Source organism: Paenibacillus maysiensis, from assembly GCF_000520815.1.
Taxonomy (GTDB): Bacteria; Bacillota; Bacilli; order Paenibacillales; family Paenibacillaceae; genus Paenibacillus; species Paenibacillus maysiensis.
Window position 1 is genome coordinate 1 of the sequence record NZ_ASRY01000097.1, and the last position, 42691, is coordinate 42691.

Annotated in this window: 35 protein-coding genes, 1 tRNA gene and 1 pseudogene; 7 read left to right on the plus strand and 30 right to left on the minus strand. The window is 47.7% G+C overall.

Going from position 1 to position 42691, the window contains the following annotated elements; genetic code table 11:
* Nucleotides 1-246: 246 nt before the first annotated feature.
* Entirely contained in the window at nt 247-1485 is a 1239-nt protein-coding gene (locus L696_RS0106620) for an NAD(P)/FAD-dependent oxidoreductase (RefSeq protein ID WP_025682947.1), read from the plus strand.
* 83 nt (nt 1486-1568) lie between these two features.
* Here L696_RS0106620 and L696_RS0106625 read toward each other — a convergent pair whose 3' ends face one another.
* The 4 genes from L696_RS0106625 to L696_RS0106640 all read right to left on the minus strand — a co-directional run bounded on the left by L696_RS0106625 (nt 1569) and on the right by L696_RS0106640 (nt 6585).
* The gene (locus L696_RS0106625) at nt 1569-2822 is read right to left on the minus strand and encodes an MFS transporter (protein ID WP_025682948.1); all 1254 of its coding nucleotides are present in this window, start codon (nt 2820-2822) and stop codon (nt 1569-1571) included.
* 114 nt (nt 2823-2936) lie between these two features.
* Nucleotides 2937-3686 (minus strand): hypothetical protein, encoded by a 750-nt coding sequence (locus L696_RS0106630; RefSeq protein WP_025682949.1) that lies wholly within the window; start codon nt 3684-3686, stop codon nt 2937-2939.
* Nucleotides 3687-3740: 54 nt separating this feature from the next.
* On the minus strand, nt 3741-4154 hold the full coding sequence (locus tag L696_RS0106635) for a DUF350 domain-containing protein (protein WP_007429540.1): 414 nt from the start codon (nt 4152-4154) through the stop codon (nt 3741-3743).
* A 61-nt stretch (nt 4155-4215) separates the two neighbouring features.
* Nucleotides 4216-6585 (minus strand): endonuclease MutS2, encoded by a 2370-nt coding sequence (locus tag L696_RS0106640; RefSeq protein ID WP_025682950.1) that lies wholly within the window; start codon nt 6583-6585, stop codon nt 4216-4218.
* 151 nt (nt 6586-6736) lie between these two features.
* On the opposite strand from L696_RS0106640, the gene L696_RS0106645 reads away from it, so the two are divergent.
* Entirely contained in the window at nt 6737-7096 is a 360-nt protein-coding gene (locus tag L696_RS0106645) for a phage holin family protein (protein WP_025682951.1), read from the plus strand.
* A 152-nt stretch (nt 7097-7248) separates the two neighbouring features.
* Here the strand turns inward: L696_RS0106645 and L696_RS0106650 are convergent, their stop codons facing one another.
* The 15 genes and pseudogenes from L696_RS0106650 to ilvB form a co-directional block, all read right to left on the minus strand.
* Nucleotides 7249-9273: a cell division protein ZapA gene (locus tag L696_RS0106650; protein ID WP_025682952.1), complete on the minus strand. Its 2025-nt coding sequence runs from the start codon at nt 9271-9273 to the stop codon at nt 7249-7251.
* A gap of 208 nt (nt 9274-9481) precedes the next feature.
* Nucleotides 9482-11929: a phenylalanine--tRNA ligase subunit beta gene (gene pheT / locus L696_RS0106655; RefSeq protein WP_025682953.1), complete on the minus strand. Its 2448-nt coding sequence runs from the start codon at nt 11927-11929 to the stop codon at nt 9482-9484.
* 28 nt (nt 11930-11957) lie between these two features.
* Nucleotides 11958-12989 carry a phenylalanine--tRNA ligase subunit alpha gene (pheS, locus tag L696_RS0106660; RefSeq protein WP_273041806.1) on the minus strand — a complete coding sequence of 344 codons (1032 nt, stop codon included), beginning with the start codon at nt 12987-12989 and terminating at the stop codon, nt 11958-11960.
* 479 nt (nt 12990-13468) lie between these two features.
* Nucleotides 13469-15307: a ribosomal protection-like ABC-F family protein gene (gene abc-f, locus L696_RS0106665; protein WP_025682955.1), complete on the minus strand. Its 1839-nt coding sequence runs from the start codon at nt 15305-15307 to the stop codon at nt 13469-13471.
* Nucleotides 15308-15688: 381 nt separating this feature from the next.
* Nucleotides 15689-15922: pseudogene (locus L696_RS29270) on the minus strand (pectate lyase family protein); the annotation flags it as partial.
* A 102-nt stretch (nt 15923-16024) separates the two neighbouring features.
* Nucleotides 16025-16095 (minus strand) — tRNA-Gly (locus L696_RS0106670).
* 107 nt (nt 16096-16202) lie between these two features.
* The gene (locus tag L696_RS0106675; RefSeq protein ID WP_025682956.1) at nt 16203-18344 is read right to left on the minus strand and encodes a putative bifunctional diguanylate cyclase/phosphodiesterase; all 2142 of its coding nucleotides are present in this window, start codon (nt 18342-18344) and stop codon (nt 16203-16205) included.
* A 342-nt stretch (nt 18345-18686) separates the two neighbouring features.
* Entirely contained in the window at nt 18687-19790 is a 1104-nt protein-coding gene (locus L696_RS0106680; protein WP_025682957.1) for an ATP-binding protein, read from the minus strand.
* Between the two features lie 340 nt (nt 19791-20130).
* Complete coding sequence (locus tag L696_RS0106685; protein ID WP_025682958.1) at nt 20131-20547, minus strand: hypothetical protein; 417 nt, start codon at nt 20545-20547, stop codon at nt 20131-20133.
* 265 nt (nt 20548-20812) lie between these two features.
* Complete coding sequence (locus L696_RS0106690; RefSeq protein WP_014280569.1) at nt 20813-21352, minus strand: peroxiredoxin; 540 nt, start codon at nt 21350-21352, stop codon at nt 20813-20815.
* Between the two features lie 301 nt (nt 21353-21653).
* Nucleotides 21654-22730 (minus strand): 3-isopropylmalate dehydrogenase, encoded by a 1077-nt coding sequence (gene leuB, locus L696_RS0106695; RefSeq protein WP_025682959.1) that lies wholly within the window; start codon nt 22728-22730, stop codon nt 21654-21656.
* A 204-nt stretch (nt 22731-22934) separates the two neighbouring features.
* Nucleotides 22935-24476, minus strand: coding sequence for a 2-isopropylmalate synthase (locus tag L696_RS0106700; protein WP_025682960.1), 1542 nt, complete (start codon nt 24474-24476; stop codon nt 22935-22937).
* A 124-nt stretch (nt 24477-24600) separates the two neighbouring features.
* Nucleotides 24601-25593 carry a ketol-acid reductoisomerase gene (gene ilvC, locus L696_RS0106705; protein WP_025682961.1) on the minus strand — a complete coding sequence of 331 codons (993 nt, stop codon included), beginning with the start codon at nt 25591-25593 and terminating at the stop codon, nt 24601-24603.
* Nucleotides 25594-25755: 162 nt separating this feature from the next.
* Entirely contained in the window at nt 25756-26241 is a 486-nt protein-coding gene (gene ilvN, locus L696_RS0106710; protein WP_016820552.1) for an acetolactate synthase small subunit, read from the minus strand.
* A gap of 1 nt (nt 26242) precedes the next feature.
* The gene (ilvB, locus tag L696_RS0106715) at nt 26243-27988 is read right to left on the minus strand and encodes a biosynthetic-type acetolactate synthase large subunit (protein WP_025682962.1); all 1746 of its coding nucleotides are present in this window, start codon (nt 27986-27988) and stop codon (nt 26243-26245) included.
* A 614-nt stretch (nt 27989-28602) separates the two neighbouring features.
* Between ilvB and L696_RS0106720 the strand changes: the two genes are divergently transcribed.
* Nucleotides 28603-29043: a GNAT family N-acetyltransferase gene (locus tag L696_RS0106720; protein WP_025682963.1), complete on the plus strand. Its 441-nt coding sequence runs from the start codon at nt 28603-28605 to the stop codon at nt 29041-29043.
* A 34-nt stretch (nt 29044-29077) separates the two neighbouring features.
* Here the strand turns inward: L696_RS0106720 and L696_RS0106725 are convergent, their stop codons facing one another.
* The 9 genes from L696_RS0106725 to L696_RS0106765 all read right to left on the minus strand — a co-directional run bounded on the left by L696_RS0106725 (nt 29078) and on the right by L696_RS0106765 (nt 37505).
* A complete protein-coding gene (locus tag L696_RS0106725) occupies nt 29078-29425 on the minus strand; it encodes a hypothetical protein (RefSeq protein ID WP_025682964.1) in 348 nt (115 codons plus the stop codon).
* Nucleotides 29426-29691: 266 nt separating this feature from the next.
* Nucleotides 29692-30651, minus strand: coding sequence for an ABC transporter permease (locus L696_RS0106730; protein ID WP_025682965.1), 960 nt, complete (start codon nt 30649-30651; stop codon nt 29692-29694).
* Between the two features lies 1 nt (nt 30652).
* Nucleotides 30653-31732 (minus strand): ABC transporter permease, encoded by a 1080-nt coding sequence (locus tag L696_RS0106735; protein ID WP_025682966.1) that lies wholly within the window; start codon nt 31730-31732, stop codon nt 30653-30655.
* Nucleotides 31725-33263, minus strand: a complete 1539-nt coding sequence (locus L696_RS0106740) for an ABC transporter ATP-binding protein (protein WP_025682967.1) — start codon at nt 33261-33263, stop codon at nt 31725-31727. Before L696_RS0106740 ends, L696_RS0106735 begins: the two co-directional genes overlap by 8 nt.
* A 141-nt stretch (nt 33264-33404) precedes the next feature.
* Entirely contained in the window at nt 33405-34442 is a 1038-nt protein-coding gene (locus L696_RS0106745) for a BMP family lipoprotein (RefSeq protein ID WP_025682968.1), read from the minus strand.
* A 376-nt stretch (nt 34443-34818) separates the two neighbouring features.
* Nucleotides 34819-35178 carry a 50S ribosomal protein L20 gene (gene rplT, locus L696_RS0106750; RefSeq protein WP_007429517.1) on the minus strand — a complete coding sequence of 120 codons (360 nt, stop codon included), beginning with the start codon at nt 35176-35178 and terminating at the stop codon, nt 34819-34821.
* Nucleotides 35179-35231: 53 nt separating this feature from the next.
* A complete protein-coding gene (gene rpmI / locus L696_RS0106755) occupies nt 35232-35432 on the minus strand; it encodes a 50S ribosomal protein L35 (RefSeq protein ID WP_013309379.1) in 201 nt (66 codons plus the stop codon).
* A gap of 20 nt (nt 35433-35452) precedes the next feature.
* Nucleotides 35453-35950: a translation initiation factor IF-3 gene (gene infC / locus L696_RS0106760; RefSeq protein WP_013309378.1), complete on the minus strand. Its 498-nt coding sequence runs from the start codon at nt 35948-35950 to the stop codon at nt 35453-35455.
* Nucleotides 35951-36266: 316 nt separating this feature from the next.
* Nucleotides 36267-37505, minus strand: a complete 1239-nt coding sequence (locus L696_RS0106765) for a glycosyltransferase family 2 protein (RefSeq protein WP_025682969.1) — start codon at nt 37503-37505, stop codon at nt 36267-36269.
* Between the two features lie 601 nt (nt 37506-38106).
* Here L696_RS0106765 and L696_RS0106770 point away from each other — a divergent pair.
* Nucleotides 38107-38634, plus strand: coding sequence for a phosphatase PAP2 family protein (locus L696_RS0106770; RefSeq protein WP_025682970.1), 528 nt, complete (start codon nt 38107-38109; stop codon nt 38632-38634).
* A gap of 51 nt (nt 38635-38685) precedes the next feature.
* Entirely contained in the window at nt 38686-39819 is a 1134-nt protein-coding gene (locus L696_RS0106775; protein ID WP_025682971.1) for an MGDG synthase family glycosyltransferase, read from the plus strand.
* Nucleotides 39820-39845: 26 nt separating this feature from the next.
* On the opposite strand, the gene trmB is transcribed toward L696_RS0106775, so the two are convergent.
* Complete coding sequence (gene trmB, locus L696_RS0106780; RefSeq protein WP_025682972.1) at nt 39846-40559, minus strand: tRNA (guanosine(46)-N7)-methyltransferase TrmB; 714 nt, start codon at nt 40557-40559, stop codon at nt 39846-39848.
* 104 nt (nt 40560-40663) lie between these two features.
* On the minus strand, nt 40664-40861 hold the full coding sequence (locus L696_RS0106785; RefSeq protein ID WP_014280552.1) for a hypothetical protein: 198 nt from the start codon (nt 40859-40861) through the stop codon (nt 40664-40666).
* A gap of 304 nt (nt 40862-41165) precedes the next feature.
* Between L696_RS0106785 and mnmL the strand changes: the two genes are divergently transcribed.
* Together mnmL and mnmM are read left to right on the plus strand one after the other, a co-directional pair.
* On the plus strand, nt 41166-42119 hold the full coding sequence (gene mnmL, locus L696_RS0106790) for a tRNA modification radical SAM protein MnmL/YtqA (protein ID WP_025682973.1): 954 nt from the start codon (nt 41166-41168) through the stop codon (nt 42117-42119).
* On the plus strand, nt 42120-42691 hold a 572-nt coding region (mnmM, locus tag L696_RS0106795; RefSeq protein WP_025682974.1), incomplete at its 3' end, for a tRNA 5-(aminomethyl)-2-thiouridylate-methyltransferase MnmM. It lies immediately after the preceding gene.

Below are 42691 nucleotides of genomic sequence, written 5' to 3' on the forward strand. Positions count from 1 at the left end.
AGATTGTATAAAACATTTAGAGGTAAGAATTCCATGGCAAAGGCGAACGCTGTCGCTTCTTCAGATTCAAATGAATCGCTTCGCTGCGTCGGCAGGAACGCCCACCACTAAGGCGCCAAGATCTCGATAAGACTCCCCTTTGGCGTGGGAAGTGAAAGGTATTAAAATATGAGAAGCCTGATGGCTTCTCGGAACTACTGTAAATAACTACACACACACTGGATATTGCTTATAGGGAGTTTTGTTATGGAATTGATTAGTGGAAATACGTATTGGCCTAGTATTCTGGAGCAGAAACTGGATTTTCCTCCTTTAACAGAAGATTTGACTTGTGATGTGCTTATCGTCGGCGGTGGGATGGGTGGAGCGCTCTGTGCCTGGCTGCTAGGGGAGCGAAAGGTAGATACGGTCGTGATTGATAAGCGCAAACTGGCGCATGGAAGTTCTTCGGCCAATACCGGATTGCTGAAATATAGCAACGATAAGACGCTGACCTCTTTTATCAACACCTTTGGTGAGGCTAATGGGGTACTGTTTTATCGGATGTGCAAGGATGCGCTGGATCAGTTGGAAAAGCTGGCTGGCACAGTGGACCTCGACCCGTCCTTTATCCGCCGCAGCAGCCTGTATTATGCGAGTACACCCGAGGATGTGTCGGTGCTCCAAAAAGAGTTCGAACAGCTAACCCGCTTTGGATTCCCGGTGGAATATTGGGGTGAGCAACAGGTGGCTGCTCGTTTTCCTTTTCGTAAACCGGCTGCGCTGTATACACACGAAGATGCTGAGGTGAATCCGTTTCGTTTTGTACAGGGACTCCTGCAATCCGCCAGTCGTCTTGGTGTACGCTTATATGAGCATACCGAAGCGAAGCATTTTGAATTTGGCGACAATGAGGTCGTTTGTCATACCAGCGGTGGAACCATTCGGGCGAAAAAGGTTGTTTTTGCGGCAGGCTATGAGTCCCAGGAAATTAAAAAGGATCGTGGAGCCATACTGGAAAGCTCTTATGCGATTGCCACTAATCCAGTTGGAGATTCAGCCATGTGGCATGAGCAATGTCTGATCTGGGAAACCGCCCGTCCTTATCTGTATATACGCTCCACCACGGAAGGACGCGTGATTATCGGAGGGCTGGATGAACCTGTACTCGTCCCGGACCAACGTGAAGTCAGACTGTTGCACCAACAGAAAAAGCTGCTGCAAGCATTACAGGAGCATTTTCCGGATATACCCTTCAAGATTGATTATGCATGGGCAGCCGTCTTTGGCTCCTCCCATGATGGCTTACCGTATATTGGCCCGCACCCGCGCTTTCCGAACTGCTACTTTTTGGAGGGCTACGGGGGAAACGGTTCAGTTACCAGCATGATGGCTGCACAGCTATTGGCTGATGAACTGACGGGCACACACCGACCTGAGATGGAGCTTTTTTCACTAACACGTACCACCAAGCCTTCACCCGAAATCACGGAGCCGCTGGCTTAATAAATACGAAATACGAAGTACGAAAGAGCCTCCAATTCCCATTTTCGTGGATTTGGAGGCTCTTTTTTTGAATATATTTCAAGCTACTCGGTTTGCCTGTGCCAGCGTCGTGCCTTGGACTGAGACTTGCTCTGTTTCGTTGTTTGCTCCTTCTTTAGCACATTACGCATAAATACCCATCCCGCCACGGGCATTAATGCAAGTCCAATCAACAGCCAGATCATGGCTATAGGTGCCTTGCTCATACTCAACACACCCAGAAAGATAAGCATTCCTGTCAATCGACCTACCATCAGACACAACTCGCGTAGTACGACCAGTTCGACCCTTTTATTTACATCCTTTTCACTAACCCCCATCAAGTCAAAGCTCGCAGAGATCATCGGGATTAAATATAATGGCAAAAACAAGGCGGTCCCGATGCCCATAATCAGCAGCGTGCTATACTCCATACGCCACAGTAACGGCACAAGCGCAATCACCAGCAGCGAGGCACCCAACAGCATGCCAACCGAGCGATAATGTGGCTTGAGCCATTTGCCAACAGCCCAAAAGCTGAAAAATGAAACTGCGGATGTAATAAGCGAAAACTGCGCCAGCTTCCACTCCTGCTGAGTAGCGACGTACACAAGCAGCGTAATCAGGAAGGCAAAAACGCCTTCACGAATGCCCTGTGTAACAAGCGACAACGACAATGGCCGCCACATACTTCCTTTTTGCGACAAACGCTGCTTGGGCTCCAGCCAATTGTAACTTCCTGTCGTCTTACGCTTGCGAAGAAAGAAACTCAGCACTACCCCTACCACATAAAGTGCTAAAGAGATGCTAAATATCACGCGGTATCCCGCATCATCCTCCATACGGGCGATAATCCAGCCGGACAGCCAGGGACCAACAATACCCGAAAACGAGCCCAGCAGGCCCACCCATCCGTTAAAATGATCCCGGCTTACCCGATCTGTGACCTCAAAAAAAATCACATTAAAAGCTAGCCAAAACAAACCCAACGCTGCACCCAATAGCATCCCTAACGGCCATATGTAGTTTACAGCCTGCGATCCCGTATATAAAACCACCAGATAAAATAATCCGGACAACGCGGTCCCTACGCGCAGAGCATTCATTTTGTTATGCTCCTTGACCCATTTTCCAGCCACCCAGACCATGATTCCCAGCGCAATTTGCTGACTAACATTAAACCAGCCAATCATCGCGTAATCCTGCCTGCTTTTCCACAGATATACGTTAAGAAAAGTACCTGACAAAGCTGCCGCAAACACAAACAATCCATTCAGGCTTAGCAGCAGAATGGATTGTCCGTTCAGGTTTGATTTCAATGAATTTCCCCCTAACCGAAAATCACCATTCAGCTCCTTTTAACTTAGCTTGCTTCAGAGCTTCTTCGGCTTAAGATGCCCGAATTCAACTTGGGCTTATCCGGGGGAATATAATTAATTGTTGGAAATACCACTCAGCTTCTCCAACAAACGCAATCGGTCATCCTCTGACAACGTCTGCTGAACATGGAAGCAGCTTGGACATACATATACATTTAAGACAAACGGTAAATCCAGAACAGGTCTTCCGAGCGCAGGAGACATCGACGGTACAAAGCCTTCTTCGGTCACGGTTTGCGAACCTGCATGCAGCATGTATTCACCGCATTGGGAGCATTCAAGAACCTCATCTTGTCTGTCGAGTATTTGTTCAGCGCCTTGTTCATAAGCCATTAGATCCGCACCGCTTTCTTCAAATTTTTGCAGGGTATGCAGCACAGGCAGCTTGTGAAGCTCGTTGTCCTGCAACAATGGAGCGTCAGCCGGCTTTTCAACTACGACTTCATCCTCTGCTTCATATAAAATATCCTGCTCATCCTCATCCCCAAGCTGAATGCTCAACGTACGATAGCCCTTGAGGTCTTCCTTCCCAGGGGAAGGCGCTGCTTGACCCACAGAAGTCGCATCATCATGGCTGTGTTCGTGGTCATGTGCATGAGTATGCATGTGTTCACTTTCTCCATGTCGGTGCTCATCCGTATGCCCATGAACATGTGCAGAAGCAGACTCCGTTTCATCTTCATCATCGGTGATATCCGAATACCCTTTCAGGTCATTATGGCAATAAGGGCACTCTTCTTCAGGTCCCAATTCTTCATCCCAAATAATTTCCATGTTACACCATGGACAAATGGTCATTTCCAAGCTTCATCATCCTTCCGTTCCATGCGTATACCAAGCTCTAGTATACAGGATGTGTCAAGTTACACTGGCACCAATCACATAAGATAACGATATCGAGATAATCATGGAGAACAAGCCGACAGCGCGGTTGTCCTCCTTAATTTCCTGATCGATTGAAAATACCGGTGTCAGAAACTCAAACAGAAAGTACGCCGCAAGCAGCAGTAAAAAGCCGACGAACGACCAAATCATCGTATCGTACACGCTGGATTTGGCTTCCATCGCAAAGCGGAGCACGTTGCAAATACCGAACATTTTCCCGCCCGTAGCCATCGCTACTGAAATATTGCCGCGTTTGATCTCTTCCCAGCATTTATACCGGGTTACCAGCTCAAAGCATGACAAAAATACAATCAGCTCCAGCACCGCCACCGAGAAATAGCCCAGCATCATTCCTAACGGATGTGACAGCAATTCATCAATCGCCATCTTCACTTTGTCCCTCCCGTTCTACAAAGCATTCCCGACCGAATGGCCGGTAACCCGTAGCTCATTCCAATTCAGCAACCGTCACGCCTGTGCCGCCTTCATTGTAATTTCCGATACGGTAGCTTTTCACATGCTTATGCTTGCGAAGGTACTCCTGAATACCGGTCCGAAGAACCCCTGTTCCCTTGCCATGAATAATGTGTACCTGCCCCAGATTGGCCAAAAATGCTTCATCCATGAAGCGATCTACCTCCATCAGCGCTTCCTCCACGTTCGCACCGCGCAGATCAAGCTCATTTCGCACATTTTCATCCCGTGTTCGCTTAATGCCAGTTACCGGCTTCTGGACTCTCGGTGCCGTTGTTTGGGCGGGTTGCAGCAGCTCCAGATCGTCCAGACTGACCTTCATTTTCATGATTCCCAGTTGCACCACGGCTTCCTTGCTACCGGACAGTTCCACCACATGGCCTTTTTTATTCAGACTGTGAACGGATACCTCATCGCCAGCTACGATAGAACGTGTACGTACAGCGGCCGGGCGCTTGACTGCGCTTTTCTTACGCTGTTTCGGTTCCGCTTCATCCAGCTCTCTGCGGGCTGCAATCAGCCTGTGCTCCTTAACAGAGGCTCCTTCTTCCTGAGCCAACTTACGCAGATCAGCAATGATTATCTCCGCTTCACTGCGAGCTTTGTCCACGAGACCTCTTGCTTCGTCCGCAGCCTTTTCCAGCATACGATCCCGCTGTGCTTCCAGCTTATCCAGCTCATTCTGGTGACGGGTGCGCAGTTCTTCCATCTCACCACGCAATTGCTCCGCCTTTTCCCGCTCCTGCTCGGCTGTCAGACGATTCTGTTCCAGTGACGCAATCATATGCTCTACGCGCTGATCTTCTTCCGTCACCTCACCGCGGGCATAATCCAAAATACGGCCCGGCAATCCCAAGCGCTCAGCAATGGCAAAAGCGTTACTTCGACCGGGCACACCCACGAGAAGACGGTATGTCGGGCTTAATGTAGCAACATCGAACTCCATGCTCGCATTAATGATTCCTTTGCGCTCATAAGCATAAGCTTTCAATTCGCTATAGTGAGTCGTCGCAACCATACGGCAACCCAAAGCATGCATATGCTCCAGAATGGATACAGCCAAAGCCGAGCCTTCCGCAGGATCGGTTCCTGCACCTACCTCGTCAAGCAGCACAAGGCTTTTCGGCGTCATATTTTTCAGGATGCTGATAATGTTGGTCATATGACTGGAAAAGGTACTCAGGTTTTGCTCAATGCTTTGCTCGTCACCAATATCTGCATAGATCGCGTCAAATACGCACAGTTGGCTTTCGTCCTCTACAGGCACAAAAAGTCCCGACATCGCCATCAGACTAAGCAAGCCGATGGTTTTCAGCGTAACGGTTTTTCCCCCTGTATTCGGTCCGGTTACGATAATGGAGGTATACGAATTGCCCAGCTCCACATCAATCGGAACGACCTGCTCCAACGGAATAAGAGGGTGTCTGCCTTTTTTCAGCTTCAAGTAACCCCGATCATTCATCAAAGGCAAGGTTGCCTTCATCTCACGAGCGAGACGAGCTTTGGCGAAAATAAAATCAAGCGTCCCCAAAACATCTACATCATATAGCAGCATATCCGCTTGTTCTGCGACAAGTGCGGTCAGCTTTTGTAAAATCACTTCGATTTCGCGTTCTTCTCTCAACCGTGTTTCCCGCAGCTTGTTGTTCATGGCCACGATGGATTCAGGCTCGATAAACAGCGTTGCACCGGACCCGGATTGATCATGCACAATTCCGCCAAAATAAGAACGATACTCGGCTTTAACCGGAATTACAAAACGGTCTCCACGGATCGTAATCAACTGATCCTGAAGCATTTTGGATACGGTGGAGGAACGAATCATGGAATCGAGCTTTTCTCGAATACGCACTTCACCCGAGCGCAGCTCTCTGCGGATTTGTGAAAGCTCTGTACTGGCAGAATCCAGCACCTCTGCATTTTCGTCGATACAGCCTTTAATCGAGTTTTCCAGACCTCTCTGTTCTGAAAGCTGCTCACTCCAATACAGCAGTGTTTCAACTGGATTTTCCTCATGCAAACTTGCCACGTACACCTGTACACGGCGCGCAGCCTGAACTGTTGTCCGAATGCCAAGCAGCTCCTGCGGACTCAGTGTTCCCCCGATACGGGCGCGCTTGACCGCTGGAGTAATATCCACGACTCCGTTAAACGAGGGTACTCCTTTAAGTCGATCGGCAGCATAGGCCTCATCCGTGCCTGTCAGCAATTTCTTGATATGCTCCAAATCATCGCTGGGCTGTAACCGCTGGGCTGTCTGCTGACCAATCGCGGTTTGAGCATAGTGACTTAGTTTATTTAAAATTTTTTGATATTCTAGGGTTTTGAATATTTTAGAGTCCAACTTCACTACTCCTTTCACTTATATCTATATTATAACGAAAGCCGCGCACTTACGCTATTTGCCAACTCTGCTTACACATAAGAAAGCCGTTTATGCCACACAATACCTTTGTATAACCCTGTACATTCAAAAAAACAAAGGAGGTTATTCCGTGAGCATTCTCGGGCACATTGTGCGTTTCATCGTTGCCGCTTTGGTTCTGATGGTCGTAAGCTGGATCGTTCCCGGCTTTAGTGTAGGCGGCTTTTGGAGCGCGCTGATCCTTGCCATTGTCATTGCCTTGATCGGTTACATCATTGAGGCTATGTTTGGCCGACGCGTTTCACCATTCGGACGCGGTATCGTAGGCTTTCTGGTGAGCGCTCTGGTTATCTGGATCGCTCAATATGTCGTGACCCATGTCAGTGTTTCCGTTCTGGGCGCATTGCTCGCTGCATTGGTTATCGGGATTATCGACCTCTTCATTCCGGTATCGACACCGTTTGAAGCCGGCCGCAAGAGCGAGAAATAATTTGGGTTCACATTTCCGACAAGGTTGTTCCACAGCAGATTTCTTCTGCCGATGGACAGCCTTTTGTCATCTACAGAACCGAACAGAATACAGCATACAAATAATCCCCGGCGATAAGCAGCCGGGGATTGCATTGCATGTATAATCCGTATCTACTGATCCTGTTCGATTAATTCAATCCACTCATTGTACTCGGATTGAAGCTTGGTATACTCTTCTTGCAATTGACGTAATTCCATCGATATCTTCTCCGTATTTTCCCGATCCACATCCTGCTGAACCTGTAAAAGACGAAGCTGATGAGCCGCCAGTTCATACTTCTGACCGACTTCCTCCAGCTCGGACTGTAAAGCCATCCGTTCCTGATCTACAGATTGCCGTTCAGCCTTCGCCGCCTCGGCAGCTTCAACGGCCAGACGAATTTCCTCTTGAAGCTGTTCCTTTTGTTCAACTGTTACGGCTATTTCCCGTTCCCACGAAGCAAATTCTTTCTTGCGGGCAGCATCTTCGGCTTCCAAACGTTCCGCTTCGGCCTTCAACTGCTCATATTTAAGCTGCCATTCCAGTGATTCTTCTTCAGCACGCTCCAGTTCCTTCCGCCGTTCGCTATCTTCACGCTGGAGCTGCTTGATATTCTGTCCCAGTTGCTCTGCCCGGCTCTTCATGCTTCCATACTGCTCCTGAAGTGTTTTGTAAGCCTTTGTTCCCTCTTGCTCACGCAGGATTACCTTCTCCAGCTCGTCCTGAACCCGAATCAACTCAGGTGAAAGCTCCTTGATTCTCGCTTCCAACTGCAACAAACGTTGCTGCTGCGCAGCAAATTTATGGTTTACAGCTTCAACCTCAGCCATGGCATGCTGTAATTGCTCCTGTACAGCCTCCTTCTGTTCACGTACTTCCAGTATCGAAAGCTCCAGCTGATCTACTGCGAGCTGGCGTTCCTCTGCAAGCTTCTGCCAAGACTTCTCGCTTTCCGCCAGTGTAGCCAACTCACTTTGCAGTTTGCGGGAGGACACATGCGCCTGTTCCAGCAACTTCTGCATCCGGCGCTGTTCTTCCTCCAGCTTGGCCGCCTGCTGCTGCGTTGCCTTGGCTTTTGCCGCCAATTCATCGTAACGGCTTTGCAGCTCTTCACGCGCAAGTGTATCCGCCTGCTCTCGCTCTGTTGCAGCCAGTCGCTGTGCTTCCAGCGTAGACTCCAGCTCGGATTGCTGTTTCTTCAAAGCTGCAACCTGCTCTTGCGCCTCTCCCAGACGGGAAGACAGCTCTGTACTGCCTGCTTGTACCTGCTCCAATTGCTCTTGAAGCTCCTCGATTCGAATTTCCTGCTCCAGTGCAGCTTCCTCGGCCCGTTTCTCCGCTTCCTGATGCTGAAGCTTTTCTTCATTCAACGCCAATTCCGCCTGTTTACGCTCCTGCTCCAGCTGCTCGTTTAGCTCAGACCACTTGCCCTGCCATTCGGTGACCTTCCGGCTATGCTCCTGCTGCAAAGCAGAACGCAGCTTGTCCAGCTCTGTACGCTGACGCTCCTGATGAGCCTTCTCCGCAGCCGACAGCTGGGCTTCCGCCTGCTTGACCGCTTCGGCCAGCTCCTTCTTGGTTTGCTCCTCCATCTGGCGGATACGGGCATTTGCCGCCTCCTGCTGCTCTTTCAGCTTACGGGAAGCTTCCTGACGGGACTCCTCCAATTGACGTTCAGCCTGCTTTTGTCCATTTTCGAGTTCTGCTGATTTTTTCTCCTGCTGTTCCAGCTTCGCCTTTAATTCGGCAATTTCCCTGGCTGATGCGGATTCGGTCTCCCTCCATTTTTTCAGAACCGTTTCCTTCTCTTCCTTCAATTGGGCAAAAGACTGCTGCATATCCGTATTTTTTTGCTGCTGTTCTCCAAGAGCCGTCTGAAGTTGAGCCAGTTCGCCCCGAAGCTCCGCCCGCTCCCCGGCCAACCGGTTCATATGACTCTGAATTTCCTGAATTTGTACAGCTTCTTCTGCCATATGAACCGCAGCCAGCACGGCAATTCGGGGCATATCAAGACGCGAATGAGCCTGAGAAATGCTATGCATGCGTTCATCCACGTAATTGGCAACCTGCTTCATATAATCGGTATTACTGCCGACGAGTTTATAAGAAGTACCGTAGATCTCTACAGTGACGCGAGTACGATCTGGTGTAGTCACAATTATGCCCTCCTTCAATACTACTGTATGTTGATTCTAAGTTGTGTCCGGTACTATGGTAACCCGCTCTTCGTGAAGCGTTCAACCCCATTAGTCCGGTTTCCCCGCAGCGGGTGAATATCAGAGTAGAGAGCTTCAATGATGATAGGCCAAAAAGCCGTATCGAACCTCTGTCACTAAGATTCGATACGGCTCCCCGCATTTCCTGCTACTTTCTCAATTCCGCTTCAAAAGTTTGTTCCAGAGACGTCACGACAGGAATATGCGCCGCATTAATCTCTTCATCCGTCAGCGTATGCTCCCAATGACGGTAGGTCAGGGAGATAGCTACACTCTTCTTGTCTTCGCCAAGCTTGCTACCTGTAAATACATCAAACACCCGTGCATCCTGTAATAGCTCTCCGCCCGCCGCATGAATCACACGCAGCAGTTCGCCTGCTTCTACGTCCTTATCCACCACAAGGGCAATGTCGCGTTCCACGGACGGGAAGCGAGCCAGCTCTCTGAACTGAATGTGGCTGTTAGCGTGTTCGATCACCTGTTGCAACGCAATTTCCGCTATATACGTATCATTCAGCCCATAAGATTGTTGCAGCTCTGGATGGATCTGCCCGATGGTACCGATTCGTTGGGAGGTCCCATTCACATCCAGCCATACCGAGGCGGAACGGCCCGGATGATAGCTTTGCGGCTGGTCAGCCACATAACGGATGCTTGCATCCAATCCAAAATAGTCAAATACCGTTTCCAGCGCGCCTTTAATATCAAAGAAATCGACCTTCTCAGCACCGATATTCCATTGTTTTTCACGGCGTACGCCAGTCAGCAGCAGACTAAGCACTTGAATTTCCTGAGGCTGGCGGGTCAGCGTTTGTTCCGCGGTATAAAATACAGTTCCTATTTCGAAAATCGCCAGATTTTCCTGCTTCCGGTTCATGTTATACACTGCTGTATCCAGCATTTGCGGAATAATGCTTGTACGCAGCACACTGCGGTCTTCGCTCATAGGCATCGCCAAGCGTACAGGATGGCTTCCCTCTGTCAGCGCATTAAACAAACCTGCACTATCCGGATGCACAAACGAGTAACTAATCGTCTCTTGCCAACCGCCATGGGCCAGCAATTTACGCAGCGAACGGCGCAGTGATTGCGATGCTGTCAAAGCACCCGGCGTCGTCGGTCCTTCAATCGGTGTCGTCGGAATGTTGTCGTAACCATATAGACGGGCCACCTCTTCAATCAAATCCACATCTATGGTAATATCTCCACGGCGTGTAGGTACTTCAACTTCCAGTACCCCTTGCTCTGCGTCGCCACATCCGAAATGAAGTCTGCCGAAAATCGTTTTCACCTCAAGCAGCGACAGTTCCGTCCCCAAATATCGGTTTATTTTATCTAACGACAGCTTAATAATGCGTTTCTCGGCCTTCGCAGAAGCAGATTCCACGATTCCTTGATGCACAGTGCCTCCTGCATAACGCTGAATCAGCGCTGCCGCACGGTTCACTGCAGGTACAACAGCACCCGGATCAACCTCTTTTTCAAAACGCAGGCTTGCTTCGGATCGAAGTCCAAGCTGACGGGACGTTTTGCGAACCGTACCGCCGTCAAACTTTGCGGATTCCAGCGCAATGCTGACCGTCGCATCCGTAACTTCAGAATTGGCTCCGCCCATCACCCCTGCCAGCGCAATCGGCTTCACGCCGTCTGTAATCAGCAGCATATGTGGCTCCAGCTTGCGCTCCTGATCGTCCAGCGTAACCAATGTTTCGCCTGCACGAGCGAGACGTACTTCTATGTTGCCATTTTCCAGCTTATCCGCATCAAAAGCATGCAACGGCTGACCGTATTCCAGCATGACATAGTTCGTAATATCCACGATGTTATTGATTGGACGAACACCCGCCGCCATCAGGCGGTTTTGAATCCACAGCGGAGAAGCCCCCACTTTTACACCCGTGATATATCGAGCCGCATAGTGCGTGCACAGTTCAGGTGTATCCACCTTTACCGACAGATGATCTGCCGCCGCATCGCTGATTTCCACCAAATCCTTAGCCGGTTCAGCCAGCGAAATGTCACGCCCCAGAATCGCGCTCACTTCATAAGCCGCACCATGCATACTCAAGCAATCCGAACGGTTTGGTGTCAGATCAAAATCCAGCACCTGATCATCCAGCGCCAGCAGCTTCGTAATCGGCGTACCGATTTCAGCATCCTCAGGCAGTACGAGAATACCTTCTTGCAGCTCTTTGGGCAGCAGCTTGTCATTCATGCCCAGTTCCTTCGCCGAGCAGATCATACCCATGGATACAACACCACGCAGCTTGGCCTTTTTAATCTGAAAATCTCCCGGCAGCTTCGCGCCCACGATGGCAACAGGAACCTTTTGCCCTGCATCCACGTTTTTGGCGCCACACACGATTTGCAAATCTTCCTCTTGTCCCGCATCGACGATACACACATTCAGCTTATCCGCATCAGGGTGTTTTTCCTTGCTTTTGACATAGCCGACCACGACGCCTGTAATCCCTTTGTTGCGATGTTCGACCTCATCAATTTCAATGCCCGAACGGGTGATTTTCTCAGCCAGATCCTCCGCGCTCACCTGATCCAGCGATACATACTCGGATAGCCAATCGAATGATACTTTCATATGGGTTCACTTCCCTCGATATAGTTGTTTATTGACGCGCAAACTGCTTCAAGAATGACAGGTCGCTGTTATAAAAATGACGAATATCGTCAATTCCGTATTTCAAAATGGCAATCCGCTCTACACCCATACCGAATGCAAAACCGCTATATACCTCGGGATCAAAACCGCCCATTTCCAGTACTTTCGGATGCACCATGCCACAGCCCAAAATTTCGATCCATACGCGCTCGCCATTTTTCTTTACAAAAGTCACGTCTACCTCAGCACTCGGCTCTGTGAACGGAAAGAAGCTTGGACGCAGACGGATTTCGGTCGATTCCCCGAACATTTCGCGTGCGAATTGCAGCAAGGTTCCCTTCAGATCACTCATGCGAATGTCTTTTCCAATCACAAGCCCTTCAATTTGGTGGAATTGGAAAGAATGCGTAGCATCGTCATCATCACGTCGGAAAACCGTACCCGGACAAATGACCTTAATCGGCGTCTCGCCCTTCATCGCCTCCATTGCGCGAATCTGAACGGGTGACGTATGGGTACGCATCAACAGATCCTCGGTCAGATAAAACGAATCCTGCATATCCCGCGCCGGGTGATTCTTAGGGAGGTTCAACGCTTCAAAGTTATAATAATCTGTCTCTGCCTGTGGACCCTCCGCAACCCGGTAACCCATACCAGTAAAAATGTCCTCAATCTGCTCAATTACTTTATTAAGCGGGTGCAGCCCACCTTGCGGCAATGTGCGTCCAGGCAGCGTAACGTCGATCTTTTCCGCTTGCAGACGCTCATTCGTCTCCGCTTTCGTGAACTCATCCTGTTTACGGTTGACGACTTCTTCAATCGCCTCGCGAACTTCATTGGCTACCTGTCCGACAACCGGACGCTCTTCCGCGCTCAGCTTGCCCATACCGCGCAAAATTTCAGTCAGCGCACCCTTTTTACCCGAATATTTAACCCGCAGATCGGCCAGCTCTTTGGGCGTTGCCACCTTCTCCAATACTTCCAGTGCTTCTTCCTTCAAGGCCAGCAAATGTTCCTTCATTTGGATGGTTTCGCTCATCGCCTGTTCAGTCCCCTTTCTTCATATCCAGCTTTTCAGACAACAAAAAAAGGTCTTTTCTCCCGGTAAAGGGACGAAAAGACCGTGGTACCACCCTCGTTAGACAATCCTGCTCAGCTCATCCCGCGCTTTGTCTTTCGACAATTTCTGCCATTCGACAGTACAGGTTTATACATGCTTTGCATGATCATCTCGCTCTGCACGTTGTAACGGTCGTGAATCGGTATCCCCTACTTGCCCGCTTGCCATCTACAGATGGCGCATACGTGGTTCAAGGAACTGCTCCGGAGCGAACTTCAACAGCCTTGTTTTGCAGAAACGCTCTCAATCCTACGGCGCTTCCTCCCTGTTCAATCAGACACTGCCTACTCTTCTCCATCAAGACATTTTCAAATTTCGAACTATTGCTCATTATTATATGCAAACCCTAGCGCTTTGGCAAGCCGGGCATACGGTTTTACCCATTCTGACGCAGCCGTTTAATCCGACTGATCCAGTTTGGCACGAATACGCCTGATTTCTGACAACAGTTCCTCATTTTCATCGTCCAGCCCGACCGTACCCATCAGCTCCGTAAGACGCAACTGCAATCGCAGACGCTCCTCACGCTGCTCCTGATCCTCTGGTTCCTGTTGACGGTTCTGCTGATCTTCCTGCTTTTCGTCGGCGGTCCCTTCGTAGATTTCATAAACGCCTCCAGGCTGCATATCAAGCAAACGGGTTGCCGTCCGGCGCACCAGCTCCCGGTCATGCGAGACAAGCACCAGCGCCCCGCCGTAACTGCGTAAGGACTCCTCTACAATCTCACGGGTTTCAATGTCAAAATAATTGGTCGGCTCATCCAGCACCAGCAGGCTGGCTCCGCTAAAATACAAGCGTAGAAAGGCCACCCTGCATTTCTCTCCCATACTAAGCGTCCCGATCCTCTTGAACACATCTTCTCTGGCAAAAAGAAAGCATCCCAGCACCGTTCTCGCTTCTGTCTGCGTCATGGTGGGGAGCGCAAGCAAACTATCCAGCAATGTCTGATCCTCTGGAAGCTGCTCCAGTTCCTGTGAAAAATACCCGATTTTCAGCTGTGGATTCGCTGTGATCTTGCCCTTATACGGCTCCAGCTGACCCGTCAACAGCCGTAGCAGCGTTGTTTTGCCAATCCCATTCGGACCCCGAACAGCAAGGCGATCGCCACGTGCAATGTTCAGGTTGAGATCCTGCACAATGGTATGGTCGTCGTAGCTAAAATAGACATGCTCGGCGCGCAGCAGATATTTGGCCTGAAACGCGCTGTCACTTAATTTCATATGCAAAGATGCTACTTCGCGCGGCTGCTCAACCCGGTTGGCCTCCAGTCGTTCCAGCTCCTTCTCCTTCGCATGATAACGGGAAATATTTTTATTAGCCTTGGCCTTATAAAAGCTTTGCGTAACGGCCATTTCCACATTGGAGGCTGCCCGGTGCGCCTGATGGAACCATTCCCGGTAATTTCGGATCGTCTCCTCCAACGCCTGCCGTGCCAGTTCCTGCTTCCGATAGTTGGCTTCCTGCTCCCGCAGCTCCCGTTCCTTATGCGCCTTATATTCCGTATAGCCACCCTTATAGCGCCGAATGCCCGTTGACGTCAGCTCACATATGCCTGTAGCTACCCGATCCAAAAAGGCTCTGTCATGCGATACAAACAACAGCGTCCCATGATATGTGGACAGCCACTGCTCCAGCCAGAGCAAACCTTCGGCATCCAGATGGTTGGTCGGTTCATCCAGCACCAGCAGCTTCGGCTGTCTGACCATCAGCCCGGCCAACCGTACTCTCGTCTTCTGCCCTCCGCTCAGGTCACCATAGGCAATAGGCCACGTCTCAGCAGGCATGCCCATCCGGGTCAGCGCCTTTTCCACTTCGGACTCCCACGCAAAACCTTGCAGCCGTTCGTACTCATCCATCAGCTCGCCATATCGCTCCAGATGACGCTCTGCTTCCTCTCCCTTATGGGCAATTTCGGCCTCCAGTTGCTTCAGCGTCATCCTGACTCGCCAATGCTCAGGACTGGCCTGCTGTGCCGCCTCAAGTGCAGTTCGGGCGGATTGAATGGTGTCCTGCTGCTTCAGCCAGCCCCGCTCCTCCAGCGGTAATTCATGCTCTACCTTACCTGAAGTCGGCGCCTCGTCGCCTAACAGTATCCGCAATAGCGTCGTTTTGCCTGCTCCATTTCTTCCGAACAGGGCGAGTCGTTCTCCCTCCGTCACATCCATCGATACATTCTCAAACAAAGACGTTCCGTTCCAATCCTTTATCACATTGCGGATACGCAAAATGGTTTTCATATGGTAATCATCCTTTCCCTGTCCGGTTTTCACCACCGAAAGCAATAAAAAAAGCCGCAGAAGGCTGCGGCTTGCATACAAGGAATATAGAATGACTGCTATGAATCGTTTCAGAACATACGTTTATGAGAAAGAGAACCGTAAACGGAAAAAAGCATAATCCCGTTACGGAGCAAACGTATACGTCCCAAACCTCATTTCAGACACACTTCTCCCGTTGCAGCATACAGCCGCCTGCCAGTAACTGTGCAGTTTATGGGGAAAATCAGTGTGCTTACTTCATCGGACGTATCGTTACCTTCCTTTTCACGGAATACTTGCTTGCAGCCAGTATAGCAGATCAGAACGTATTTGCAAATCCATTGTGCATCAAAATTATTTATTTTTAACATGGAAATACCCATATCTCATAAGCCCGGGACCGCGAACTAGCAAGTTTTCAAAATAATTATTCGCGATGGTGATATGAGGTAAGCCATCGTAACTCTTATTGCTATCATCAGGATAACCCAGAATGAGACCGTACTTATGATTAGCAAATTTGGAATTACTGATGGTTACCTAATCAGCTGATTGCCCTACATACAAAAGCTTGTCCAGATCTGAACCATTGGAATCATATTCTGCCCCATTTGAAAAAGGAGTCTGCCGTACGTCGAGCTATGGGCAAAAATAAAAACCCTTGCATCGCAAGGGTTTCGAGCATTTTTACCGCAAAGCGGGTGATGGGAATCGAACCCACGCTATCAGCTTGGAAGGCTGAAGTTCTACCATTGAACTACACCCGCATTTTAGAATATCTCAATTCTTATGTTTGACATCATTAAACTGTTGTCAACTAGGAGAATCAGGATGTTATCTAGTATAACTTACCTGCCTGTAAATTGCAAGCAAACTACATCCCATCCTGAACCAGCCAATTCATAGGTTTGCGCAAAAACAAGTTTTCAAAGGATTCCGCCGGAATAGGCCGACTGAAATAATAGCCTTGCCCCTCATGGCAATCCTGAGCCTGTAAAAATTGGAGTTGACCCTCATTTTCCACTCCTTCAGCCGTAACCTTCAGCTTCAAATGGTGGGCCATGGAGGCAATGGTCGACACAATAGCCGCATTTTTGCTGTCCACCAGCACCTCATTGACAAAGGAACGGTCAATTTTAAGACGGTCAATCGGAAGATTTTTCAAATAATGCAACGAGCTATAGCCTGTTCCAAAATCGTCGATACTGATTGCGACACCAATGGCTTTTATTTTTTTCAGTTGCTTAAAGGCTCGATCCTTATCAAAAGTCATACTCTCTGTAATCTCCAGCTCCAGATAGCACGGTTCCAGTCCCGTGTAGGTCAAAATGCCCCGAATCACATCCACCAGCTTTTTTTGCTGAAATTGGCGCATGGATAAATTCACTGATATCGGGATCGGCTGGTACCCTGCCTTCTGCCAGCGCTTGTTTTGCAGGCATGCTTCCCGCAGCACCCATTCCCCCAAAGGCACGATCAGACCGCTTTCTTCGGCCACCGGAATAAAATCTCCCGGCATCACCATTCCGCGATGAGGATGATTCCAACGCACCAGTGCCTCCAAGCTCGTTAGTTCACCGCTTTGCAAATGAACACGCGGTTGATACACCAGTGAAAATTCCTCATTTTCGAGCGCGCGCCGCAAATCATTTTCCAATTGGAGCCTTTCCTGCGCCCGCATCTGCATGCCACTGGTATACCGCTGAAAATTCACTCCCTGCTCCTTGGCATTGTGAACAGCGGTATCCGCATGCTGAATGAGTTGCTCACCCTGAGTGGCATCCAGTGGGTACAAAGCTATCCCCATACTCACCATCACATGATAATGTTCTCCATTAATATCAAAAGGTTGCTCAAACAGCTTTACCATATCATCAATACGATTTTTCATGGCATCTATATCCTTGTAGCCTGTGAGAAGAAACGCAAACTCATCTCCACCCATGCTGAAAACATCCTCGCCTTCACGGCAAAAATGCTCCAAACGTTCGCCTACCGCATACAGCAAATAATTCCCTGCCATATGCCCCAGCGAATCGTTAATGGTTTTGAATCGGTCAATATTCAATATTAAAAGAGTTACCGTTTCATCGGGTTTTAATGAATTGTGCAGAGATTGCTCCAGCCGTTGTGAAAGACGCCGACGATTCGGCAGCCCTGTTATATCGTCATAATAGGCTATGTAATTAAATTCAGATTCTGCCGCCTTCTTTTCCTGGTATGGAACAAGGACCATTAGCCGAACCAATCCGCCCAGCAGATCATAGAATGCAATAGCATTCATCAAAAGTCCCATAAGGTGATTTATATCACTCATTTGCCGGGAGGACAAATAAAACAACTGGCTTACGGTACACAGCCCAATCCCGCGAAGCATAAGCAACATACCAAATTCCGTTGGGAGATGTCGGAAATATTTTCGTGCACCTAAAATAAAATTGGATACAAGCAGAAACAGGATAACCCAGTTCAAGATCCACCCCGGATTGTCCATCTCGTGACTTATACGCAGATCCGGTAAGTGCGACTCGTATATCTGAATGGTCCCGAGGATCAGCAAAGTAAAACATATCCCTATCCATAAAGCGGTTTTCTTGTATCCTGATACGGCTTTTCTAAAGGGGAGGGAGCAAATGACTATAAGCATAATAGAGGTAAAGACACGATTCACATAAAGAAGCCACAGCGAAATACCCGGAGACAAAACAAAGTCCGTCAGGCTAACAAAACTAAACGAGACGATATGAACAAGGTAAAGCAGACCAGCCACCAGAAATGTGGGCGCGATGAGAAGTCTCTGGCAGGATAACTGCTCCAGCAAAACCGACCAGGATTGATAAAAAATAGAGAAACAGATCGCCGCACAGGCGAATCCTGCAATGGGGTATAGCAAGAAAAAAACATCATGGAAGTATAACTTATTCAAAGTTACATGAAATAACTGAACCAAGACAAACAGAACTAGCGCAGCAATGCCAATGCCTATCGTTTTCTTTACTTCCAGCCGTGTACTCATTCAGCCTCTTCAGCCCCCTGCATATCGGAAATTCCGATCATCTAAGACGTTTGACAGCTTTGGAAGCCGTTTTTCAAGTCTATAGTATCAAAAATAAATATGGATTCTGGTACATAATAACATTTAATCTGTGAAAGGTGAATCATTTTTTAGTCTTATATTCACTATTTAATTTTCGTATTTACGCAAACAAATAAGCTTTCAGTACCAAAAAAAGCGCATCATCTTTTCAGATCATGCGCTCTATCCGGTCTTTTCCAATTGAGTGATACCTATGCACCAGTGTTGTACAACACAAAAGAATCAGTAGCTACTACACCCCTTTGTGAAAGTCCCAGAACATTAAACTACAGGAAGCGTGATTTTAAACTGTGTCCCCTTCCCATGTGTACTGTCTACATGAATAAAGCCTCCGTGATTTTTGATGATCCGATAGCTCACTGCCAGTCCCAAGCCGGTACCGCTTTCTTTCGTTGTAAAAAATGGATCAAATAAACGTGACAATGTATTGTGATCCATTCCCAAACCATTATCTTCAATGCAAATATGGACATACGAGCCTTCCAGCACCGTATGGATATCAATGCATCCCTCACGGTCCTCTCCGATACCTTCGATGGCATCCATTGCATTTTTGATCATATTGAGAATGACCTGCTTAATCTGCTTTACATCAATGGAAACCTTCATGAGCGTACTGTTTTCATCCAGTGCGATCTGGCAACCCTTCATCAGCGCCTCACTTTCGGTCAGCATCACAACCTCTTTCAGCAGCCCCATCACAGGTACAGCCGTTTTTTGAGGAGCTGAAGGCTTGGACGAATTCAGAAACTCATAAATAATGTCGTTCGCGCGATCTATCTCTGTCAAAATTATACGAGCATACTCATCTCTCCCCAACTCCACCAGATGCGGCCGCAGTAATTGAATAAAGCCCCGGATGGCGGTAAGCGGGTTACGAATTTCATGAGCAATCGAGGCGGAAATGCGTCCTAGCATCGCGAGCTTGTCATTTTGATACGCCGTCTGCTCAATTTGCTTATAATCCGACACATCCTTGACGCTGAACAAAAAATCGCCATCCATCTGATCCCCGTAGGTCACCGTAATCAACCAATGCCGGCCATACTCATCAATCAACTCATGATAGCGCTTTCTATGAAAGATGGTCTCTTTATATATCCGCAAAATTTTCTTCTTCTTAAATCGACTTAACTCGGGATGATGCAAAATTTGCATCAAGTTGCGACCTGCCAGCGAACTACGCGGCAGTTCCAGCAGTTTGGCCATTTGCACGTTAATAAAGGTCAGTACCCCGTCACTGTCAAACAGCATGATACCACTATCCAGGTTCTCCAGCACATTTTCATACTTGTTATTGGCGATCTGTGTGGAAGGGCAAGCTCCCACGGTATCAAGCAAGGCTTCTTGGAATTCACTGATCATGCCAGGCTTCCCCCTTGTTTCGGAATGATAAACTGGCCGTATCGGACGCTTAACATTATTGAAGAAGAGAAAGACATCATCTATCGACTACCCTTCAACGGTTAGAAAACAGATTCACAAAATCCGGTCATCTCTTTCCAATTGAGAGTCTAATTTTATGATAGACAAGACTTAGGATTCCAGTCAATCGGAAAAAGTGTCGAATTCACATTTTTATCCTGTTTTCTTTCGTCATAATATCTGCGCAACATTACCAAAAACGAAATAATAAGTTAGGAATAAGCGCCTACACACCAAAAAAAGCTCTCTAGGTGTGAGAGCTTCTTTGGTGTGTAGGATATCAACTGCCGCTCTTATTATGCTGAAACCGAGAGCGTCTCTGGCTCATAACAGCCAGTCTTCTCTTGAGCTCTCCCTGCCATTTTTCATCGTTCATCTGTTTTGCTACCATCAATAAATCCAGAGACATATCAATTTGGCGCTTCACAATTTCAAACGCATCTTCACTCTCCCGATTCACACAATTCTCAAATATCGTATCATCATCTTCCATGACGTAGTCCTGAAAATCAATCTCGCTTGCCCCGTCTCCATGTGCATACTCAGCCAAAATTTCATACTCATTCTCGACTTTATAATGGACCTCAATACGACGACATACCGGGCAAAACAGCAAAGGAACATTATGAACTTGGGTGCGGTAATGCTTCAGCGTTCCCTTGGTTCCTACCATGCTTGCTCCACAGCAATAACTCATCCGGGCTCAGCCTCCTCTGAACAAAACCTATTCTGCCTTGTTTATCCTCTATGTTACCTTATTCGCTTTCACCAGTTGAAATTCCTCCAAAACACAGTAACATTTCCACAATTATTTCTTATTTCGCCCTGCACTGTTCACTTCAAACACACATAATCATAAACTCTTTTCCTGCATAACATAGGCAAGCAAGCCCCCAATGTCGGTAAAAAACCGCTTGTTGGGGGCTTGCAAATTTAATGTTCAACTTCTTCTAAAGCTTATATTACAGGTTTTTGTCGCCTGGTTTCCAGTTCATTGCACACAAGCCGCCGGATTGCAAAGCTTGTAGTACACGCAATGTTTCTTCTACACTACGACCTACGTCGTTATGGTTAACCACTTGATATTTCAATTCGCCTTCAGGATCAATGATGAACAAGCCGCGCAATGCAACTCCTTCTTCTTCGATCAGAACGCCATAATCGCTTGCTGTTTTTTTCGTGATATCAGAAGCCAACGGGAAGTTCAGTTTGCCCAATCCGTTGTTTTCTTTAGCTGTGTTGATCCATGCTTTGTGGCTGTGTACGGAGTCTACACTGATACCCAGAATTTCAGTATCCAGCTCTTTAAATTGGTCAGCAGCATCACTCAACGCTGTGATTTCTGTTGGGCACACAAAAGTGAAATCCAGTGGATAGAAGAAGAATACGAGCCATTTGCCACGGTAATCGGAAAGCTTCACCGAACCAAATTCTTGACCGTCCCCAGTCACTGTTTCCAATGCAAAATCAGGTGCGGGTCTTCCTACCAATCTTTCTGCCATAATATGAAATCCTCCTTTTAAAATATGTAAGAAAAACATCAAATGTGTTTTCCTCAATCATCTGTATTGTATTAAAACAACCTACTTGATAAATGTTATCATTCGCAGAAATCAAAGTCAATATTGTAACCATTACTTTTTTAGAATTATTTTAAACTAGCTTTTGAAAATTCACAATTTATACACATTCATCAGGTTGTACACTTCCGGATATAACAGCAGCCCCTGATTGCTCAGGAGCTGCTGTATCATACACTTGCTGTATAATCAGCTACCTTATTTCAAGGAAGCTGCTAAGCTTTTATCGAATAGCCGCTGCGATCAAATCACCCATTTGGGTTGTCGAGATGGCCCTGGATTTATCCACCGCGATATCGGCTGTGCGATGTCCGGCATCTAGTACCTCTGCTACCGCCTTCTCAATGGCGTCAGCAGCTTTCTCATATCCGAAAGTCATACGGAACATTAAAGCAACGGACAGGATCGTAGCAATCGGATTAGCAAGCCCTTGACCCGCAATGTCCGGTGCTGAGCCGTGGACCGGCTCGTACAGACCGAAGCTGCCTTCTCCGAGAGAAGCAGAGGACAGCATACCGATGGAACCAGTCAGCATAGCCGCTTCGTCACTAAGGATATCGCCGAACATATTTTCCGTCACGATGACGTCAAAGCTGGACGGGCGACGCAGCAATTGCATTGCGCAGTTATCAACCAGTACATGCTCCAGCTCAACATCCGGATAGTCCACGGCGACCCGGTTAACCACTTCGCGCCACAAACGGGAAGTTTCCAGCACATTGGCCTTGTCGACTGATGCAAGCTTTTTGCGACGCTTCTGTGCAATTTCGAAAGATTGGCGAACAATGCGCTCCACTTCCGTTACATTATATGCGCATGTATCGACAGCTTCCTCACCCTGCGGGCTTTCACGTCTGAACTTCTCACCGAAGTAGATGCCACCTGTCAGCTCGCGCACAACGATCAGATCCGTTCCTTCCAACACTTCAGGTTTCAGTGTTGATGCGTCCTTAAGACAATCAAAGACGACAGCCGGACGGAGATTCGAGAACAGGCCCAGCGCTTTGCGTATACCCAGCAGTCCTGTTTCAGGGCGAAGCTCCTTCGGATTGTTATCCCACTTGGGACCACCTACAGCTCCCAACAGTACGGCATCTGCAGATTTGCAGACAGCCAGCGTTTCTTGCGGCAATGGTGTACCCTTCTCATCAATGGCAATTCCGCCGAACAGTGCATGCTCCGTTTCAAATGAATGACCAAACACTTCCTCCGTACGCTTCAAAATTTTCTCTGCCTCAGCGACCACTTCCGGTCCAATTCCGTCCCCTGCTATTACCGCAATCTTTTTCACGTCTGCCATCACGTACACTCCTCTTGTTTTACAGCCTTACGGGCGTATTATTCATACCTTCTTTGTAACATACATGGCAGGGCTTTGACCAAGATATAGAATCTATCAATTAATAGGCTTAGCCTATAAGCTGAAAATCTGTAGTAAGACAAAACAAAACAGGACCGGAAATACCCGATCCTGTAAACTTCAAAATTGCTTGATTTGCAATCCTTAGGACTTGTAATCTACACGATTGCTATAGGTTTTACGCTTGTCGATCAAGCCATTTAATGCATCCACATAAGCGCGGGCACTTGCTTCCAGAATGTCAGTGCTTACCCCGCGTCCCTGTACAGACAGATCGTTTTGGGTCAACACGACATGCACTTCACCCAGAGCATCCTTACCTTGGGTAACAGACTTAATCGAGTAATCCGAAAGAACGACTGCCTCGCTGCTGGCTTGGTCAATCGCATTGTAAATCGCATCGACCGAACCGTTCCCTTCAGCTTCTGTCTCTATAACCTGACCTTCGTCGGTAACCAGACGTACCTTGGCAGAAGGTGTAGCCTCGTTGCCATAGGTTACGAAAAGCGTTTCCAGCTTGAAGACTTCCGGTGAATCGGCCAGTTTTTCTTCCAGCAACGCCAGAATATCATCATCCGATACTTCTTTCTTTCTATCAGCTAAATCCTTGAACTGTCCGAAAGAGCGGTTTAGCTCCTCTTCGCTCAATTCGTAGCCCAACTCGATCAAACGTTCGCGGAAGGCATGGCGACCGGAGTGCTTGCCCAGTACCAGCTTGCTTTCCTTCAGACCAATACTTTCCGGCGTCATGATTTCGTAGGTCGTTTTTTCCTTCAACATGCCATCCTGGTGAATACCCGATTCATGCGCAAAAGCATTCGCTCCAACAATCGCCTTGTTACCCGGCACGACCATACCCGTCAGACGGCTGACCAACCGGCTCGTACGTGCAATCTCGGACAGTTGCAGAGACGTTTTGGCCTGGAAAAATTCCTGTCTCGTCTCCAGCGCCATTGCGATTTCCTCAATAGCGGTATTTCCGGCACGTTCACCGATACCGTTAATAGTTCCTTCAATCTGATCCGCCCCGTTTAGGATCGCAGCCAGTGTATTCGCCGTAGCCATTCCCAGGTCGTTATGGCAATGTGCGCTCAATTGAATCTTTTCCACACCAGCCACATTTTCTTTAATATGCTTGAAAATGTTGCCGTATTCATAAGGTGTCAAGTAACCCACGGTATCCGGAATATTGACGACAGAAGCGCCTTCCTGTACAGCCATGGTGACCATTTCCACTACAAAATCAAGCTCTGTACGACCTGCATCCTCCAGGGAAAACTCTACCTTAGGCAAATATTTTAACCCGTAACGAATGGCTGAACGTGCAGTCTCCAATACCTGTGCCTTCTCCATCCGCAGCTTATGCTGACGGTGAATCGGAGAGGTTGCCAAAAAGATATGGATACATGGGTCCTGAGCTCCCTTAAGTGCCTCGCGGACCGCATCAATATCCTGTTCCCTCGCACGTGAAAGACCAATAACCGTTGAATTTTTGACAGCCTTTGCAACTGCATTGACAGCAGCCAAGTCACCCGGAGAGGCAGCCGGGAAGCCAGCTTCCATGCGGTCAATTCCCAGTTTCTCTAACTGGTAGGCGATCTCTACTTTCTCACGGGTATTCAAGTTCACACCAGGTGACTGTTCTCCGTCTCTCAACGTTGTGTCAAATATATATATTTTGCGCAACGCAACGCACCTCCCTCAGGATAGAAGCATTAAATTACAATGCGGCTCACGCAATAAGCAGGGCCGCATTGTAAGATTACCTTATAAATGAATCATGTTGTCGAACTTGTTGTACAAAAAGATCTTATTTTTTGATCCAGTGCATCATTTCACGCAATTGTCCGCCCACCACTTCAATCGGATGGTTAGCTTCATTACGACGAGTAGCTGTCAGGAATGCACGTCCGGATTGATTTTCAAGGATAAAGTCACGAGCAAATTTACCTTGTTGAATGTCAGTCAATACGTCTTTCATTGCTTTCTTCGTATCTTCTGTTACGATACGTGGTCCAGTTACATAGTCGCCATATTCCGCTGTGTTACTGATGGAATCGCGCATTGATGCCAACCCGCCTTCATACATCAGGTCAACGATCAGCTTAAGCTCATGCAAGCATTCGAAGTAAGCCATTTCAGGAGCATATCCTGCTTCAGTCAACGTTTCAAAACCTGCTTTAACGAGTGCGCTCACGCCGCCACACAATACCGCTTGCTCACCGAACAGATCCGTTTCCGTTTCTTCACGGAAGGAGGTTTCGATCACGCCTGCACGTGTACAGCCAATACCCTTGGCATAAGCAAGACCGATTTCTTTCGCTTGACCTGTTGCATCCTGCTCGATTGCGATCAGACCCGGTACGCCAAAGCCTTCTACATAGGTACGACGTACCATATGTCCTGGGGATTTTGGAGCAACCAGCAATACATCGCTATCTTTAGGAGCTACGATTTGTCCAAAATGAACGTTGAAACCATGGGAGAATAAAAGAGCTGCGCCTTTTTTCAGGTTAGGTTCAATTTCATTTTTGTACACAGAAGCTTGTGTTTCATCTGGCAACAAAATTTGAACCACATCTGCACGGCTTGTTGCATCAGCCACGTTCAGAACTTCAAAACCGTCGTTTCTTGCAACATCTGCTGATTTACCTTCACGCAAACCGATAACAACATTCAGACCACTGTCACGCAAGTTTTGTGCTTGAGCATGTCCTTGGCTACCGTAACCGATAACGGCAACCGTTTTTCCTTTCAATACGCTGAGCTCTGCATCTTTTTCGTAGTACGTTGTAACTGCCATGGTTAATTTCCTCCTTTTAATTGGACCCTTCATAATGAGCGGGTACTCCAAGAGACTCTGCCTCGTTACCAAAACTTGAAATCTCTTCGAGCCCCCGCTCTTATGCGGGCGGTTCTTTATTGATGTAATGCGCTATAAGCGGTAATTCGTTAAAGTTCCGTATTAAGCATTGCCACGTATCATGGCTGTAACCCCGGTTCGGGTCAGCTCACGAATACCGTAAGGCTTCAATAACTCGATCATGGCATCTATTTTTTCCGTATCGCCAATGACCTGAACGATCAAGCTCGTCGTTCCAACATCAATTACAGCTGCTCTGAACGTTTCTACCACGCCCATAATCTCTGGCCGCTGAGGCGGTTCTGCCTTTACCTTTATCATCGCCAATTCCCGAGCAACCATCGGCTTGGAACTGAGATCGATGACCTTGATCACATCAACCAGCTTGTAAAGCTGCTTTTCAATCTGCTCCAGGTTGTTCTCATCTCCTACAGTCACAATGACCATACGGGATAATCCGGCTTCTTCCGATTGACCCACGGTTATGCTCTCAATGTTAAAACCACGGCGACCGAACAGGCCGGACACACGCTGCAAAACGCCAGGATGATCATTTACCAGTACAGCAATGGTATTTTTAGTCGTCATTTTACTCGTCCCCCATCAGCATTTGATCAATTGTCGAACCTTGCGTCACCATCGGATATACATTCTCTTCCTTGCTGACTACAAACTCGACAACGACCGGTCCGGGTGTATCAAGCGCCTCCTGCCAAGCCCGACGTGCCTCTTCCTTATTCGTAGCACGCAGTCCTTTTACGCCGTATGCCTCAGCCAGTTTAACAAAATCCGGGCTTCCGGCCAGATCAATGTGACTATACCGATTGTCATAGATCAGTTCCTGCCATTGTCGAACCATCCCCAGCACCTGATTGTTGATGATTACGATTTTGACCGGGATGTTATTGATTGCACAAATGGCCAGCTCCTGCGAACACATCTGCATGCCGCCGTCTCCGTTAATCGAGATCACCAGTCTGTCGGGATTCGCCATCTGAGCGCCGATCGCGGAAGGGAAACCAAATCCCATCGTACCCAGTCCACCGGATGTTACCCATGAGCGCGGCTGATTGAATTTATAATACTGCGCCGCCCACATTTGATGCTGACCCACGTCCGTCGTTACGATTGCGCCGCCTTTGGTTGTTTCATCCAGCAGCTCGACAACCCATTGTGGCTTAAGCACTGTATCCGAATCCTTATAAGAATAAGGCTTCTCATTTTTCCATTGTTGAATTTGCGCTCTCCATGCATCCGCTCGATTCGCGCGTTTCACATCCTGATTCAGCAATTCCAGTACCGCCTTCACATCCCCTACAATCGGAATGTCTGTCGGTACGTTTTTACCGATTTCAGCAGGATCGATATCAATATGGACGATTTTGGCGTGAGGAGCAAAGCCGTCCAGCTTGCCTGTCACCCGGTCATCAAAGCGGGCACCGATACAAATTAGCAAATCCGACTGTTGAATCGCCTGATTGGAGGTGTACGTTCCGTGCATCCCCGGCATTCCCGTCCACAGTTCATGACCACTTGGGAAACCGCCCAATCCCAGCAATGTTGTCGTAATCGGAATTTCCGTTTTGCGAACAAACTCGTAAAGTGCCTCATGTCCGCCGGAGTATACAACCCCGCCACCTGCCAGAATAAATGGGCGTTCCGCTTCAGCAATAGCCTGAGTCAGCTTGTCTAGCTGAATTTTGTTTGGCAATACCTTCGGGTTATAACCTCGCATGGTTACAGGTCCCGTTTGCGGAACAAACAGCGTTTGGGCTGCTGATATATCCTTCGGAATATCAATCAGTACCGGACCCTTGCGACCCGTGTTGGCAATATGGAACGCCTCATGAATGATTCGCGGCAGATCCTCTACATCTCTTACCAGATAGCTGTGCTTCGTAATCGGCATCGTGATTCCCGTGATATCGGCTTCCTGGAAAGCGTCCGTGCCGATCAGGGAAGATACAACGTTACCCGTGATGACCACTAACGGCACCGAATCCATAAAAGCCGTCGCAATGCCGGTTACCAGGTTGGTTGCTCCAGGTCCGGAAGTCGCGATACAGACACCGACTTTACCGCTGGCACGTGCGTAACCATCTGCCGCATGAATGGCTCCCTGCTCGTGACGGGTGAGGACATGCTTGAAATCCTCAAAGCCGTACATGGCATCATAAATGTAAAGCACTGCACCACCAGGGTATCCGAAGACACAATCTACTCCCTCCAGCAACAGGCTACGGAGCAAGATTTCCGAACCTGTAATCACTTCAGGTTTCATCCACTTTTCACGTAATTCATCGGTTGACCGAACTTCAGGAATTTGTGCACTCATAGGTCATCCTCCTCCACAAAATTTACACACATCTGACATTTGTAAAAACAAAAAAACCTTCCATCCCTAGAACAGACTTGCTGTTACTGAGGGACGAAAGGCTGTAGCTTCCGTGGTACCACCCGTGTTTGCCCGATATTTCGCAATATCGAACCTTGGCAGGTACAGAAATCACAAAGGATCTCCATATCTGGCGTCTGTAACGTAGACCGTACGATTTTCCCTAATAGGTGATTCAGCCCACCGCTAAATATCATCGGGCCCAAATACTTTTCAGGAAAACAGCTCCAAGGTGAGCTCGTTAAAAAGGGATTTTGGTGAAGCTTGCAGCTAATGCCTCACTCTCTGAACAAAAGAGCCCTAATCACTTCGTCCTTTTCATTGCCGTTGAGTTCATGTCATTCTTTCAAATGTTTAGACACATTATATGTCCCCCATCTGGGATAGTCAATACCCAGATTTCATAAAAATTTATGTTTTTTCTCCGGGGTACCTCTGAGTCGCACGCTTGCAAGAGGTATCCGCATATTATAAAAAAGACCACACGGCGAGACTGTGCGCACCTCCAAAGCTGCATCTTGCCTTGCTAAAAGGTTGGAAAAGGAGGCCCACTTATGATCCGCAAACGCAGCGCCCAGGATGACAGCATGATCCTTCGCCTGATCGAGCAAGAGCTTGTTCCCCTATCGCATTTAAGCGCGCAAGAAATGGATCAAATTCGTAAAGAATTACCCCGGCGCTTAAACCGGGGCATCACTTTTGTCGCTTGCAGGCCGGATAATGCACAGCCTGTCGGCTTCATTCATGTCATGCTGCATGGAGAGCTGCTGTATATTGATTTGATCGCAATCTCTTCGGCTCATCAAGGTAAGCGATACGGAAAAAAACTGCTGGAGCATGCCGAGCATTACGGCCGACTGCGGCGCTGCAAGCGGGCTAAAGTCATGGTGGACGAAGACAATATCCGGGGGATCCAATTTTATCTGCGTCATCAATATCACATGCTGCGATACGTAGCTCTGAGCCGATGTCACGAACTCGAAAAGTCTCTGTGAAAAGTATCTTTTTCGGGCTCGTGATTTTGTAAAACTAAAATAAATTAGGGTAAAACGGATAGCCTACTCCGGGGTATCCCCCGTCTGTATACGGGCCATATCCTGGTCCTCCATAACCTGGACCGTAACCACCATATCCGCCTCCATATCCCCCACCGTATCCACCAACGTAAGGAGCTGTGCCGATGGCAAGCAAGTCAAACAGCACCAAGGGAATAATTGCCTTTGTCTTTACCTTTTTCTTGCGATCGGGCTGAAGAATCAGTCGGTTACCCGAAATGCGAATCAGCTTGCCGCTGACCTGGGAACCATCCTTGCGAGTAGCCAGAATGACTTTGCCGACAAGCTTCTCCACCTGCTTTCTGGTTACTGCCTGTTTCATCGTATTTCCTCCTTCTTTCTCAACGGATGGACAGATTGAACGGCTCCTTGATAGCTCACCGCCACCACAAAACAGACTGGAGCTGACAGGGGCCGAGCGTTCGTCCAATCTGCATAGCACAGTCTATTCCATCCATGCCAGAAGCGTATGTTTGAATGCCTGCACAACCTAAAAAAATCCGGCACCTGCGAATGCAGATACCGGATTTGCGAACAAATGTAATTTTCAGATTTCAAGACAAACAGCTTTCAGCTGCCCATGTAAAATTAGCGCTTGCTTGGATCATAGAGCTGACCCAAAGCAGCCGGAGCACGCGAGCGTCCTACAGCCGCTACCAGCACAATAATCGTCAGGAGATATGGCAGCATAAAAATAATTTCCTGGGGAATACTTTGCGACCATGCGAACAACTGCACATAGTTGCGAATGGCCTGAGAAAAGCCAAAGAACACGGCTGCGCCAAAAGCGCCGAGCGGATTCCATTTTCCGAAAATCATAGCGGCAATGGCAATATATCCTTGACCGGATACCGTATTATGCGAAAACATATTTGTCGTCGTCAAGGTGATCGTAGCTCCGCCAATACCAGCCAACGCACCGCTGATCATGACCCCGATATAACGCAGTCGATTTACCTTGATACCAACCGTATCCGCAGCGCCCGGATGCTCTCCGACAGAACGCAGGCGCAAGCCGAACGGCGTTTTATACAATGTAAAATAACCAATAATGACTAATAATATGGCCAAATAGGTCGTTGGATAGGCTTGGAAAAAAGCTTTTCCCAAAATCGGAATATCTACTAGATAGGGAATGGATATTTCGCTAAATCCCTGAATTCGCCCAGTATCGCCATCACCCTCAAATAAAAGCTTAACCATGTATAGCGTACTGCCTGCCGCCAAAAAGTTAATAACAATCCCGCTAATGACCTGATCGGCTTTAAACGTAATCGAGGCTACAGCATGAATCAGCGAAACCAGAATACCGAATACCGCCGCCGCCAGCACACCTATCCAAGCGGCAGAGGTTCCCCCAAGCCCTGCTTGTTCCGCATAAAATCCGCCTACACCCGCCGCAAATGCCCCGAACACCATAAGACCTTCCAGCCCGAGGTTCGTTACACCGGATTTTTCCGAAAAAACTCCGCCGAGAGACGCAAATATAATCGCCGTCGCAAAAACGAGCGTTGTATGGATTAATTCACCAAGTGTTAACCAACTCATTTTACAACACCTTCTCTTTCTTCCGCTTGGAGTAGAGCGGCTTCACAACCCAACGTACAATTCCCTGGGCTGCAATAAAGAAAATAATCGAGCCGATGACAACCCGAATAATTTCGGGCGGTACATCCGCGCTAAAGCTCATCCCCGCAGAACCATACGTAAGCGTTCCGAACAAAACAGAGCCCAGCAGCACACCGAACGGATTATTCATCCCAATGAGCGCCACGGCGATACCGTCAAAGCCGGTTCCCGGCGATCCTGCCATGACGGATTGATAATGGAATACCCCCAGCACTTCAAAGGCACCCGCCAATCCGGCAAAAACACCACTAATGAACATCGCTTTTACGATGTTGCGATTCACATTCATACCTGCATAGCGGGATGCGTCCTGATTAAATCCGACAGCACGCAGCTCATAGCCCTGCTTGGTTTTCCACATGAAAATATAGAAAAATACCGCCGCCAGCACAGCAATGACCGTCCCCCAATGAACCCGGGCATTTCCCATCATCTGTGACAGCCATTCAATCGAAATCGAAGCGGAAGGCTGAATATCCACGGAACGATTTTCACCCTCCAGGAGTGCAAACTGGTTAATCACCAGGTTAGCCAAATACAGACCAATCCAGTTCATCATAATACAGGTGATAACCTCATTAACGCCACGCTTGGCCTTCAAATAGCCAGCAATTGCTGCCCATAGACCACCGAATACCGCCCCAGCAATGATCGCCAGCGGCGCATGTATAATAGCAGGCAGTCCATGCAGCTTGATGCCCACAATCGAAGCAGCCGTCATCCCCACCAGAAATTGACCTTCACCGCCGATGTTAAACAATCCGGCACGAGCCGCAAAAGCAAATGCCAATCCCGTCAAGATCAGTGGGGTCATTTCACGGATAGCCTCACCAAAGTTATATGAGTCTCCGTACACACGGCTAAATAGTGCAGAATACGCCACAATGGGATCGTAGCCGCCAATCAGCATCACGACAGCACCCAGAAGAAGACCCAAAATAATAGAGACCAGCGCCAGAACAAAGGAGTCTTTTGTAAATATTTTCAATAGGTTAGCCATTCTCTACTCCTTTCTTCACTGCACTTCCGGCCATCATCAGTCCCAATTCCTGATCATTCGTTTCTTCCGGCAGCACTTCTCCAACAATCTTACCCTCATAAATGACAGCAATACGATCGGATACATTCATAATTTCATCCAGCTCAAAGGAAATGAGCAATACTGCTTTTCCTTGATCCCGCTGGGCAATCAGTTGTTTCTGGACAAACTCAATCGCTCCAACATCCAACCCACGTGTAGGCTGAGCCGCAATAAGCAGGTCTGGGTTTTTATCGATTTCACGCGCAATGATTGCCTTTTGCTGATTACCACCGGATAACGCTCTTGCCTTGGTATGAATATCCGGTGTTCTCACATCAAATTTCTCAATGAGACTTTTCGCCTGCTTATCAATAGCCTCTTTGTTCAAAAAGCCATTTTTACTGTAAGGAGCCTGATAGTACGTCTCCAGAACCATGTTTTCGCTCATGGAAAAATCGAGTACCAACCCGTGCTTATGTCGGTCCTCCGGAATATGCGAAACGCCTGCCTCTGAAATTTTACGTGGCGACTGATTCGTCATTTCTTGTCCGAGCAATCGGATGTGCCCGCCATCGACCTTACGTAAACCAGTCAAAGCTTCAATCAGCTCACTTTGTCCATTGCCATCTACTCCGGCGATTCCTAAAATCTCACCCGCCTTGACTTGCAGGTTCAGCTCATTCAGAACGCTAATGCCATCCTTGTTTTTAGAGACCACATGGCTCATTTCCAGGACGGTTTGTCCCGGCTGGGCAGGCTGCTTGTCCACTTTAAAGGACACACGGCGGCCTACCATTTTCTCCGCCAGATCATTTGGAGTCGTTTCCGATGTCTTTACCGTATCAATAACCTGACCCCGACGAATAATCGTAACTGTATCTGCAATTTGCATGATTTCTTTAAGTTTATGAGTGATCAGAATAATGGACTTGCCTTCAGCTACCAGACGCTTCATAATGTCCAGCAGCTCAATGATTTCCTGTGGAGTCAACACCGCTGTTGGCTCGTCGAAAATCAGGATATCTGCGCCACGGTAGAGCGTTTTGATAATTTCCACACGCTGCTGCATGCCGACGGATATATCTTCAATTTTGGCATTTGGATTCACCTGAAGGCCGTACTGCTCAGACAACCGTTGCACTTCGGCGGCAGCCTTTTTATAATTGATTTTCAGACCTTTGCGTGGCTCCGAGCCCAGGACAATATTTTCGGTTACGGTAAACGGCTGCACGAGCTTAAAATGCTGATGTACCATGCCAATGCCTAGATCAATCGCCTTATTGGGGCTATCAATCTGTACTGGTTTCCCACCGATTTCTATCGATCCTTCATCCGGCTGATACAGTCCGAAAAGAATGTTCATAAGCGTAGATTTACCCGCACCATTCTCACCCAAAAGGGCATGAATTTCTCCCTTTTGCAGCTTGATGCTGATGGAGTCGTTGGCAACGATGCCGGGGAATCGTTTTGTAATTTGCTTTAACTCAACGACGGGGGTCGCTGCATCCATGAGATCACCCTTATACACTTTATAGTATGTGCTCTAATGAGCTGATTGACCGTTATGATCTGTATAACTCCAGACGTAAGAACAAGGCTAGTCTTGTGAACCAGCCTTGTCGCCACCTTTATTTATCTTGCAAGCCAAATCTTATTTCGAAGGAACTGTAATTTCGCCCTTAATAATTTTTTGCTTGTATTGTTCTACGAGATCAAGCACATCTTTAGGAACGTTTTTACTGGATGTATCCGCCAGGCCGACTCCGTTGTCTTTCAGAGCCAGCGTTTCGATACCGCCCTTAAATTTACCGTCGATGACTTCCTGGGATACGCGTTTTACAGCTTCATCTACGCGTTTGACCATTGAAGTCAACGTTACGTCGTCACCAAACTCAAGCGATTGGTCTTTATCTACGCCAATAACCCATACTTGCTGACCTTGTTGCTTACGTGCGAGTGCTTCGTTAAATACGCCTGTACCTGATCCGCCAGCTGCGTGGAAAATAATGTCCGCACCGCTGTTGTAGATCGTTGCAGCTGCCGCTTTACCCAGATCCGGCTTATCAAACGCACCTGTGTAGTTTACTTCCAATTTTGCATTTGGATTTACTGCTTTAATACCCGCTTCGAAGCCTTTTTCAAAACGTTTGATCAGCGGGCTATCTTGTCCACCCACAAAACCGATTTTGTTTGTTTTGGTGAGTTTACCAGCTACAACTCCCACCAGGAAGGAACCTTCATTTTCAGCAAAAACAACCGATTTTACATTAGGCGCATCTACGACACTGTCGATGATCGCCAGATTTTTGTCCGGGTTGTCTTTCGCTACTTGTCCAATCGCATTCGCCAGACTAAAACCAATACCCCAAGTGAGGTTAAAACCACCCTTAACAAATTGATTCAGGTTAGGAATATAATCCTGGTCCGATTTACTTTGCAGGTATTTAGCCTTGGCGCCTGTTTCTTTTTCAATAGCTTTCAGTGCTTCCCAAGCAGATTGGTTAAACGACTTGTCGTTTACTCCACCTACATCTGTAACCATGCCGATTTGGACATTGGATGTTTTGGCAGAACCACCTGCGTCTCCGCCACTTGCATTGGACGCGCCTTGATTTTTGTTACCGCAGCCTGCGATAATGACCGAGATCGCTAGCAGCATAACCAAAGACATACTAAACATTTTCTTCATGCTGATACTGTTCCCCCTTAGTGTTAGATCCCTGGACTGTCTCTTTTCTCTGAAAATGGACACGTCATATACGCCATTTACTGTCGAGACAGATCGTACAGAAGACTTACTTTAGAGATTATACAATTATGATCGACTAAAATCTAGATGATTAATAACCTTGGGTCAATTTTTTTTGAAACCCTATCAATGTAAGCGCTACACCTATTGCAAAACCCATACATTCTGTCATCACACGTCATGTTTATTCGTATTTTGAATGATTTGGGCTTTTTCATTTCGTTAAGTATGTACAAAAAAAGGCATCCCTACACAGCATACTGCTCGGGATACCTTTTCAACCACTTTCGCGGTTTCAACGCCTTCATGTCAATAATTAAGCGTTGATTTTGCCTTTAGCAACAGTTGCCAAAGAGTTGAACGCATTGATATCGTTGACTGCAAGATCAGCCAGGATTTTGCGGTTAATGTCCACACCAGCCAATTTCAGGCCGTGCATCAGTTTGCTGTAAGACAAACCGTTCAAACGAGCTGCTGCATTGATACGCACGATCCACAGTCTGCGGAAGTTACGTTTCGTCTGACGACGGTCACGGTATGCGTAAACAAGCGATTTCATTACCTGCTCGTTAGCTGTTTTAAAAATGCGGTGTTTGGAACCAAAATAACCTTTAGCAAGCTTCAATACTTTTTTATGACGACGACGAACGACGAATCCGCCCTTTACTCTTGCCATATCAAAAGACCTCCCAAATAATGTTTATGCTTAATTCATTGCCGTGCTGTGTGCTATTTCAGGTTAGCAAGACCTTGTTTCAGACGCTTAACGTCCCCAGGTGCCATCTCAGGGTTAGTACCCAGAACGCGTTTTGCACGTTTGGATTTGTGGGAAAGCAAGTGGTTTTTGTAAGCTTTGTAACGCATTACTTTACCAGTACCGGTAATCTTGAAGCGGCCTTTAAGGCTGCTATGTGTTTTCATTTTAGGCATTGAACTTCCTCCTTAATTTGTCATTGACTCTTTGGAGCCAATATCATAATCATGCTGCGTCCTTCGAGCTTGGGTTGGCGCTCCACGGTACAAAGATCAGCAACTTCCAATTTCACACGCTCAAGAATTTTTTGACCCACATTAGCATGGGTAATTTCCCGACCGCGGAAACGAACGGAGCATTTCACCTTGTCCCCTTCATTCAGGAACTTAACCACATTGCGAAACTTGGTCTGGTAGTCATGCTCCTCGATGTTGGAACGGAACCATACCTCTTTGATGTCAACGATCTTCTGGTTTTTACGGGCTTCCTTTTCTTTCTTCTGTTGCTCATAGCGGAATTTTCCGTAATCCATAATCCGACACACGGGCGGCTTCGCTTGAGGCGCCACGTTCACGAGATCCAAGTTTGCGTCAATCGCCATTTGCAGAGCTTCACGAGTCGGTGTAATCCCGATTTGTTCCCCGTTAGCACCAACCAGACGTACTTCTCTCACCCGAATCTCATCATTGATCATATGTTCCTTACTAATAACCCTCCACCTCCAGAACCTGTTATTGTTGTATTGTGTTAAAGCACAAAAAAGGGATGACGACTATGCAGCCGACATCCCTGTCTGATACTCAATTCATCATGAAAGTTCAATTCACAAATCATTGGATCAAGACCAGCCGGCAATACCGGTCAGGTGAGAAGTCGGACCTTCTACTTGTTAATCCATCTTTTCAATTAACATACTCGAACATCTTATCACGCAACTCACCAGAGTGTCAACACATTTATTCAAAACAGTTGACACTTCGGATCTGCGATACACTCATGCCCTTCTGCATTTAGCCCTGCTTACTTTGAACTTCTTCCAGCCGAACGACACGCGTATGCTGGGTGTGGCTCCATTGCTTGTTGTTTTGCGTGAAGAACGCATAAAACGTAATCGGATACCACGAAATCAGATAGACAGGGAACAGCAGCAAATAAAGATATACTTTTTTGAACGTGACCTTCTCCAGAATCATCGCAATCACAAAGGTTGAAATGTTCAAACCAACAGCTATAGCACCGGTCCAAGCCGGGAATTGTACATAGATATTTTCGATATTAGGTCCACCAAATAACGTAATGTCTACCCACATCGCTACTGTCATCAAGAAGGTAAGCAGTACGATATACACGTTCAGACCATAAAGAGCCATATCAAATTTGATCAGGCTTCTATGCTTAATGCTCTGCCACAGCAACGGGAAGAAATAACGGCGAGCGACTGTAAAGTGACCCTGCATCCAGCGCAGACGTTGTCTGGAGGAAGCTTTAAAAGTCAACGGCTTCTCATCATATACCTTGGCATCATAATTAAATCTTGGATATACGTTGCGTTGCGTACAGCGCATGGTGAACTCCAAATCCTCTACCAGGCTCGTCGCACCCCAGCCCATTTCCTTGAGCAGATTCGTTTCAAAGCACATGCCTGTACCACCAAGGAAGTTAGCCATGTTCAGGTTGTGACGTGACAGTTGCCACAAACGGTTGATGTACCAGTAAGATACCCCGTATGCCGCAGTAATCCATGAATCCTCCGGATTCTTCGTATCAATGTACCCCTGGATAACACGGGCACCTGTGCACAAATCGTTGTTCATTTCACTTAAGAAATTCGTATGTGCCAAATTGTCAGCATCGAACATGACAATCGCATCATATTGACGTGGCATTGCCCACAATTCCTTGAGCATCCACTCAATCGCGTAGCCTTTACCACGTAAATTCGGATTCGTACGTTCACAAGCATTCATACCGTGAGCGCGAACGATGTCCGCCGTCTTGTCCGTGCAGTTATCACAAATAACGAATACATCGTACAGTTCCTTTGGATAATCAAGTTGCTTCAAGTTCTCCATCAATGCTCCAACAACCTGTTCCTCGTTGTGGGCAGCGACCAAAATGGCAAATGATTTTTCCGGAGCCGCATTCTCTTTTCTTTTTTTACGAATCAGCCCGAACAAGGAGAATCCAAACTGATAGACCGCGATCAGCGCCAGTATAATCTGGAGCGTCACGAAAATGGCGTCTAGCATAATCTCTTGTTACCCCCTTTTTTATACCCCTTTAAAAATCCTGCGTTTGTTTGTTTTCTATCTGTGTAGCGCAAGTTGCGGCGCTTTGCGCGCCTTTTTTGTAGTTTTTGACCCGACCCTTACTTTTTTCATTGACTGTGCGCAGCCCCCTATTGGCTGACACAGGGACGCCATTACGATTTTCGTTGGTTTTCAATCTTTTGTCAAAGCCTTTAAACCGTTCTCAGCAGCAAAAAAATACGACAAACTCCCGTTTGAACCAGGAATGCGACGCTGAGCCTTTCATACATGACGATAAGTCTTATTTTCATCCATTTGCTAACTTTTTATTTCTTTAGTCCCTCCTTTTTGTGGCGCATTTAACAGCCACTTCTAAATACTCTATCGTATTAGACGGATGAACGCAAAGAAAGTTATACAATTCAACTTATATTCCATTAACATTTTTGTGTAGAATTGAACCAGATAAGTTGTGATTCTTGAAATGAGCAGCGTTTAAAAATATGATGAGAGCAAGAGAATAATGACTTATCGCCTGATTCTGTCCAAGTGATTCAAAATATTTGCCGACCAACCCGGCACGGCAAGCGGAGGAAACCAAATGCAACGTCTAGTCGTAAAACTTGTAAATCTGGAGCAGCAGTTGTTCAAATGGATCAACGGACGCTTACACAATCGTTTTTTGAACTTCTGGCTTTATTATCTTACACATCTGGGTGGGGCGACCTTTACAATCACCTCCACACTGCTTGTATGGCTGCTTGCTCCGCTTCCATGGAAGGAATCCGGTATGAAGGGAGCTATCGCGCTTGGAGTCAGCCACATCCCTGTAGCCATCGCCAAGAAGCTGTACCCGCGGATTCGTCCGTACCTGGCACTGCCAGATACGAATACGTTCCGTAACCCCCTGTCGGATCATTCTTTTCCTTCTGGGCATACAACCGCTATTTTTTCAGTGACCGTTCCATTTATGCTACAGTCACCCATACTAACACTGCTTTTACTGCCTGTCGCGCTGATTGTGGGTTTTTCCCGGATTTACCTGGGGCTCCACTATCCTACGGACGTACTCGCAGGAGCGGTCATCGGCACATCTGCGGCAATAGGAACGGTTGCATTCTGGCCTTAAAGCCGATATGGTATGATTGAGAACATCTCAGCAGGAACAGGTGAAATGAGAGTGGCTAAAAAACGAGTGTTATTATTATCGGAAGGTTTCGGTGCCGGACATACTCAAGCTGCGTACGCGCTCTCAAGCAGTTTGCGCAAGCTTTCTCCGAATGTGCAGACCAGAGTGCTGGAATTGGGGAGCTTTTTGAATCCGAGAATGGCTCCGCTCATTATTACAGCGTACAAGAAGACTATCATATCGCAGCCTCGCCTGATCGGAATGGTTTACCGTCATCAGTATAAAAAATCATTAAACCGTCTTACAACGCTCGCTTTGCATCGTCTGTTCTACACGCAGACCCGTAACATTCTCCGGCAGCTTCGTCCTGATTTGGTGGTATGCACTCATCCCATCCCAAGTGCGGTGATTTCACGTTTGAAGCGCTTGGGCGTACATGTCCCGCTTTGTACCGTCATTACAGATTACGATGCACATGGAACATGGATCAGTCCCGAGGTTGACCGTTACTTTGTATCTACGCCTGAAGTCATGCGTAAGCTGCGCGTACGTGGAGTGCCTATGTCGAAAATTCAAGTCACGGGTATTCCGGTTCATCCAAATTTTTGGGAACATCCGGGGCACGACGAAATACGGGACCAATTCGGTCTTAAGCCGATACCCACCGTGCTCGTTATGGGCGGCGGCTGGGGTCTGATGAACGATGAAGTCATTCATCGCTCGCTTACCCATTGGAGAGAAAACATTCAATTTATTTTTTGTCTAGGTCATAATGATAAAATTCGTCGTAAAATGCAGCTGGACCCCCGCTTCGATCATCCGAATATTCATATTTTCGGGTTTACGCGGGAAATCGACAAATTAATGGAGGTATCGAATCTGCTTATTACCAAGCCCGGCGGAATGACATGCACCGAGGGGCTGGCAAAAGGGATTCCTATGTTGTTTCACAAACCTCTCCCCGGACAGGAAGAAGAAAATTGCCAATACTTTACGGCTCAAGGCTTCGGAGAACCGATTACTTCGCTGGATGTTGTCGTTAAATGGATGAACCGGCTGTTACACGAATTTCCGGAAATCGTTCGCAAGCGACAGGATCACGTTCATAATGTAGCGCGATATTATCCTCTTCAGAGTGCACAGAGTATTTTGGATATACTGGAACCAAACAGGGTGCTTTCCTAAAAAAGGAAGCACCCTGTTTTATTTTATTATTTTCCATACTTCTCAAGACGTATTTTCTCATACTGTTCCAAAGCATCTTTGCCGATCAGCACCTCGACACGATGGATGTTCATGCCTTTGCCCATAAATTTATGCTCATATTCGGTCATGACATGCTCTTCGTTGATACCATCACGATGAAGGTTCAATGAAATGTTCGTCATTTGCAGACCACTGTCGGCAAATGAATTCAGCGAGAACTCAAACAGCGTCTCCGAATCGGTTTTGAAATGAATTTGCCCCTTGCTGTTTAAAAGCTGACGGTACTTGTCCAAAAAGCGCGGATGCGTCAAACGACGACGCGCATGCTTGGCTTTAGGCCACGGATCGCTAAAATTCAAATAAATGCGTTCAATTTCCCCAGGTTCAAAAACATTTTCAATCTGTTCAATGTTCGCCAGCGCCAATTTGATATTAGGCGGCGTATCAACCTCTCTATCACTCCAGGCCAGACGCGACTTTTCCGCTGCACGACGAACCAGTTCATCGTACATATCAAAGCCAATATAGTTGATTTCCGGATTCCGATAGCTCATTTGGCTGATAAAACGCCCTTTGCCCATACCGAATTCCACATGAATCGGACGATCATTGCCAAAAAGCTGCTGCCACTTTCCTTTATACTGTCCCGGCTCCAAGATGACCAGGTCCTGCTGTTCTTCCAGACTTTCCCGTATTCCTTTTCTTCCGCGTAAACGCATGTTACTCCTCCATATGCTCTGTTATCAAGGAAAAAGGAATTTCACCCCCGCTTGAAGATACGGAAATGAAATTCCTTTTTCAATATATTTGGATTGGGGTCCAACTAATTTAATTGTTCATAGTCTACCCCATCAGCAGGTGAAAAATCAATCGTCTTTTGGCAAGCGGCTCTGATTTTTTGACGTGCGGCCGTTCCAATCTGGCGGTCCTGCCCAAAACGGACACCGGTTAGCGCCAATGCCTCATCAAAGGTTAACTCAACAGTAACTTTATCCATACGCGTTTTATCCTGCGTACTCATAAAAGATCACCTCACGGGTTATTAGTGATGGAACCGACGTGCATTTACCCTAAAGCAGGCGATAGAAGCAGCATAGCTGCCCTGAAAAATAATCATTAGCCGATGGTTAACTTTTATTTTCAGGATCGAAAACAGTCCTTTTATAGTATGTCTGGTACCGCTTACAATATAACACATGGTGTAACCTTTTTCAATCCTGAATCCAATAAAATCCGCACTTTCTCCTGCCTTTCGCTCTCAAGTGATTCCCAATTCCGACTGATTTTTGTTACAATAGGGTGATCGTAAAAAAAGGAGTACACCCATGAAAACAGATTTGTTGCCTGCTCCTCTCCTATGGGGAGATAAACGATTCCATACGTGGAATCACGAAATGCGCGAGCAATTTCAAAATAAAGTGTTTAAAGTCATGCTGGATGCGGGTTTTACCTGTCCGAACCGGGATGGTTCAATTGCCAAAGGAGGCTGCACCTTTTGCAGCGCACGGGGATCTGGTGATTTTGCAGGACGCCGCCGGGACGATCTGGTCACCCAATTCAATACGATACGGGACCGTCAGCATCTAAAATGGCCAAACGCCCAATATATCGGCTATTTTCAAGCCTATACGAATACGTATGCCCCGGTTGAGCAGCTGCGCGAATACTTCGAGGTCATTCTGGAGCAGCCCGGCGTTGTTGGTCTGTCCATCGCTACACGTCCCGATTGCCTGCCTGACGATGTAGTGGATTACCTTGCCGAGCTGAACGAGCGCACATACCTGTGGATCGAAATGGGCCTGCAAACTGTCCATGAATCCACCTCGGAGCTGATTAACCGCGCCCACGACACTCAATGCTATCTGGATGCGGTGGAAAAGCTGCGCAAGCGCAATATCCGCGTGTGCGCGCACATTATTTACGGACTGCCGCAGGAAACGCATGAAATGATGCTGGACACAGGTCGCGCAGTGGCGGCTATGGATGTGCAGGGCATCAAAATCCACCTGCTGCATCTCATGCGCAAAACGCCGATGGTCAAGCAGTATGAAGCCGGATTGCTACGCTTTCTGGAAAAAGATGAATACGTCAAGCTGATCGTCGATACGCTGGAATTTTTGCCGCCTGAAATGATCGTTCATCGGTTGACCGGGGATGCACCACGCGATTTGCTAATGGGACCGATGTGGTCGCTCAAAAAATGGGAAGTGCTTAACGCCATTGACGATGAGTTAAAATCACGTGAAACATGGCAGGGTAAGTATTGGAGGCAGCCTTAAATGGGCTTCTTGTCCGTTCTGAGCTACGCTCATCAATTGGTAGCTGCGCGAGTCCAGCCGGGCGATACCGCTATTGATGCCACAGTCGGCACTGGAGCGGATACGCTTTTCCTGGCTAAGGCTGCCGGAAGACGGGGACGTGTCTACGGCTTCGATATCCAGCAGGAGGCGTTGCAGCTCGCTCGTCGTCGGCTCGACGAAGACGAATCCCCTTCACTGGCGGAGGTGTCGCTGCTGCTGCAAGGCCATGAGCAGATGCGGGAGGCCGTTCCCGACAAGCTGCATGGCAAAGTCGCTGCGGTCATGTTTAACCTCGGCTACTTGCCCTCCGAAGGCGCTGACCCGTCTGTTATCACGCATACGGACAGCACACTCACCGCTCTTGATGCAGCAATGTATCTGCTACGCCCTCGCGGTATTCTGACCGCAGTACTGTATCCGGGGCACGCCGGGGGTGGCGAGGAAGCGGAAGCTGTCCTTCAATGGGCCTCCGTCCTCCCGGTATCCAGCGGTCAAAGCATTATTTACCGCCAATTACAACGAGCCGCTTCGCCTTATGTAGTGGCGGGTGG

Coding starts and splice junctions, on each gene's coding strand:
- L696_RS0106620 (WP_025682947.1), top strand. CDS start 247: ATGGAATTGATTAGTGGAAATACGTATTGGCCTAGTATTCTGGAGCAG.
- L696_RS0106635 (WP_007429540.1), bottom strand. CDS start 4,154: ATGGCGATTGATGAATTGCTGTCACATCCGTTAGGAATGATGCTGGGC.
- pheT (WP_025682953.1), bottom strand. CDS start 11,929: ATGAAAGTATCATTCGATTGGCTATCCGAGTATGTATCGCTGGATCAG.
- pheS (WP_273041806.1), bottom strand. CDS start 12,989: ATGAGCGAAACCATCCAAATGAAGGAACATTTGCTGGCCTTGAAGGAA.
- abc-f (WP_025682955.1), bottom strand. CDS start 15,307: ATGAAAACCATTTTGCGTATCCGCAATGTGATAAAGGATTGGAACGGA.
- L696_RS0106675 (WP_025682956.1), bottom strand. CDS start 18,344: ATGAGTACACGGCTGGAAGTAAAGAAAACGATAGGCATTGGCATTGCT.
- L696_RS0106680 (WP_025682957.1), bottom strand. CDS start 19,790: ATGATCAGTGAATTCCAAGAAGCCTTGCTTGATACCGTGGGAGCTTGC.
- L696_RS0106685 (WP_025682958.1), bottom strand. CDS start 20,547: ATGAGTTATTGCTGTGGAGCAAGCATGGTAGGAACCAAGGGAACGCTG.
- L696_RS0106690 (WP_014280569.1), bottom strand. CDS start 21,352: ATGGCAGAAAGATTGGTAGGAAGACCCGCACCTGATTTTGCATTGGAA.
- leuB (WP_025682959.1), bottom strand. CDS start 22,730: ATGGCAGACGTGAAAAAGATTGCGGTAATAGCAGGGGACGGAATTGGA.
- ilvC (WP_025682961.1), bottom strand. CDS start 25,593: ATGGCAGTTACAACGTACTACGAAAAAGATGCAGAGCTCAGCGTATTG.
- ilvN (WP_016820552.1), bottom strand. CDS start 26,241: ATGACGACTAAAAATACCATTGCTGTACTGGTAAATGATCATCCTGGC.
- ilvB (WP_025682962.1), bottom strand. CDS start 27,988: ATGAGTGCACAAATTCCTGAAGTTCGGTCAACCGATGAATTACGTGAA.
- L696_RS0106720 (WP_025682963.1), top strand. CDS start 28,603: ATGATCCGCAAACGCAGCGCCCAGGATGACAGCATGATCCTTCGCCTG.
- L696_RS0106725 (WP_025682964.1), bottom strand. CDS start 29,425: ATGAAACAGGCAGTAACCAGAAAGCAGGTGGAGAAGCTTGTCGGCAAA.
- L696_RS0106730 (WP_025682965.1), bottom strand. CDS start 30,651: ATGAGTTGGTTAACACTTGGTGAATTAATCCATACAACGCTCGTTTTT.
- L696_RS0106735 (WP_025682966.1), bottom strand. CDS start 31,732: ATGGCTAACCTATTGAAAATATTTACAAAAGACTCCTTTGTTCTGGCG.
- L696_RS0106740 (WP_025682967.1), bottom strand. CDS start 33,263: ATGGATGCAGCGACCCCCGTCGTTGAGTTAAAGCAAATTACAAAACGA.
- L696_RS0106745 (WP_025682968.1), bottom strand. CDS start 34,442: ATGAAGAAAATGTTTAGTATGTCTTTGGTTATGCTGCTAGCGATCTCG.
- rplT (WP_007429517.1), bottom strand. CDS start 35,178: ATGGCAAGAGTAAAGGGCGGATTCGTCGTTCGTCGTCGTCATAAAAAA.
- rpmI (WP_013309379.1), bottom strand. CDS start 35,432: ATGCCTAAAATGAAAACACATAGCAGCCTTAAAGGCCGCTTCAAGATT.
- infC (WP_013309378.1), bottom strand. CDS start 35,950: ATGATCAATGATGAGATTCGGGTGAGAGAAGTACGTCTGGTTGGTGCT.
- L696_RS0106765 (WP_025682969.1), bottom strand. CDS start 37,505: ATGCTAGACGCCATTTTCGTGACGCTCCAGATTATACTGGCGCTGATC.
- L696_RS0106770 (WP_025682970.1), top strand. CDS start 38,107: ATGCAACGTCTAGTCGTAAAACTTGTAAATCTGGAGCAGCAGTTGTTC.
- trmB (WP_025682972.1), bottom strand. CDS start 40,559: ATGCGTTTACGCGGAAGAAAAGGAATACGGGAAAGTCTGGAAGAACAG.
- L696_RS0106785 (WP_014280552.1), bottom strand. CDS start 40,861: ATGAGTACGCAGGATAAAACGCGTATGGATAAAGTTACTGTTGAGTTA.
- mnmL (WP_025682973.1), top strand. CDS start 41,166: ATGAAAACAGATTTGTTGCCTGCTCCTCTCCTATGGGGAGATAAACGA.